Annotated in this window: 47 protein-coding genes, 1 tRNA gene and 2 other annotated features (1 of these 50 running past the window's edge); of the genes, 2 read left to right on the forward strand and 46 right to left on the reverse strand. The window is 46.9% G+C overall.

All coding sequences use genetic code 11. The annotated features are described in order from the left end of the window. Nucleotides 1-391 precede the first annotated feature (391 nt). From AC4PM4_RS28780 to AC4PM4_RS29000, 45 genes are all read right to left on the reverse strand, one after another. Entirely contained in the window at nt 392-2,017 is a 1,626-nt protein-coding gene (locus AC4PM4_RS28780; RefSeq protein ID WP_491615162.1) for a LysM peptidoglycan-binding domain-containing protein, read from the reverse strand. 194 nt (nt 2,018-2,211) lie between these two features. Continuing rightward, nucleotides 2,212-3,096, reverse strand: coding sequence for a branched-chain-amino-acid transaminase (gene ilvE, locus AC4PM4_RS28785; protein WP_491615163.1), 885 nt, complete (start codon nt 3,094-3,096; stop codon nt 2,212-2,214). A 136-nt stretch (nt 3,097-3,232) separates the two neighbouring features. Then, nucleotides 3,233-4,114 (reverse strand): prephenate dehydratase, encoded by an 882-nt coding sequence (gene pheA, locus AC4PM4_RS28790; RefSeq protein WP_491615164.1) that lies wholly within the window; start codon nt 4,112-4,114, stop codon nt 3,233-3,235. Then, complete coding sequence (gene thrB, locus AC4PM4_RS28795; RefSeq protein WP_063568129.1) at nt 4,111-5,079, reverse strand: homoserine kinase; 969 nt, start codon at nt 5,077-5,079, stop codon at nt 4,111-4,113. The genes pheA and thrB overlap by 4 nt, the downstream gene beginning before the upstream one ends. After that, nucleotides 5,076-6,146, reverse strand: coding sequence for a threonine synthase (thrC, locus tag AC4PM4_RS28800; RefSeq protein ID WP_491615165.1), 1,071 nt, complete (start codon nt 6,144-6,146; stop codon nt 5,076-5,078). Before thrC ends, thrB begins: the two co-directional genes overlap by 4 nt. A 119-nt stretch (nt 6,147-6,265) precedes the next feature. Further along, nucleotides 6,266-7,552 (reverse strand): homoserine dehydrogenase, encoded by a 1,287-nt coding sequence (locus AC4PM4_RS28805; RefSeq protein ID WP_064635831.1) that lies wholly within the window; start codon nt 7,550-7,552, stop codon nt 6,266-6,268. A gap of 93 nt (nt 7,553-7,645) precedes the next feature. Beyond that, nucleotides 7,646-8,083: an ACT domain-containing protein gene (locus AC4PM4_RS28810; protein WP_024633956.1), complete on the reverse strand. Its 438-nt coding sequence runs from the start codon at nt 8,081-8,083 to the stop codon at nt 7,646-7,648. A gap of 229 nt (nt 8,084-8,312) precedes the next feature. Then, nucleotides 8,313-9,623, reverse strand: coding sequence for a GTPase ObgE (obgE, locus tag AC4PM4_RS28815; protein ID WP_072735406.1), 1,311 nt, complete (start codon nt 9,621-9,623; stop codon nt 8,313-8,315). A 17-nt stretch (nt 9,624-9,640) separates the two neighbouring features. Beyond that, nucleotides 9,641-10,378, reverse strand: coding sequence for a Spo0B domain-containing protein (locus tag AC4PM4_RS28820; protein ID WP_063568125.1), 738 nt, complete (start codon nt 10,376-10,378; stop codon nt 9,641-9,643). Nucleotides 10,379-10,529: 151 nt separating this feature from the next. Further along, nucleotides 10,530-10,841, reverse strand: coding sequence for a 50S ribosomal protein L27 (rpmA, locus tag AC4PM4_RS28825; protein WP_024633959.1), 312 nt, complete (start codon nt 10,839-10,841; stop codon nt 10,530-10,532). A 23-nt stretch (nt 10,842-10,864) separates the two neighbouring features. Next, nucleotides 10,865-11,194: a ribosomal-processing cysteine protease Prp gene (locus AC4PM4_RS28830; protein WP_063568124.1), complete on the reverse strand. Its 330-nt coding sequence runs from the start codon at nt 11,192-11,194 to the stop codon at nt 10,865-10,867. Nucleotides 11,195-11,207: 13 nt separating this feature from the next. Beyond that, nucleotides 11,208-11,519, reverse strand: a complete 312-nt coding sequence (gene rplU, locus AC4PM4_RS28835; protein ID WP_062328098.1) for a 50S ribosomal protein L21 — start codon at nt 11,517-11,519, stop codon at nt 11,208-11,210. A 14-nt stretch (nt 11,520-11,533) separates the two neighbouring features. Beyond that, nucleotides 11,534-11,618 (reverse strand) — a sequence feature (ribosomal protein L21 leader region). Between the two features lie 56 nt (nt 11,619-11,674). Continuing rightward, the gene (locus AC4PM4_RS28840; RefSeq protein WP_063568123.1) at nt 11,675-12,925 is read right to left on the reverse strand and encodes an Rne/Rng family ribonuclease; all 1,251 of its coding nucleotides are present in this window, start codon (nt 12,923-12,925) and stop codon (nt 11,675-11,677) included. Nucleotides 12,926-13,029: 104 nt separating this feature from the next. Next, nucleotides 13,030-13,890, reverse strand: coding sequence for a site-2 protease family protein (locus tag AC4PM4_RS28845; protein ID WP_269055416.1), 861 nt, complete (start codon nt 13,888-13,890; stop codon nt 13,030-13,032). Then, nucleotides 13,883-14,767 carry a M23 family metallopeptidase gene (locus tag AC4PM4_RS28850; RefSeq protein ID WP_072735409.1) on the reverse strand — a complete coding sequence of 295 codons (885 nt, stop codon included), beginning with the start codon at nt 14,765-14,767 and terminating at the stop codon, nt 13,883-13,885. Before AC4PM4_RS28850 ends, AC4PM4_RS28845 begins: the two co-directional genes overlap by 8 nt. A 226-nt stretch (nt 14,768-14,993) precedes the next feature. After that, complete coding sequence (minD, locus tag AC4PM4_RS28855) at nt 14,994-15,788, reverse strand: septum site-determining protein MinD (RefSeq protein ID WP_063568120.1); 795 nt, start codon at nt 15,786-15,788, stop codon at nt 14,994-14,996. A gap of 3 nt (nt 15,789-15,791) precedes the next feature. Continuing rightward, nucleotides 15,792-16,454: a septum site-determining protein MinC gene (minC, locus tag AC4PM4_RS28860; protein ID WP_063568119.1), complete on the reverse strand. Its 663-nt coding sequence runs from the start codon at nt 16,452-16,454 to the stop codon at nt 15,792-15,794. Between the two features lie 74 nt (nt 16,455-16,528). Then, nucleotides 16,529-17,062, reverse strand: coding sequence for a rod shape-determining protein MreD (locus AC4PM4_RS28865; RefSeq protein ID WP_063568118.1), 534 nt, complete (start codon nt 17,060-17,062; stop codon nt 16,529-16,531). Continuing rightward, nucleotides 17,062-17,934, reverse strand: coding sequence for a rod shape-determining protein MreC (gene mreC, locus AC4PM4_RS28870; protein WP_090810417.1), 873 nt, complete (start codon nt 17,932-17,934; stop codon nt 17,062-17,064). Before mreC ends, AC4PM4_RS28865 begins: the two co-directional genes overlap by 1 nt. A gap of 188 nt (nt 17,935-18,122) precedes the next feature. Then, the gene (locus AC4PM4_RS28875) at nt 18,123-19,157 is read right to left on the reverse strand and encodes a rod shape-determining protein (RefSeq protein WP_063568116.1); all 1,035 of its coding nucleotides are present in this window, start codon (nt 19,155-19,157) and stop codon (nt 18,123-18,125) included. Nucleotides 19,158-19,351: 194 nt separating this feature from the next. Next, nucleotides 19,352-20,041, reverse strand: coding sequence for a RadC family protein (gene radC / locus AC4PM4_RS28880; protein WP_063568115.1), 690 nt, complete (start codon nt 20,039-20,041; stop codon nt 19,352-19,354). Between the two features lie 35 nt (nt 20,042-20,076). Then, nucleotides 20,077-20,688 carry a Maf family protein gene (locus AC4PM4_RS28885; protein ID WP_090810419.1) on the reverse strand — a complete coding sequence of 204 codons (612 nt, stop codon included), beginning with the start codon at nt 20,686-20,688 and terminating at the stop codon, nt 20,077-20,079. A gap of 92 nt (nt 20,689-20,780) precedes the next feature. Continuing rightward, nucleotides 20,781-21,023 (reverse strand): DUF4321 domain-containing protein, encoded by a 243-nt coding sequence (locus AC4PM4_RS28890; protein ID WP_024633972.1) that lies wholly within the window; start codon nt 21,021-21,023, stop codon nt 20,781-20,783. Nucleotides 21,024-21,168: 145 nt separating this feature from the next. Further along, nucleotides 21,169-22,368 carry an SPOR domain-containing protein gene (locus tag AC4PM4_RS28895; RefSeq protein ID WP_063568113.1) on the reverse strand — a complete coding sequence of 400 codons (1,200 nt, stop codon included), beginning with the start codon at nt 22,366-22,368 and terminating at the stop codon, nt 21,169-21,171. Between the two features lie 120 nt (nt 22,369-22,488). Continuing rightward, nucleotides 22,489-23,859, reverse strand: a complete 1,371-nt coding sequence (gene murC, locus AC4PM4_RS28900; RefSeq protein ID WP_079696597.1) for a UDP-N-acetylmuramate--L-alanine ligase — start codon at nt 23,857-23,859, stop codon at nt 22,489-22,491. A gap of 5 nt (nt 23,860-23,864) precedes the next feature. Continuing rightward, the gene (locus tag AC4PM4_RS28905) at nt 23,865-25,241 is read right to left on the reverse strand and encodes a bifunctional folylpolyglutamate synthase/dihydrofolate synthase (RefSeq protein WP_491615167.1); all 1,377 of its coding nucleotides are present in this window, start codon (nt 25,239-25,241) and stop codon (nt 23,865-23,867) included. A gap of 77 nt (nt 25,242-25,318) precedes the next feature. After that, entirely contained in the window at nt 25,319-27,985 is a 2,667-nt protein-coding gene (locus tag AC4PM4_RS28910) for a valine--tRNA ligase (RefSeq protein WP_063568110.1), read from the reverse strand. A 58-nt stretch (nt 27,986-28,043) separates the two neighbouring features. Next, nucleotides 28,044-28,323: a binding site (T-box leader), on the reverse strand. Nucleotides 28,324-28,481: 158 nt separating this feature from the next. Then, nucleotides 28,482-29,954: a LysM peptidoglycan-binding domain-containing protein gene (locus tag AC4PM4_RS28915; protein WP_063566726.1), complete on the reverse strand. Its 1,473-nt coding sequence runs from the start codon at nt 29,952-29,954 to the stop codon at nt 28,482-28,484. Nucleotides 29,955-30,090: 136 nt separating this feature from the next. Then, the gene (locus AC4PM4_RS28920) at nt 30,091-30,999 is read right to left on the reverse strand and encodes an RluA family pseudouridine synthase (RefSeq protein WP_491615168.1); all 909 of its coding nucleotides are present in this window, start codon (nt 30,997-30,999) and stop codon (nt 30,091-30,093) included. Beyond that, nucleotides 30,996-32,300 carry a glutamate-1-semialdehyde 2,1-aminomutase gene (gene hemL / locus AC4PM4_RS28925; protein WP_079696600.1) on the reverse strand — a complete coding sequence of 435 codons (1,305 nt, stop codon included), beginning with the start codon at nt 32,298-32,300 and terminating at the stop codon, nt 30,996-30,998. The genes AC4PM4_RS28920 and hemL overlap by 4 nt, the downstream gene beginning before the upstream one ends. A 22-nt stretch (nt 32,301-32,322) precedes the next feature. Then, the gene (gene hemB / locus AC4PM4_RS28930; RefSeq protein WP_063566723.1) at nt 32,323-33,324 is read right to left on the reverse strand and encodes a porphobilinogen synthase; all 1,002 of its coding nucleotides are present in this window, start codon (nt 33,322-33,324) and stop codon (nt 32,323-32,325) included. 107 nt (nt 33,325-33,431) lie between these two features. Beyond that, nucleotides 33,432-34,994 (reverse strand): uroporphyrinogen-III C-methyltransferase, encoded by a 1,563-nt coding sequence (gene cobA, locus AC4PM4_RS28935; RefSeq protein ID WP_491615169.1) that lies wholly within the window; start codon nt 34,992-34,994, stop codon nt 33,432-33,434. Nucleotides 34,995-34,998: 4 nt separating this feature from the next. Then, nucleotides 34,999-35,955, reverse strand: coding sequence for a hydroxymethylbilane synthase (gene hemC / locus AC4PM4_RS28940; RefSeq protein ID WP_491615170.1), 957 nt, complete (start codon nt 35,953-35,955; stop codon nt 34,999-35,001). 2 nt (nt 35,956-35,957) lie between these two features. Further along, nucleotides 35,958-36,650 (reverse strand): precorrin-2 dehydrogenase/sirohydrochlorin ferrochelatase family protein, encoded by a 693-nt coding sequence (locus tag AC4PM4_RS28945; protein ID WP_491615171.1) that lies wholly within the window; start codon nt 36,648-36,650, stop codon nt 35,958-35,960. Then, nucleotides 36,613-37,440 (reverse strand): cytochrome c biogenesis protein CcsA, encoded by an 828-nt coding sequence (ccsA, locus tag AC4PM4_RS28950; RefSeq protein WP_371121670.1) that lies wholly within the window; start codon nt 37,438-37,440, stop codon nt 36,613-36,615. The genes AC4PM4_RS28945 and ccsA overlap by 38 nt, the downstream gene beginning before the upstream one ends. Nucleotides 37,441-37,454: 14 nt before the next feature. Continuing rightward, nucleotides 37,455-38,843, reverse strand: a complete 1,389-nt coding sequence (hemA, locus tag AC4PM4_RS28955; RefSeq protein ID WP_063566719.1) for a glutamyl-tRNA reductase — start codon at nt 38,841-38,843, stop codon at nt 37,455-37,457. A 570-nt stretch (nt 38,844-39,413) separates the two neighbouring features. Then, nucleotides 39,414-40,004, reverse strand: coding sequence for a hypothetical protein (locus AC4PM4_RS28960; RefSeq protein WP_063566718.1), 591 nt, complete (start codon nt 40,002-40,004; stop codon nt 39,414-39,416). Between the two features lie 273 nt (nt 40,005-40,277). After that, nucleotides 40,278-40,925 (reverse strand): ribosome biogenesis GTP-binding protein YihA/YsxC, encoded by a 648-nt coding sequence (yihA, locus tag AC4PM4_RS28965; protein WP_491615172.1) that lies wholly within the window; start codon nt 40,923-40,925, stop codon nt 40,278-40,280. A gap of 155 nt (nt 40,926-41,080) precedes the next feature. Further along, nucleotides 41,081-43,420 (reverse strand): endopeptidase La, encoded by a 2,340-nt coding sequence (gene lon / locus AC4PM4_RS28970; RefSeq protein WP_072735421.1) that lies wholly within the window; start codon nt 43,418-43,420, stop codon nt 41,081-41,083. Nucleotides 43,421-43,506: 86 nt separating this feature from the next. After that, nucleotides 43,507-45,261, reverse strand: a complete 1,755-nt coding sequence (lonB, locus tag AC4PM4_RS28975; RefSeq protein ID WP_491615173.1) for an ATP-dependent protease LonB — start codon at nt 45,259-45,261, stop codon at nt 43,507-43,509. A 169-nt stretch (nt 45,262-45,430) separates the two neighbouring features. Beyond that, nucleotides 45,431-46,528 carry a flavodoxin-dependent (E)-4-hydroxy-3-methylbut-2-enyl-diphosphate synthase gene (ispG, locus tag AC4PM4_RS28980; RefSeq protein ID WP_063566714.1) on the reverse strand — a complete coding sequence of 366 codons (1,098 nt, stop codon included), beginning with the start codon at nt 46,526-46,528 and terminating at the stop codon, nt 45,431-45,433. A 123-nt stretch (nt 46,529-46,651) separates the two neighbouring features. After that, nucleotides 46,652-47,905, reverse strand: coding sequence for an ATP-dependent protease ATP-binding subunit ClpX (gene clpX / locus AC4PM4_RS28985; protein WP_063566713.1), 1,254 nt, complete (start codon nt 47,903-47,905; stop codon nt 46,652-46,654). Between the two features lie 12 nt (nt 47,906-47,917). Then, the gene (gene clpP, locus AC4PM4_RS28990; RefSeq protein WP_024633993.1) at nt 47,918-48,508 is read right to left on the reverse strand and encodes an ATP-dependent Clp endopeptidase proteolytic subunit ClpP; all 591 of its coding nucleotides are present in this window, start codon (nt 48,506-48,508) and stop codon (nt 47,918-47,920) included. A gap of 377 nt (nt 48,509-48,885) precedes the next feature. Then, complete coding sequence (tig, locus tag AC4PM4_RS28995; RefSeq protein ID WP_090810436.1) at nt 48,886-50,226, reverse strand: trigger factor; 1,341 nt, start codon at nt 50,224-50,226, stop codon at nt 48,886-48,888. A gap of 135 nt (nt 50,227-50,361) precedes the next feature. Beyond that, nucleotides 50,362-51,339 (reverse strand): hypothetical protein, encoded by a 978-nt coding sequence (locus AC4PM4_RS29000; RefSeq protein ID WP_371129279.1) that lies wholly within the window; start codon nt 51,337-51,339, stop codon nt 50,362-50,364. 190 nt (nt 51,340-51,529) lie between these two features. Here AC4PM4_RS29000 and AC4PM4_RS29005 point away from each other — a divergent pair. Both AC4PM4_RS29005 and AC4PM4_RS29010 read left to right on the forward strand, forming a co-directional pair. Further along, a tRNA-Arg gene (locus AC4PM4_RS29005) sits at nt 51,530-51,603 on the forward strand. A gap of 294 nt (nt 51,604-51,897) precedes the next feature. Further along, complete coding sequence (locus AC4PM4_RS29010) at nt 51,898-53,133, forward strand: CynX/NimT family MFS transporter (RefSeq protein WP_491615175.1); 1,236 nt, start codon at nt 51,898-51,900, stop codon at nt 53,131-53,133. Nucleotides 53,134-53,223: 90 nt separating this feature from the next. On the opposite strand, the gene AC4PM4_RS29015 is transcribed toward AC4PM4_RS29010, so the two are convergent. After that, on the reverse strand, nt 53,224-57,671 hold the 3' portion of the coding sequence (locus AC4PM4_RS29015) for a S8 family serine peptidase (RefSeq protein ID WP_491615176.1). The gene runs 79 nt beyond the window's last position; the window shows 4,448 of its 4,527 coding nt (coding positions 80-4,527); its start codon lies off the right edge, out of view; it ends in the stop codon at nt 53,224-53,226.

Consider the following 57,671-nt stretch of genomic DNA (forward strand, 5'->3'; position numbering starts at 1 on the left):
TCTTGCAAGCAAGATCGTTACTCACTCGTTGTTCAGTTTTCAAAGATCAAACTCGTTTGTGTTACTCTTTTCGTTGTCAACGCTGTGTTTCAGCGGCGACTTAAATAATATATCATACTGACGAAACCAATGCAATAGTTTTTTCAAAAAAACATTTAATAGATTCTAAGTCCCCAATGCCCTCAATAAAACTATAGCGAATATAAGGCTCTATTCCCCTAACAATCCCGTCCACATTCATGGATTTTCTTGATAACTGCTAAAGAATTCTACAAGCGTGACACTTCTATACTATAGTAGGATTACCATGCTCTCCATACAGACTCAAAAGGCCGACTCTTCTCAGAGTCGGCCTTTTGAAGATTAACAGTTTTCCGTTTACTTTACAGTGTTATTGCTGTATCCAGGGATTTCTACGCTTTTTATTGTTAGAACTACGTTTAGTGGTTATCCCTGTGCGCTCTCTTGCTTGTTTCCCGGATACAGATACTTTAGATTTAGATTTAGCAGCAGGTTTGGCTGTTCTGCGTTTCGCAGTTCCTGTTTTGGCTGATTGTTTAGGCTTTGCTTCAAGATTAAACTCAGCCTCACTCTCTGTAGAGGACTGGCTTAAGTTAGCCTCGTCACGTCCACCCTTTTTGCCTCCCCCCTTACCTTGTGGAGGATACAGTTCACCAAATGCACCCAATGGAGACGGCGGCACCATGTTCTGAGTAGGGTATGGATTTTGATAGGCATACTCCAATGGCTGATTAGGCATCATGGATGTGGTCATTTCGGGTTGCATCCCATAAGGATTGTATGTGCCCCACGCTGGGTTCTGGTAGTTATGTGAGGGATGTGCGTATTGATGGTTAGGCATATGATGGTTGCCACATCCGCATGGCGGGTAGGGAAGCATAGAGTAAGGAGAAATATGAGGCGGTTGGTGGTTCATATGCTCATTGGCCGCAAATGGAGGGTATGGGCTGTTCACTTGACCTGATGGAGCGATCGGATACGAGTTGTTCTGCATCTCAGCAGATACGTTTGGCATAACGTTGTTATGATTATACTCCGCGCCGCTCCAAGGCGTGTTGGATGTATTACCTATGGAGTAAGGACTCACTTCAGGAATACCTGGGAATGTAGCATTGTCGTTCGCCCCAGCCGTATACATGTTTTGTGGAGCAGTGTATACCTCTTGTGCAGGTACAGGAACTTGGGCATAGGGATGCTCGGCTGGAGCATGCAGCATTTTACTGCCGCAACCACATGGAGCTTTGGTCGCAGGAGCTACTTCTGTAGGCCATTTCGTGTTGTTAGGTATTACAGGTAAAGGCAGGACTTCAGGTGAGATATTAGGCATCGTATACGTCGGCGCTTCAGTTATCGGTTTTAATTGCACTTCAGATTTGGTATTTTCTTTCTTCTGAGCTTCCTTCTGCGGTTTCTCTTCAGGAATTTCAGGTAACTGTGGTAACACTTCCACTTCTGGCTTGATATTAGGTACGACCGGATTTGCAGGTACAGGAGCCGGAATCGCATTGGAGACTTCCGGTAAAGGAGCTGGTTCAGGTACTGGGACTACTGGTACGACTGGAGGCGTTTCTTCTTTAACTCCCGTGTATTCCTTCCCTTCAGGAGACAGCTTCTCATGAGCAACATTGGATGAGGCACCATTCTCTGAAGCCGCATTCCCCGGTGCATTCGCTGATGGAATGTACACGGTCTCCCCTACAAGAAGAGCATTAGGATTTTTCAATTGCGGGTTCGCATTGATCATATCTTTCAACGGAACTCCCCAAGCCTGTGACAACTTCCATAACGAATCTCCTTGCTGGACTTTATGACTGTGCAACACGCCTTCTGGCTTTGGTGTTACAGGCTCCGCAGGGATTTTGACCTTCATGCCGATCTCCAACTTGTCAGGATTTGAAATTTGCGGATTGGCTGCGATAATTTTGTCCAACGCTACATTATATTTTTGGGACAGCAGATATAATGTGTCGCCTTTTTTCACCATGTGTATTTTCACTTGGAACTAACCTCCTAGACGTGATACTTGGGCAGTGCATTCGCCCATACCGTTACTACATCCTATGCAGAAATTGGGCCAATGACATCAACTAAGCAAAAAAAATCCTTCCCGCCCCAAAAACCGCATACTCCAGGTATGCTGATTTTCTGAGACAAGAAGGATTTCCTGCTTCCCTATTTAGTTCGTTCCTTTTATTCTTCCCAAACTTTGTAACCGTCTTTGTCGACAATTTGACGGAACGCTTCCAGCAATCTCAAGGTTACAGGACCTGCAACACCCGTTCCAATCGTTCTGCCGTCCACCTCATATGCAGCAATAACTTCTGCGGCTGTTCCAGTGAAGAAGACTTCGTCGGCAATGTACACATCATGTAGTGTAAATGGCACTTCTTTTAAATCAAGATCCAGCTCACCGCACAGATCGATAATGGCCTGACGTGTAATTCCCTCTAATGCACCAAGATAACAAGGTGGCGTATAAACTACACCATTTTTGATGATGAAGATGTTATCACTCGAACCCTCAGTAACGTAACCTTGGGAATTCAGCATAATCGCTTCACCGGCACCTGAATAGTTAGACTGAATTTTAACAAGAATGTTGTTCAGATAGTTCAATGATTTAATTTTTGGATTAAGTGCATCAGGAATGTTGCGGCGCTGCGATACAGACACGGCTTTCAACCCAGTAAGATACGCTTCCTCCGGATAGATCGCGAGTTGCTCAACAATGATAATAACGGACGCTTTAGGGCAGCGCAGCGGATCAAGACCCAAGTTACCAGGTCCACGTGAAACGATCAGACGAATATAACCGTTACGCATATCATTGCGACGTACCGTTTCAGCCATCACTTCCAGCATCTCATCATAAGACAACGGAATGTTCAGACTGATGGATTTAGCTGAATCGTACAAACGATCCAAATGCGCTTTGCATCTGAAAATGTTACCGTTATAAATACGAATACCTTCGAAAATACCGTCTCCATATAAAAATCCGTGATCATATACCGAAACGGTTGCGTTCTCCTTGGTCACATATCGACCATCCAAGTAAATCCATTGTTCTGACACCGATGACTGCACCTCCATAAAATTTCCATCCCCTGTTCCGAAACTACATTTATCTCGTTCATTGGACAACAAATGACAAGCTGTTCTTGCACACATTACCAGTCTTATGACAACCTTCACCAATGTACGTCCTGATTCAGGTCGTTTTTAACGAAGGATATGTATAACACGGATAGCTGCCAAGAACACGTACCTGACAATTCAAAGCCTCAATCTCAGCCATGGCTGCGGTAAGCAATACCGAATCTGCACTTTCTTCAACATCAATGTAAAAATAATAACTCCCCAACCTCTTCTTCGTTGGACGAGATTCCAATCGGGTCAAGTTCAGCTTCCGCCAGGCAAAAGCCGAAAGCACCTGATGCAATGCACCCGGTGCATCTTCAGGCAATGTAACCAGCAAACTGGTTTTCACATGATCAGGCTCTCGTGGTATCTGAACAGGCTCATGGCCTATCAACACAAAACGAGTATAGTTGTTGTCATGATCGGTAACCCGTTCAGCCATAATGTCCAAACCATGCTTCTGTGCAGCCAGCCTTGTACCAATCGCGACCCAGCCTTTGCCAGGATTTTTTTTAACAATCTCCACAGCTTCCGCTGTACTGTTAACACCCTCAAGATCTGCTCCAGGTGAATGCAGGCGAATAAAATTCTGGCACTGCGGAATCGCTACAGGATGGGACATGATCTTCGTAATTTTCTCGAAATCATATTCACCACTCTCTGTCCTGAACTCAGAGCCATGCCCAATGACATTCTGGATGGATGGATAAACCCATTCTGCTTGCATCGGAATATCCACTTCGTTAACCAGCCAGTCCATATGCAAACTAACGGAGCCTTCAATCGTATTCTCAATAGGTATGACACTATACTGGGACTTTCCACTATCCGTAGCCCGGAAAACATCAGAAATCAGTTTGGAATGAAGCAATTCCAAAGGCTCCCCATTAAACAGAAAATCTACTGCTTCATGAGAAACTGAACCTTCAGGTAATACTGCAATTCGTTTCATGCGTTAACTTCCCCTTTAACTCTGTCCATAAAAGGACTTTCATCTTGATCAGGCAGTACGGTAACACCGTCCAGATCCGGATCCAACCACAATGCAGATGCAGTGATACCTTCACGGCTCATTGTGTCTATCAAATATTGCTCCAATTCAAGCTTACGAGTATCATGACGATCTACCAACGTCAAAACGGTAGGTCCGGCTCCACTCAATGCAGCCCCCAGGGCTCCATGACTGACCGCATGTTCCAGGATTTCAGCCATACCGGGTACCAAAGATGCCCTGTAGGGTTGATGAATCCGGTCAGACATCGCCTTTTGAATCATGTCCAATCTCCCACTTGCCAAAGCTGCAACGAGTAAGGATGATCTGCTTATGTTGTGAATGACATCAGACTTGTCAAACTGCTGTGGAATTACATTTCTTGCTTTCGAAGTGGACAACTCGAAGTCCGGTACGATGACCAACGTCTGCAAATCCTGATGCGGCTCAATGCGAATATGGTCTACCCGACTGCCATCCCATGCTGCTGTAATGATACCTCCATATAGCGAGGCTCCTACATTATCCGGATGTTTCTCCAGCGACGTAGCCATGTCCAGAAGCTTGGCATCAGATAACGGAGTACCAATTAAAGCATTAGCAGCAGCCAACGCACCCACAATTGCAGATGCACTGCTTCCCAGTCCCCGAGTAAGCGGAATATCGGAATACATGGAAATCTCCAACTCCGGCACGGAGATTCCAGCTTCGTTGAACACCATCTGTGCAACTTCATATATCAAGTTGGATTTATCTGTTGGCAAACCCGTCAGATGATCTCCATGTAAATGAAATGTTGTCTGCTCAGCCGGTTTCATCTCAAGCCATGCATACAGAGACAATGCCATGCCCAGGGTATCAAACCCTGGACCCAGATTGGCTGTACTTGCAGGTACCTTAACAGTTACCCTTTGCTGCAAACTCATACGGATTGTTGCTCCAATTGTGCAATTGCCGCCATAACCGCTTCTTCGGAATCTTCCACAACAAGCGGCTCAGTCGCTACCGTTTTGATTGCAATATTAGGATCTTTTAGACCATGTCCTGTCAGTACACAAACCACAGTTTCCCCGCCTTTAAAGTACCCTTCACTCTTCAGTTTGTATACACCAGCAACGGAAGCAGCGGATGCAGGTTCAGCAAAAATCCCTTCACGAGTGGCGATCGTACGATATGCTGTCAGAATTTCTTCGTCAGTTACATAATTAATTTGTCCACCAGACTCTTCAGCTGCAGCTACAGCAGTTTTCCAACTAGCAGGATTACCAATTCGAATAGCTGTTGCTACGGTTTCAGGCTCAAGAATCGGTTCACCTTTGACAATCGCCATCGCGCCTTCCGCTTCAAAACCGACCATACGTGGCAGGGAATTCGATTTGCCTGCTTCTTTATACTCCTTGAATCCTTTCCAGTAAGCCGAGATGTTCCCTGCGTTACCCACCGGGATTGCGAGTACATCAGGTGCTTGACCAAGCTGTTCAATCACTTCAAATGCAGCCGTTTTCTGTCCTTCAATTCGGAACGGATTCACGGAGTTCACGAGCGTAATTGGATGTTTGGCTGTAATCTCACGCACAATTTCCAATGCACGGTCAAAGTTGCCATTAATCGCAATTACCTTTGCTCCATAGATCATAGCTTGGGCCAGTTTACCCAGCGCAATGTTGTTATTCGGGATCAATACGATACAATTCAGACCAGCACGAGCCGCATAGGCTGCTGCTGCCGCCGAAGTGTTACCTGTCGATGCACACATGATCGTGCGACTGCCTTCTTCCATCGCTTTAGCAACAGCCATAACCATTCCGCGGTCTTTAAATGAACCAGTCGGATTCAGACCTTCATATTTGAAATATAAATTCAATCCGAGTTCCTCTGACAGATTCTCCGCATGAACCAGGGGTGTGTTTCCTTCATGAAGCGTAAGCAGTGGCGTGTTTTCATTAACTGGAAGGTGCTCTCTATACGTTTGCAGTAATCCTTGATATCTCATTGTGGGTAAACTCCTTTGTCGTTAATAATAGGAATATGATTGCATACATCTATATGGTTAAACGTGTACCTTAAACTTGGATTTAGATCTGAAAATTCAAACCGGAATTTGGGGACGAATTATCCTTCTACCCGGTACACACTCTTAATGCGACGAATGACGGCAAGGGATTCAAAGTGTTTCAATACTTTATCCATGCTTGCCTTGCTAGCGTTATGCGTAACAATGATGATCTCAGCATCCGGGTTATGCTCGTTCGGCTGTTGCACGACTGAAGCCAGGCTGACTTCGTATTCAGCGAAGATTTGTGTAATCTGCGCCAGTACCCCTGCCTTGTCATCTACATGCAGCAAAATAAAGTTTTTCGACATAATGTGCTCGTCACTTTGCAGGCGCTTCTGTTTATAAGGCACAATGGCTTTAAGACCATTCACACCCAGCTTCAGGTTTTTGATCACAGCCACGATATCCGCTACTACAGAAGTTGCCGTCGGAAGCTCACCTGCACCCGCACCGTAGAACATCGTCTCACCTACAGCTTCGCCATGTACATACACAGCGTTGAACACCCCATTGACGGATGCAATCGGATGATTCTGTCTAACCATCGTTGGCTGAACACTAATGGTGATCTCATCATCCCGACGATCTGCGATACCCAGTAGCTTCATCTCATAGCCAAGTCTTTTGGCATACGTAATATCTTCACGGGTTACGGATGTAATCCCCTTAACGGTTACGTCTTTCAGTTCCACATTGGTACGGAAGCCCAAAGTGCCCAGAATCGCCATTTTGCGAGCTGCATCGAGTCCTTCGACATCCGAAGTTGGATCGGTTTCTGCGTATCCGAGTGCTTGAGCCTCGGCCAGAACCTCTTCATATGAGGCGCCTTCCTGGCTCATTTTGGTCAAAATAAAGTTCGTTGTTCCGTTCACAATCCCCATAATGCGGGTAATCCGGTCGGATGAGAAACCTTCAATCAGCGTTCTGATGATCGGAATGCCCCCAGCCACACTCGCTTCGTAGAATACATCACATTGCTTTTCCTGTGCCTTGGCCAAAATCTCGGAACCGTGCAGAGCCATTAAATCCTTGTTCGCGGTTACAATATGCTTACCCCGCTCCAGTGCTTCAAGAATGTACTCTTTGGTCTGATCAATGCCACCCATAACTTCCACGATAACATCAATATCTGGATGACGAATGACTTCCCAAGGATCTTCAGTGAGCTTCGCACGGTCTACAGCAATGACACGATCTTTTTCCGTATTCTTCACTGCAATCTTCTCTATAACGATCGGTGATCCAACCTGACTGCTCAAATCCTCCTGATTTCCTTCCACGATGCGAACGACCCCAGTCCCCACCGTACCCAGACCCAACAACCCCACTTTTACCGGTTTCACTAACGATCTACCCCCAATGTCTTTTCTCCTTCACCCCTGTACGATTTAACCATACAAACAACTTATTCCTAAACGTTTTACGATAACGTCTAATTAACCTTGGCCTACAATGCGCGTGCGTCGAACCCCGGGCATATCCTGCATCCGATCGAGCATTTCTCCGATTTCCCCATGGAGGTGTGATGTCTCCACTGAAATGACAACATTGGCTCTCCCCTGGAGCGGAATACTTTGATTAATGGTTAGCACGTTGGCTCCATAACCAGCTACATGTCCGAGCACACGAGACAATATTCCTGACTGATGCTCCAAATCAATGGAGATCGTCACAATTCGCTCCCGTTCAAGCTGATTGATCAAATGGATGCCATCCTTGTATTTATAAAAAGCACTTCGGCTTAATCCAACCTGTTCAACCGCCTCATGAACTGTTTTGACATCCCCGGAAGCTAGCAGTTCTTTTACCTGCATGGTCTTCACCACAGCCTCTGGCAAAATGTCTTCCCGTACTAAGTAATAGCGTTCATTCACAGAACGTCCTCTCCTCAAAGACTCATGTATTCATATAGTGGACATTATAAAGGATCTATCTCAAAAGGGCAATACCTCACATGTCTATTTTTGAAAAACTATTCCTAACAGTATACAAGTTTATCCCACGTGCAGGTAAGGAAAAATAAAAAAACGCAGAGCAGCGGGTAATCTCCCACTACTCTGCGTATATGTTTCAATCCTTTATATTCGTAAGGGTTGCACTATCTTAATAGTAGCTGCTACCTTCCACAAATTCGAATTCAAACTCGCCAATGCGCACAATGGTGCCTTCTTCAGCTCCGCGTTTACGCAGTTCCGCATCCACACCCATATAGCGCAATGTACGCGCCAGTTTGAGAATCGCTTCATGCGAATTCAGCTGCATCCGTTTCATCATACGTTCAATCTTGGCACTTTCGACTACGAAGATTTCATTCTCCCGTACAATACGGAAACCATCGTCCTCTTTTTTGTCTAAGCTGTACACTTTGCGTTCGGATAAGTCAGCAACTTCTTCGACCACTGGCTCGTCCGGAATTTGATCCAGCAGATCAGCCGCACGATACAGGAGCTCTTGAATCCCTTTCCGTGTCAGGGACGAAATAGGCATAACTTCAATATCCGGTTGAACTTCACGAACCTTCTGCAAAAACTCTTCGAGATTAGCTTCGGAATCCGGCATGTCCATTTTATTGGCTGCTACAACTTGTGGTCTCTCAGCGAGGATAGGATTGTACAATTTGAGTTCCTCGTTGATTTTCTGCCAGTCTTCGAACGGATCACGTCCTTCTGAACCAGACATATCAACGACATGAACGATAATGCGTGTACGTTCTACGTGACGCAAGAACTCATGTCCAAGCCCAATACCTTCGTGAGCACCTTCAATCAGGCCCGGCAAGTCGGCCATAACAAAGCTACGGCCTTCACCCACACCTACAACACCCAGGTTAGGTGTAATGGTTGTAAAATGATATGCTCCAATCTTTGGCTTGGCTGCCGAAACAACAGACAACAGCGTGGATTTTCCGACACTTGGGAAACCAACCAAACCGACATCTGCCATGACCTTAAGCTCAAGTACGATGTAACGTTCTTGACCTTCTTCGCCATTTTCGGCCAGTTCTGGCGCTGGATTGTTAGGCGTGGCAAAACGAATGTTTCCCCGTCCGCCTCGTCCGCCACGAGCAACAACAACCTGTTGACCATGACGTGTCAAATCAGCCAGTACTTCTCCACTGTCTTCATCCAAAATCACGGTTCCAGGTGGAATACGTACAATCATGTTCTCAGCGTTCGCGCCATGCTGACTTTTATTACGTCCCTTCTCACCACGAGGGGCCTTGAAGTGACGCTGGTAACGGAAATCCATTAACGTACGCAGACCTTCATCCACACGGAAAATGATGTCAGCTCCTCTGCCTCCATCACCCCCGGCAGGTCCGCCGTTCGGTACATACTTCTCACGACGAAACGAAATAATTCCGTCCCCTCCGTCTCCGGCTTTCACATAAATCTTCGCTTTATCTACAAACATTGGTTAACCCCTTCTTCCTATATTCCGCAAGGCATTCTGAATTGTATAAACGTATCCTCAGACGGAAGCTGCTCCGTTCTGACTTTTTTTCCTTTGAGTACGGCATTGAGCTGCCGCAATGTTTCCGGATCGGGTGTTTGATCCCCATCCAGCCGGACAACCACATCTCCGTGATCCTGTCCGAAGTTCAAGGTCAGTTTGCGAACCTCTCCCCAAGACGACCGGCCGCCGCCATATTGATAGGCTCGAATCGCATCGGCAATCGCCCCCGTAAGCGACTCGCCATCCTCGGGAGAGACCAGAGCACTAAGCTGCAACTCTTCCTCTACGACCACATGCAATTCCAGAGCGACTCCACTGGTCCGGAAAGATTGAAGATAAAATACGAGTGAAGGAATACCCAATCTGGAGATTCGGCTTTCTTCGTTAACCCGCTCTACTATTCTTTCCACACATTGCACTGATTTATCAAGTTTGCCCAGTCTAAGATATCCATACAATACCTGAAGATCGTTCATCCAATCATGCCTATGATGATTTAATGATGCAATTGCTGTCTTTTCCATAGATTGTATGATGGTTCTGCGTTCCGCCTCTGCTTGTCTCTTCATCACATTCACAGAAACAAAAAGCACCGCGACGGACCACAATGCGTATACAGCTATTGAAATAATCACTGGATACAGCATAACGAAAACCAAAGGAATCAGAAGTGAACATGCCGCAATCCAGGGCACTCTTTTCCAAGATTTCATGGCTTCTCCCCGTTCTACAAAACTCGGTTGGTTTAAACCCCACCGTAACCAAGTATAACATGTCTTTTCTGCCAGTTCATTATCGAATAACCTATAAATACAAAAAGCCTCCGGCAAAAATGCCGAAGGCTCCTTAGGCGGAATGCCGATATTATGCTTCTACTGCAGCTGCTACTGGAGCAACATTCACAGGGTAGATGCTTACTTTTTTACGATCGCGTCCCCAACGTTCGAATTTCACAACGCCGTCAACTTTCGCAAACAAAGTGTCATCTTTACCGATACCCACGTTAGTACCTGGGTGAATTTTCGTTCCGCGTTGGCGAACGAGAATGCTACCACCAGTTACTGTTTGTCCGTCAGCACGTTTAACGCCAAGGCGTTGTGCGTTACTGTCACGACCATTCTTCGTGGAACCTACACCTTTTTTCGATGCGAATAACTGAAGATTTAATTTCAACATGATTGGTTGTCCTCCTTCTTTGATTATTTGACTTGCTCTATCTGAATATACTTTCCGTATGACTCTGCAATATCAGTGAGCATAAGCACCATGGATTCGAGTAGCAATTGTACCTGGGACCAGGTTCCGTCTTTCTCCAGCACCGGTAAAGAAGCGCTTAAAAAGCCATTCTTCATCTTGGCGTCCATTTCGACACCAGTCAGTGTTTCAATCGAGTTCACCGTACCCACTGTAACAGCGGATACCCCGGCACATACGATGTCTTCTCCTCGCTTGGCAAAATTAGCATGCCCTTTGATGGAGAAACGATCGATGCTCCCGTCATCATTACGAAAGATTTGAACGATAATCACTTATCGCACCTTCTTACGCTTTGATTGCTTCGATAGTTACTTTTGTATACGGTTGACGGTGACCTTGCTTCACATGGTAGTTCTTTTTAGGTTTGTATTTGTATACAACAACCTTTTGTCCTTTGCCATGTTTCTCCACTTTAGCCGTTACAGTTGCTCCGGAAACCAATGGTGTACCTGCTGTCAAACCTTGATCGTTAGATACAGCCAGGACACGGTCGAACGTTACGCTTTCGCCATCGTTCGCAGTCAATTTCTCGATGAACAGAACATCGCCCTCTTGGACTTTGTACTGTTTACCACCTGTTTCAATAATTGCGTACATTTGCCTTGCACCTCCTCATGTCTCAGACTCGCCCGGTCTCAGGTGACAGTGTCCTTGCGGAACTGTTCTTGTACCCGGCCAGTGCGGTTACAGCATGTGCAAGACCAATAGGCTAAACACATACCTGATGATTATACCACCAACTATACTAAAAATCAATGCAACGGCGAAATATATCTTTTGCCTGTCCCATGACAGGAAGAACACGGCTCCACGTAAGGGAGCGTGCTCTCTTCTCGTACCTTTTTACGGGTAAGTTCGAGCAATCCCAGCTTGGTCCAACCCATTACAAAAGCCTTGGTTCGATCCTTCTTGAGTTCATTTTCCAGCGTTGCCGCAACTTCATGCCGATTCATCGCTTCCTCCATATCAATGAAGTCCACAATAATCATGCCACCGATATCCCGAAGACGCATTAAACGGGCGATCTCAACCGCTGCCTGCATGTTCGTTTCCGTTACGGTCTCTTCCAGACTGTCGCCGCCTGCTCCCGTGTACTTGCCTGTATTGACATCGACTACAGTGAGCGCTTCGGTATGATCAAGGACAATATATCCGCCTCCAGGCAGCCATATCTTGCGGGCGAAATCCCTGTTCAACTGCTCCTGCACACGATAAGCAGCAAAAATTGATTCTTCTCCCCTGTACACCTGTACTTTAGGTTGATGGCCTGGACAGATCTCCTCCAGCAAAGCACTCAATTCACGGGCTTGTGCTTCATTATCCGTAATGACTTCATCGCTGCCAGGCGTATACACATCACGAATGATCCGCTGAACCATACTGTGATCTCGATGCAGCAGGCTTGGTGAAGGCAAACTATCCGCTTTTTCACGAATCAGACGCCACTGCTCACGTAATGTTTCCAGGTCGGCCTGAATGGCTTCCCTCTGTTCCTCTGCGGATACGGTTCGTATGATAAGCCCCTCTTCGTCCCGTCTCAGTTGTTCACCCAGCGTTTTGAGGCGGGAACGATCGCCCTCACGGGCAATTTTCTTGGAGACGGCTACATAGTCCGCTAAAGGCATGTAGACAAGCCAGCGGCCCGGCAGCGAATAATGAGTCGTCACCCGGGCTCCCTTGCTTCCTACTGGCTCCTTCAGGACCTGGACGATTACATCCTGACCTGGACGAAGCAGCTCCGAAATTGAAGGCTTCACTTTGGGTTGTTTCTCCAGATTGGGATGCAATACATCGTCCACATACAGAAAAGCATTCTTTTTCTGACCGATATCCACAAAAGCAGCTTGCATACCTGGTAACACGTTCACTACCCGTCCTTTGAAATACGAACCCAGCAGTCCACGCTCGCGTGTACGCTCTGCCATGAATTCTACAGCTTTGCCTTCTTCCAGAAGCGCCATTTGCATGAGGTTATGTTCATTATGTACAATCATTTGTTTCATGGCTTCACCTCTAGAAGACAATTCAATTCATCCACATCCATTCTGTATCTTTGCATACTCATTGTACATGTATTAACCCAATTCATGATAGATCCACCAAGATGCTACAACTTATCCGTGTCTTGTTTGAAATAAGAACCGATGATTCGCTGCTCAGGCAAAACGGCCATGATTCTTCCCTGTCTATTCATCACATATATCATATGGTATCTTTCTCTCTTTAATAGACGCAAAATAGTCTCCAAAGGTTTCGCCGGAAATGAGATTATCGGCTGCGCCAAACTGCCTGTAGACGCATGACGGGTGAATGCACTTTCACGATTCATTAGAAATCGGATAAACCGGTAGGGAATATTTCGGTAATCGGTCACATTGGAATAGAACAGAAAAATTCCGATTAACAGGATATTTAACGGCAGCCCGTAATCACCGGTAAACCAGCGACCGATGGCAACCAAGATAACCCCTGCGCTACACAGAATGCTGATTCTGTAAGTCCACATCAATGTCGTATAGTAGGGAGCAGCAAGACTAACGAGTGCCTGTACAATTTTACCGCCATCCAGCGGCAACACGGGTAGCAGGTTAAATAGGGCAATCAACAGATTCCCCTGTATAATATAATCCAAAAAAAGCGGGTCTCCCAGGTTCCCATACTTCAGCAACAAAACGATTCCAACCATGAGCATATTTTGAAAAGGACCTGCCAAAGCGATAATGATCTCCCGCCGGGCTGTAATATTTCCGGCATCCTCAATAACGGCGACGCCGCCAAAAGGAAGCATCTGTATCGAAAGGACACGGCAGCCCAGAAGGGCTGCCGCTGCAGCATGTCCACATTCATGAATAAAAACGATGGCAAACAGCGTGATGAGTTCAATAAAGTTGCCAGTCAACAGGGAAGCCATCATGATAATCACAAAAAAAGGATGAAACGAGATACGTACACCCCACAACCTAATCAAGGGCAACCACTTCCGCAGGGTCTACGTACTGCTCGCCCTCTTTTACAGCGAAATACAATGTGGCAGGTTGATCATTTCCAGTCTCCTTTAGGCTGCCGACCGCGTCACCCGCTTCTACCCAATCATTCACCTGGACTTCACTCTCGTTCAAGCGTCCGTATATCGCTGTGACTTGACCCGAGTGCTGGATTACAACCGTTGTCCCATTTTCCGGATCATCCAATACTTGAAGTACTCGTCCGGCATCTGAACTAACTACTTGAATAAGTCCCGTACCGCCAGCTTCAGGAACAATCTCAATGCCTTTCATGCTCAGAGCAAAAGGCTGAACGACAGTTCCCGAGATCGGTTTGCCGAGCAGATGTCGAATTCCCGAGCCGTTCACAGGATCGGTGGTATGTCCAAGAACAGGCAGGAATGACGGCGTTCCACCAAAATGCCGTTCGTACCAAGCAGCAGCATAAGCAAAATCCATATCCCGATGCAGCACATCGGCGATTACGGTTTTGGCAGGTGTCGTCCATGAGGTGTTCAACTGAAACAATCCCCAGACACCGCCGAATAATAAAATGCTAACCACCGTTCGTCCCACGAATGACTTCATCAGATTAAAGCGTGGATGGCCGCCAGGACCATAATGCCCATTCTCTTTTTTCCACAGCCACTCCGGATCTCTTTCCTGTTCCGCCAACGAAGATCTTGCCGTTCGTAGATTTTCTTGTATATCCATAGACGAGAAAGGATTACGTTGCGCAGATGAACGCTTATCGGATACCGAGCCCGATTCTCGCTGCTGCATAATTTCTTCCGTAGCACCATCCATTAACCGCCGAATGCGCTCTTCTCTTCTCTGCTTGATTCTGAGTTTCGTATTCATGGAATGTCCTCCCGCCGAGGCTTGTTTACTACATCTTATGAGGGGCTCGTTCATAATATGAACAAGCTTCGGCTGGAAGCAAAAATAACCCCACACCGTGGAGTCCTCCTGTGAAGTACATATCCTGTTCTATACAAGTCGCCTTTAATCAAAGGCTCCATAATAATCAAAAAGCCGGGCTTGAGGGCCACGGCTGTCATACATAAATGTGATAAGGAAGAGCCAGTTAACCCATTCCAAAAAACTTCTTAAAACGTGTGAAAGCACCCTTTTTTTGCTCCAATTGCATCAGAGGAACGGTATCTCCCAGAATACGACGGGCAATATTTCGATAGGCAATGGCCGCAAGTGAATCCGGATTCATTACTGTGGGCTCTCCCGAGTTGGCTGCCTTGATGACAAGTTCATCATCAGGAACGATCCCGATCAGATCAATATTAAGTACTTGTAAAATGCCGTCAATGTCGAGCATGTCGCCTGATTTGACCATATTGTTACGGATACGGTTCACAACCAATTTTGGCGATTTAATGTGCGAACTCTCCAGCAAACCAATGACACGGTCCGCATCACGCACAGCCGCATTTTCTGGTGTAGTGACCACAATGGCCTGGTCAGCTCCTGCAACCGCATTTTTGAACCCCTGCTCAATTCCGGCTGGACAATCAATAATGACGTATTCAAAATCTTTTTTTAGTTCGAGAATAATATCCTTCACTTGTTCTGGTGACACAGAGTTCTTATCTCTCGTTTGTGCTGCAGGCAGCATATATAATTCTTCAAAACGTTTATCTTTGACCAAAGCCTGATTCAGTCGGCAGCGGCCGTCTGCAACGTCGCACAGATCATAAATGATCCGGTTTTCGAGTCCCATCACGACATCCAGATTGCGAAGGCCGATATCGGTATCTACCAGACAAACCTTTTTGCCGAGCAGCGCCAGCGCTGTCCCGATGTTTGCCGAGGTGGTTGTTTTACCCACGCCGCCTTTACCCGAAGTGATCACGATCGCCTCTCCCATGAGCTACACTCCTTTAAACACATTAAAATCTCGGCGCAACCGAACGATATTGCTCATCTTGTCGATCTGCATCTGATTGTCCTGTAAATAAGCAAATTCCATTCCGGTCTCTCGGCTCTCCCACTCATCGGGAGGACGGCTGATGATGTCAGCGATCCGCAGCTGCGTTGGTGCAAACACCGAAGCAGCAATGATCGAGTCTTCGTCCCCACCAATTCCAGCGTGAGCCATGCCTCTGAGTGAACCCAAAACATATATATCTCCGGTACACGTTACTGTGCCCCCCGGATTGATATCACCAAGAAACAGTAGATTCCCTTCATGATGAAGCACCTGACCCGAACGTACCATACCACACATGGTTACAATCGGCGGCGGCCCTTTAACCTCTGGTTTAAGGGCCGGTGAGTCAATGGAACGAATGAGCAAATTCCCTTTTTGTTTCAATATATCAAGAACTGCTTCTTTCTGGTCCTCCGTCACTTCGCGGCTGCCCAGTTTGATATCCACATGAACAATCGGTCCGGTTAAAATATTTTGATGGCTGTGTTCCAGCTTATAGCGGAGCTCGTAGAGCAATTCCTCGAATTCACATTGATCGTCCAACAGGAAAACCAGGCCGTCTCGGATGCCTTTAATCGTTACGTGATTCGATTTTACCGTCATAAGCCTGTCCCTCCCATCTCATTACATTTCGTGCCCGGGTCCCCAAGTTCCTGCTTCTCACTCCATAAAATGTATCAAGAAGCTTCTTGTGCTTTGCTCTTTCTCTTACCAATCCGCTCCAGTTGTTTCCGAAGAGGAACATAAATGATCAGCGCGAACACAAAATGAATGAACAAATTGGGAATCATGTATTCAAGCAATGCCCAGTCAAATGTCACATGATTGAGTTGGAAGAGCTTGTACAGAAAGAATAACATGGTGTCATTCAGCAGACTTCCCAAAAGGACGACGGAAACCATAACCGGCAGTGGTGCACGCGGCGCTTGAAAAATAAGTCCCATCATATATGCCGATAATCCCATCGAGAATCCGTATGGTCCAATCATTTCGCCGTAGAATACGACATCGTGCAAGAGTCCAAATAATATGCCAAGCACCAACGCCGTGTGCCGATGATGATATACAGCAATAAACAAAATCACGATGTAGACCAGGTTGGCAGAAATACGCATTTGCCAGGCCGAAGGAATGAGCAGCGGAAGGATCGTTCCCTCAACAATGAACAAAACGAACAGTAACAGGAATAAGACTTGCTTGCGCGTTACCATTATTCTTTTACCTCAGGTGGGATAATCACAATCAGCTCTTTCCAGTCCAGAAAGCTTGCATATGGCTTAATAATCGCAGTCCGTGTCAAACCATATTCCCCAACTTCAACCTTCTCCACTTTTCCAATACGCATGTACTTCGGAAAATTGTTGATAATCCCGGAGGAGATGATTTCATCACCCTTTTTGATATCTGAATCTTCCGAGATCTTGGTCATTTTGAGCATGCCGGTCTTTGGATCATAACTCTCGATCATACCAAACACTTTTTCTTTACCAACCGCTGTAGCTGCAATGGCGTTGGATGTTGGATCATTGGCGTCCATGGATGTTAACAGATTAACCGTTGACGTATATGAACTGACATGACTGACAACCCCAACCAGCCCCTCTTGCGAAGTAACAGCCATTCCAGCCTTGATTCCCGCATTTTCACCAATATCGATATTAATCGTTCTGCTGTTCGGGTCAGAGTTAGCACTGATGACTTGAGCAATTCGTGAACCGTAGTTATACCGATTTTTTTGTTCCTCTGTAAAATTGAGAGCTTTCTGGAGCTGTTCATTCACCTGCTCCATATCATTGTATTTCAGCCGATCTCGGGTATAGTGACCCATTGCAATGCGAAGCTCTTCATTTTCTTGATATACCGTACGCATGTTCGCCAAATCTTTGAAAAAGCCCGCTACAGAAGAAGCGGGCTTGTAAAATACGTATTGTACAAATCCGACTGAATCCTTCAGGAATTTCTCCGGCCAGGATAGAGCGGTTCGCGGACCGAGCGTAAAGCCCATTAACGCGATAAATGTAACAAGGCCCACCAGCAAAACAAAAAGTCTTTTGTTACCCAGCAGTTTAAACAGTTCGACCACCCTCTAACATCCATTATTCTCTTCCGAGCCATGCCCGGCGGGGAGACTGTCAGACTTATAGTCCCATCGAGAATATCAGTCGATTCTCCCCGGGTATGCGGGTAATAGCTCTCCCGGGGTTAACCGGGTCCTCTTCGTTGATATCATGCCCCTTGGTCGATAAACGAGCCAAGCATAGCATATATCAATTAACGTTTGGAACGAACTGCCGAACTGCTTCTGCTCTTGAACAAATGAATATTCTCAAGCGCTTTACCTGTTCCGATTGCAACGCAATCAAGCGGGTTCTCTGCTACGATAACAGGCATTCCTGTCTCACCAGCAAGCAGCTTGTCCAGATTGCGAAGCAATGCGCCGCCACCTGTGAGAACAATACCACGGTCCATAATATCTGCTGCCAACTCAGGAGGACATTTCTCCAATGTTACTTTTACAGCTTCAACAATGGCATTCACCGTATCCGCCAGAGCTTCGCTGATTTCATCCGAAGTAATCGTAATCGTCTTCGGCAGGCCTGTAACGAGGTCGCGTCCACGAATTTCCATTGTTTCCACTTGCTCAAGCGGCATAGCTGATCCGATATCCATTTTCAACTGCTCCGATGTACGTTCACCGATCATCAGATTATACTGGCGTTTAATGTATTGAATCACGGATTCGTCCATCTCGTCACCCGCTACACGAACCGAACGACTTGTTACAATACCGCCAAGAGAGATGACAGCCACTTCCGTTGTACCGCCACCAATATCGACAACCATACTACCCGTTGGTTCCCATACAGGCAGATCTGCACCAATGGCAGCTGCAAAAGGCTCTTCAATCGTATAGGCTTCACGTGCTCCAGCCTGTTTGGTTGCATCTTCAACCGCGCGTTGTTCTACTGCAGTAATCCCGGATGGTACACATACCATCACGTTCGGATGACGTTGGAACATGGAGCGTTGTTTCTGCGCCTCACGGATGAAATATTTGATCATCGTTGCCGTTGTATCGAAATCGGCAATAACGCCATCTTTCATTGGACGAATGGCACGAATGTTACCTGGTGTACGTCCAATCATTTTTTTGGCGGCTTCACCTACTGCCTCGATAGTTTTTGTATCTGTCCGTATAGCGACAACCGAAGGTTCGCGCACCACAATTCCTTTTCCACGTACATAAACCAGCGTATTCGCTGTCCCCAAATCAATACCCAAATCTTTCGTAAAACCACCAAACATGACGTAATCTCCTTTTCTGCCTCATATAGCCGCCCCAGTAAATCAAGAGCATTTCATTTTCATTACCACCATAATGGTGGAGCTAATATTCGCATTTGTTTTGTGTTGCATTGTTTTGCATTTGTAAAGTGAACCTATCTTCTACGGACAACGCCGTCAACATTCATAGGAAAACATCAACGCCAACCATTATATTATACTAAGCCCTTCTCCTTCAAACTTACGTACGTTCCATCTCCGATAATAATGTGATCCAGCACGTCTATGCCTACAATTTCGCCGGCTTCGATCAGTCTTTTGGTTATTTGGATGTCCTCTGGACTAGGCGTAGGATCACCACTGGGATGGTTGTGTGCGCACACAATAGAGGCGCTGCTGCATTTGATGGCAGCCCGGAACACTTCACGCGGATGAACAATCGAAGCGTTAAGGCTACCCATGGAGAGTGTTTCCTGGGCAATAATGTGGTTTTTGCTATTCAGGAAAAGACACACAAAGTGTTCTTTCTGCAAGTAACGCAATTGTTCGGTAAGGATATCGGCCGCATCACGTGGGGTACGAATTGAAGTTGACTGTGTAAGTCTGCTCTTCGCAATCCGATGACCAAGCTCAATGCTAGCTTTCAGCTGTACAGCCTTGGCCATGCCGATACCCTTCATCGCAGTCAGTTCTTCCAGGCTCAAATCCATCAACGAGCGAATTCCACCCGCTTCAGTCAGAATCCGCTGTGCCATATGCACTGCGGATTCCTGTCTTGTACCTGTTCGAAGTAAGATCGCCAGCAATTCAGCATGGCTTAAGGCGCCCGCCCCATATTCCATCATGCGTTCTCTCGGGCGTTCTTCCTGGGGGATGTCGCGCATCATATATTGAGGCGACTCCATATGTTCCCTCTTTTCAGATCGTCAATTGTGGAAATTCATATACGTGGCAATACATGTACGCCGAATCCATCCAGCATGTCGCTTAGCAAGGACAACGGTAGGCCCACCACATTGAAATAACATCCTTCAACACGTTCTATCAATGAAGCACCAATGCCCTGAATGGCATATGATCCCGCCTTGTCCGAAGGCTCTCCAGTCTGAACATACGCACGAATCGTAGCTTCAGACAGTTCCTTCATCGTTACATTAGTCTGTCGATATTGAACCATGGATTGTCCATTACTTGCATCGATACAAGCTACTCCCGTGAAAACACGGTGTACACGCCCCTGTAGACGAGATAACATTCGTTCAGCGTCCGCTTCGTCTACGGGTTTACCAAGAATATCACCATCCAGAACGACAACAGTGTCACTACCAACAATAACAGCATCCTGTTCGCGACCTTCCAGCCCGCGATAAACGGCAAGCGCCTTACGCATCGCAAGCTCCTGTACCGTCTGTTCAGGAGTCCATTCCGGCGGTGTATCTTCATCGGCGTGACTTGGTATTACTTCAAAAGCTAGATGGAGTGATGCGATCAGTTCTTTACGCCGCGGCGAAGTGGAAGCCAGAATAATACGACGCTGTTGTGTTTTATCCAAAATAACCGGCCCCTTAAGCTACGGCGACATCCTGTCGGATCACGCTAGTAGATATCATTTTTTTAGTTTCTTCGTCAAAATTCGTCATTCTCCTATAACCTGCGATACAGCCATACAGCAGCAATAATACCGATCAGACTCAGGAGGCTCATTTGAAATTGAAGTGAAATATCATAACTGATAATATCCAGATCAGCCTGCGGCGACCAACGAATGGTCGTGGCTTTCGTTAGAAAGGCAACGGCCTTTACAGGCTGCAGTGCCTTGGCGATCCACGCACCGGCTAGCCAGCCGAGCAGCAGAAACAGCAATAACATGCCGAAGTTTTTTTTCATCGGTGATCTTCCCTCGCCATTTTTTGACACCCACATTATTATACGGGGTTTTGTACGTCAATACAAACACAAATCCGGCAAGGGGAACTATTTCCAGTTCCTTGCCGGATAGGTATTTCAAGGCTGTGTTATGGGAAAGCGGTGATTACTGTTTTATCGCTTCAAGCCATTTTTTTTGTTGTAATACATATTCCATCAGATCGGACTGTACAGACCACATATGCACATTAGCCGGATTTTTGTTGTATTCGGCAATTGCTGTTACCGCACTGGCCATCGATTTTCCCATCGCCGATACATAGGGTTGCACGTCTGCACTCAGGCCTGGTGCAATACTATTCAAACCGGTCAGCCAGAGCTGATGCTGGTTCTGTAATGAGGTCATCGTTTCGGTTGAGACGGCTTCTGGAACAGACTGACCAAGTTGCTGGATCGAGAGGGTAGACAGTTGTTCAACCAAAGCAGATCCACTTGCGAAGAATTGCTGCACATCCTCTGCTTTTCCGCCAAATACTGCCGGGTTCACTTCTGGGTTGACGATTTCCTTGACGTACAGCTCCACTCCTTCGGCCTTAAGCCTTGAGCTGAGCAGCTTGGCCTCCTCACGGTCAGCCGAAATGCCAGCATACACCCGATTACCATCCTCCGGGTCGGAGCCTGCGGCAATGCCTGCCTGGGACAGTTCCACCTTCGCCTGTTCAGCGCGTTCAGGAGAACTGAACACACCATATTGCAGGGCATAATAGCTGCCACCTGTAGTCGTTGCCTGGAGCTGCTGTTCCGAACCTGCCACTCCCTGCTGACCTGTTACGGCCGATACCGCCTGATTGGCAGGGATCTTGCTCCCAGGGTCTACGGCACCTTCACGATTAAAAAAAGAAAGAATTACCATGCCGAAGAGGGCACCGGTTACAAGTGCACCCGTTACTGAACCAATCATTTTCCAGCCCCTTGGGGGACGATTTCGCTTATAAGAGTAGTTTTCACTATCTGCAAGCCAATCATGACCTCCATAATTCTCGTCCGATCTGTTCTCGTCCTCATCTCCCGGATACGCAGTAAGATGATTATAATTATATCCAGGCTCATCGAGTTTCGAATCCTTGTCCGTTCTTTGGTAAGGTTCAGGTACAGTGGAGCCTGTCAGTATCGTCTCTCCCCAGTCACCGGGAATATCCTCTGGTGTCCATGAAGGCGTTGAATTCAACCGCGTTGGTGTTGGCGTTGGACTGTGCGGAATTTCTTCACTCAAAGCTACAAATGTGCTGGATGTGGGTATCCCCTTGTTTTCAGGCTTGTCCGACTCGTTATCCCCAAAGCGAAACGTCATTCTAGCATTGCTCACCCCGTACCCTCTCCTTTGTCCCATTTATAACAGCTATATGCGGAGAGAATTAGAAACATTCCATTTCATGCAAAAAAACCGCCTGCTTCGAAATGAAGTCAGACGGTTTTATGATTGTAATTATTTCAACCCTTTGGCAAGTGTATCGCCAACTTTCCAGATATCACCTGCACCCATCGTGAGCACAAGATCGCCTGGCTGAAGACGGTTCTGCAGATCTGCAACAACTTCTTCCTTTGTCGGAAGATAACGCGCAGAAGCATTACTGTTTTGAACAATGAGTTCAACCAGCCTAGCCGAGTGAACACCTTCAATCTGTTTTTCGCCCGCAGGGGAATAGATATCGGTAATGAGAACCTCATCTGCTTCTGCAAAGGCACGACTGAACGCATCAAGCAGGAAGAACGTACGTGTGTAACGCTGTGGTTGGAATACCGCAATGATACGTTTCCCTGTTGCTTTGGCCGCACTGATTGTAGCCTCAATCTCGGTCGGGTGATGAGCATAATCATCAATAATCAGCATATCACGCGCCTCACCCAGCACCTGGAATCTGCGTTTCGCTCCATGGAACTGGATAATGGCGGCTGTAATTTTCTCAAATGGAATACCTGCTTCCAGACAGGTAATAACCGTAGCCATCGCATTATAAACGTTATGTTTACCTGGAACTGACAACTCCACCTTACCCAACACATTGCCCTGATGGCTCATCGTAAAGGAAATTCGGCGGTCGCCAAGCACGATATCTGTTGCTGTATAATCAGCAGCATAATCAATGCCGTATGTGGTCACCCGTGATTTCAGCTCCGGTAAAATGGCTTGAACATTCTCGTCGTCAGCACATACAATGGCCGTGCCTTCTGGACGAATCTGACTCAGGAACTGCACATAAGCCTTTTTGAGTTCTTCAAAATCACTGTTATAGTTCTCAAGGTGATCCGCTTCAATATTAGTCACAATACCGAGCCAAGGGTGATACTGCAAAAATGAACCGTCGCTCTCGTCCGCCTCTGCAACAACCCAGTCGCCTTGGCCTGCCTTGGCGTTGGTGCCCACGTTCATGATTTCCCCGCCAATGATGTATGTCGGGTCTGTATCACATTTATCCATAACGAGTGCAATCATGGATGACGTGGTTGTTTTGCCATGAGCCCCGGCTACAGCCACACCTTTGCGCTCGTTCAGCAAACGCGCGAGCATCTGGGCGCGATGCAGAATCGGGATGTTCAGCTTTTCAGCTGCTACCCGTTCCACATTATCAGCTGGAGCTGCCGTGGAGTAGACAACCAGGTCTGCCCCGTTTACATGCTCTGCCGTATGTCCGATATATATTTTCGCTCCCTTGGCTGCCAGCTTCTCGGTCAACTCCTGTGAAGCGACATCCGATCCGGTAACGGTGTATCCCATCTCAAGCATAACTCTCGCGATGGCACTCATGCCATATCCGCCAATCCCTATAAAATGAACGTGTTCCGATGTATTTAACAAAACTTTCACCAACCTTTTTCAGAATCGGTTTGATGCAAAAGGGCTGCCCGCACATCTGCAATCAGGTACAATGTGCCGGACACCACCCCCAGATCTTCCGCTTCCGTCCGTGACTTCAATAGATCAAGTGCCTTTACCCATTCGGGCTCGACGATGATTTCCAGCTCCGGTTTCGCAATGGCGGGACGTACCCGTTCGACGATCTGCAGCAATTCGGCTGCATCCATTTTGCGTCGGAAATCTGGCTCGGTCAGGATCAGCGTATCCACTAGTGGCAGTATATGCTGCAAATACGCTTCGTGATGCTTATTCGCCAGCATGCCCATCATCAAAATTAACTTGTTGTGAGGATATACGTCGATAATGCTCTTGGCCAGCGATTCGGCCCCCTCCGGATTATGCGCTCCATCCAGAACAATGCGGGGCTGATCAACCACTTTCTCGAACCGTCCTGCCCAGAAGGCATGTTCCAGTCCAAGCGCAATATCTTCATCATCCAGCATAAATGCCATGTATTGGCGAAGCAACTCTAGTACCATAAGTGCGCCCGCTGCATTGTCGCATTGATGTACGCCCTGCATGCGAATACGAGCGTCCAGATCACGGAACGGTCCTGTAAAATGAAAAGATTGTCCGTTCTCATCACTGTCCAGTCTATGATAGGAGAAACGATCTCCCGGTAGATACACGGTTGAACGCAGCCGCTCTGCCGTCTCCTGGATCACCTTCACAGCCTCTGGCTGCGTGGCACAGGTAACAACGGGTACCCCCGCCTTAATAATACCCGCCTTCTCTCCAGCAATCGCCTCAATCGTATCTCCCAGTACATCCGTATGGTCCATACCGATATTGGTAATGACCGATACCACGGGTGTAACAATATTCGTTACGTCCATCCTTCCCCCGAGCCCTGTCTCCCATACTACAATGTCAGGGTAGCACTCTTCCGCATAATACAGAAGGGCGATTGCTGTAGATACCTCAAACATCGTAGGTGATCCAAGGGGAGTTGAAGCCATCTCTTGAACCAATGGATACAGGCGGTTTGAGATTTTGAGCAACGTTTCTTCCGGGATATCCTCACCGTTGTACTGAAAACGGTTTGTGAATTTGGTGATATAAGGGGACGTAAACGTTCCAACATCATATCCCGCCTGAAGAAGCACTGACGTCAAAAAAGCGCAAGTCGAACCTTTGCCGTTCGTTCCCGCGACATGAATAAATTTGAGACGCTGGTGAGGATTACCCAGCAATGACATCAATCCCTCGATTCGTTCCAATCCAGGTCGGATGCCAAAAGGAATAAGGCCATTGATCCAGTTCACGGCCTCGTCATAGGTAAGTAAAGGAGATGCTATTTCTGTCCCGTTAAGTTCCGTCATATGATTCACCTTTGGTTTGAGTTTGGTTGAAAAAAGCGGCCGGATGGCGCAGAAGCACTCCATCCGACCCGAATATATTAACCTTTCAGTTCCTTGATTCGTGCAATCACCTTATCCCGTTTATCGGAATAATCCGCTTGCTTGGCGCGCTCTTCCTCAATAACCTTGGCAGGAGCCTTGGCAACAAAGCCTTCGTTCGCCAGCTTTTTCTCCACACGGAGTACTTCGCCCTCAAGGTTCTGCAACTCTTTCTCCAGACGAGCCACTTCCTGATCAATATCAATAAGACCCGCCAGCGGCAAGTACAACTCAGCCCCAGTAATGACTGCAGTCATTGCTTTATCCGGTGAACTCAGATCCAAGCCGCTGTCGAACTCGGACGTATTACAGAAACGTTTGATGTAATGGCTGTTGCGTTCAATGATGCTGGATGTCTCTGCGTTGTTCGCTTTCACCATCAATTCAATTTTCTTGCTCATTGGTACGTTTACTTCTGCACGGATGTTTCGTACTGCACGAATGGTATCCATAAGCAGGTTCATCTCGGCAACCGCTTCTGGGTTCTCCAGTGCAGGGTCATACACAGGCCAGGAAGCCAACGTAATCGTTTCGCCTTCATGCGGCAGATGCTGCCAGATCTCTTCCGAAATGTACGGCATGAACGGATGAATCAGGCGCATAGTCTGATCCAGCACATAAGCAAGCACCGATTGTGTTTTCTTCTTGGCAACCGGATCTTCCCCATAGAAGGACAACTTCGCAAATTCAATATACCAGTCACATAGGTCATCCCAAATAAAGTTATACAGCAAACGGCCTGTTTCTCCAAATTCATATGCTTCGATTAGACGCGTAATATCACGAGAAGTTTCGTTCAGGCGGTGCAAAATCCAGTAATCCGCTGTTCCAAGGTCTCCACTAATATCGCGATCTTCATAGGTGAACCCTTCCAGATTCATCAAAGCGAAGCGCGATGCATTCCAGATTTTATTGGCAAAGTTACGAGCCTGTTCCACCCGTTCCCAGCGGAAACGGAGATCCTGACCCGGAGTACTACTTGTAGAGATCATGTAACGCATTGCATCCGCACCATATTTCTCAATCACATCCAACGGATCAACACCATTGCCTAGCGATTTGGACATCTTGCGTCCGTCTGCATCACGAACAAGACCGTGCATCAGCACATCCTTGAACGGAACCTCTTCCGTGAACTCCAGAGCGGTAAAGATCATACGCGCCACCCAGAAATAAATAATGTCATACCCTGTTACGAGTACACTTGTCGGGTAATAACGTTTCAGATCTTCCGTGTCTTCCGGCCAGCCTAAAGTAGAAAACGGCCATAATGCGGAGCTGAACCATGTATCCAGAACATCTTCATCCTGTCTCAGCTTGCGTCCAGCGTATTCTGGCAATGTTGTCGGATCTTCAGCAGATACAATAACTTCTCCAGTCTCCTCGTCGTACCAGGCAGGAATACGATGACCCCACCACAATTGACGAGAGATACACCAGTCACGAACATTCTCGATCCAGTTCAGATACGTTTTCTCAAAACGATCCGGAACAAAATGAACCCCTTCACCGCTTTGTTGCTTCTCAATCGCTTTCTCCGCGAGTGGCTTCATCTCAACAAACCACTGTGTCGACAAATACGGCTCAACGACAGCTCCTGTACGTTCGCTGTGTCCAACCTGATGCGTATGATCCTCAATGTTGATCAATACGCCCTGTTCTTGCAGGTCTGCAACAATCTGCTTCCGGCAGTCACTGCGATCCAGTCCCTGATATTTGCCTGCTTCGGCATTCATCGTACCCGTCTCATCCATCACCGTAATCTGTGGCAGATCATGACGAAGGCCCACTTCGAAGTCATTCGGATCATGAGCAGGCGTTATTTTCACGGCGCCGCTTCCGAAATCTTTATCTACGTACTCATCTGCAATAACCGGAATTTCGCGCCCGATAATAGGCAGAACAAGCACCTTGCCAATCATGTCTGCGTAACGCTCATCCTTAGGATGAACTGCAACTGCCGTATCTCCCAACATCGTTTCCGGGCGAGTTGTCGCTACTGTGACATACCCACTTCCGTCTTTGAGCGGATAACGCAGATGGTACAAGTGACCCTGAACTTCTTTATATTCAACCTCGATGTCGGACAGTGCAGTCCGATTCACCGGGTCCCAGTTAATAATTCGTTTGCCTCGATAAATGAGGCCTTTTTCATACAGTTGAACAAACACTTTACGCACAGCCTGGGATAGACCTTCATCCAGTGTAAAACGTTCACGCGAGTAATCGAGCGACAAGCCCATCTTGCCCCATTGCTGACGAATGGTCGTTGCGTATTGCTCTTTCCAGTCCCATACCTTCTCCAAGAACTTTTCGCGTCCCAGATCATAACGAGTCTGACCTTCTTCACGCAATTTCTGCTCTACTTTGGTTTGGGTAGCAATACCTGCATGGTCAGAACCCGGCAGCCACAGTGCATCATAGCCCTGCATCCGCTTGGTACGAATCAGAATGTCCTGCAGTGTGAAATCGAGCGCATGCCCGATATGGAGCATTCCGGTTACGTTCGGGGGTGGGATTACAATCGTATAAGGTTCAGCATCTTTACGCTGGCCTGCCTTGAAATATCCATTTTCCATCCAAGTGGAATACCATTTTTGTTCCGCAGCTTTCGGATCATATGTGGTTGGCATTTCTGTTGCAGCTGAATTTTTTTGTTCAGACATGTGTCATTCCTCCGTTACTTATTCATCATCGCCAAAAAACAAAAAAACCTTTCATCCATCAAAGGACGAAAGGTTAGCTTTCGCGGTACCACCTTTGTTTCACGCAGATAGAAAGATAGACTACCCCTTCTGAACTTACGTGACACTTCAAGCAGATAACGGCTGCGACCGGCCCATCCTACCTTAGGAATGAATGATACTAAAGTTACTCATCCCTTGTATTCAAACAGGCAACTCCCGGGCGACTTCGATCAGTTGGTTCCTACGGAATTTCCCAGCGCTACAATCCCGCTCTCTGAAAGGTCATACTGTCTACTACTCCCGATCCACGTTGTTCTTCAAAAAACCTAAACACATCATACCCTGCCCGTGCCCGATAGTCAACCTGACAACAGCGGAAAAAGCGCGCTGCAATGCAGGTTGAGGGCTGACAAAGCAAAAACCCGCCATCCTCAAGGGATCACGGGTCGAAATGGTCATTAAACCAGCCTACAGGTTAAGGGATATATAGAATCTGTCCTTCTTCCACAACCTGTTCGGACAAACGATTATACAACTGGAGCTCTCGGGTACTTAACTGATATCGGTCTGCAATGGTATCGAGCGTCTCTTCACGCTGTACAATGCATAACTTCACCTTACGGAACGGGGTCTGATCGACAATGGTGCCGAGAAACAGGTTCTTCCACTCTACATCATCAGGCGGGTATGCTTCTTGCTGCTGGACTCCAGCAAGTGCCTCTTGCTCCCGTTCAGCCTCCGCCTCCCGTGTCACCCTGCCAGAGGATAACAAGGAGGAGATGCCTACGCCCTCTTCCTGCTTGGGTGCGGATTCTCTCTTGCTGCCAAAAGCAACCTTAAGCTCCGGCTTGTCTTCCGTCTCAGCCACAGGTTCAGGGATAAAAGATTCTTTTTCAGCAGGCTCATTCGTCTCCACCGCTTCAAGAGGAGGTGTGTTTTCCTCCGAAATTTCCGGTTCAGATGCTGCGAAGACATCCTGCCAGTTCTCTGACTGCGAACCTGCCGGAACATCTGCAACCGTCTGATCCTCCTGCTTTGGTTCAGATCGGGCAGATTCAAAATGCCATACGTCCGGCGCTGCCTGTTCATCCGAAGGCTGCAGATCCAGTTTGGAATCGGTCTGCTCCGAATTCCTTAGGTTCGTATGTAAGGTCTCGACGGAAGGCTCGGACCAGACAGACGACTCTTCAGCCAGAGGAAGCAAAGGCTCAGATTCAGGGTAAGAAGCCAACCTGTCGGCTGTCTCCGCTAAAAAAGACGAAACGGGAGAAGGCGTATCGGACAACACATCCGCTTGCGCTTCATCCTCCTTGTCCCTCAAGGACGAGGACTCTTCGTTTTCAGCTATTTTGCTTTGCTCCGCGTTCCCATCCCCTTGCTGCCAGGATTGAAACGGTTCGGAAGCAGCTTGAAATAGATGTTCCTGCTGTAACTCCTCTTCGCTCCGTTGAAGCAGATACTCCTGAGCAAACACATTGGGATAGCTGCCTGTCTGCTCTGTTTCAGCAGAACGGTCGCCCTGCTGAGGGTCGGGCGAATGTACAACGGTAAACTCATCTGCTGACCAGACCTGCGGTTCCTCCACCGGAAAGCCCTCGATACCGCGAAGCGACAATACGCCAGTAATGTTCAGACTTCGGTTGGATAACAAATCGACATCAAAATTTTCGATCTCAATGGAAATATCCTCAAGCGATCTTACCCGGTTCAGGGGTACCGTGATCTCCACCGGAATAAAATGTTTGAGTTCCTCCGAGATCTCGTTCTCTCCCCGATAGGCACCTGTTAGCAAAAGATGGCCTCGCAATGTTGCATGATCATCTTGACCTATCACCTGAATGCGGGGATATAACTCAATTTCCTCCAGTTCCTCAATTGCAGGAACTCCCTCTGACAAATGAACGCGCTCATAAATATCGAACCGCAAACCATAAGGTTGATTCAACAAAGGTGGCGTCCTCCTTTCGGCATATGTTCACCATGATCCTTCTCATGGGACTGATCCATGGTCCAAATCCTTCGTTACCCCATCTATATGCCTTGAATGAGATGAGCATGCCACCTTTTGTGCAAACCTTCCCAGTTTATTGGTCCTTGCCTTCCCGTTGTGCCAGTTGTTCAAAATCCTGCGGCCAAGGGTCTGCCACTTCAATTCGTGCACCTGTTAGTGGATGAGCAAAACTCAGTGTCTCACCATGAAGCGCTTGTCGACCAATAGAATCCCTTCTGCCTTCATATAACTCATCTCCAACGAGGGGATGTCCTGCATAACTTAAATGCACCCGAATCTGGTGTGTGCGTCCTGTATCCAGTGTCAGCCGGACAAGGGTCGCCCTATCCCATACCTCCACGATCTCCACGTGAGTTACAGCGTCCTGCCCACCTTCAGAGATACGTCTGCGTTGCTTGTGATGCCTGTCCTTCCCAATCGGAGCATCAATTGTATTCAGCTCCGTGGATATCTGACCGCCTGCAATGGCGACGTAATGGCGCCCAATGTCTTTACGGCGCATCGCTTCATCCAGTTTGGCGAGGGCAAAAGCATTTTTGGCATATAAAACAGGTCCAGTTGTGTCCTCGTCCAGACGGTGAACATGGCGTACATTCGCCTGAATTCCATTCATTTCGTAATAAGACGCAACCGCATGATCCAGTGTAATCGCTTGATCCGCCCGGCTCCCATCGGGATGAAGCTTCATTCCGGCCGGTTTATGCACGACCAGACAGAAGTCATCCTCATACAGAACATCGATATTCGCCCAGCGCGGTTCAACATCGATCGGCTGAGACGCAAAAAGGGCCAGCCGAAGCCTGTCCCCTGCGAGTTGTATGCCTTGGTTCGTCTTTAGCTGACGCAACATTTTCTCTGGTAACTGAAGCTCAGACAAGAGCCATTGCTCTGCAGCCGTTTGCCTGTCTGAACTGCCTGTCACCGCTTTGCCTGGCATTAGCTCAAGCCATTCCCCACGACGTTTCCAACTTTTAATGGTCATAATGATTGAAGAGCCTTACGGTTTGCCTCGATCGTATCGTCAATATCCTGTTCCGTATGCACGCCAGAAACAAACATCCCTTCGTATTGGGAAGGTGCAACACTTACACCCTGATCAATCATGGCCGCAAAGTAACGACGGAATTGATCGAGATTGCTTTCTTTGGCAATATCATAATTCGTAACCGGAACAGCACTGAAAAATGGACATACCATCGAACCAACACGGTTAATCGTTATGGCTACACCCGTCTCTGCTGCATTCTTCTCAAACCCAGCCTGCAAGCGTGCAGACAGTGTCTCCAGACGATCATAGACCTCCGGTGTCAACAATTTGAGTGTCGTATAACCTGCTGCCATAGCCAGTGGATTACCGCTCAGTGTACCTGCCTGATAGATCGGTCCGGTCGGAGCAATCTGTTCCATCAGATCACGTCTGCCGCCATAAGCGCCCACCGGAAGCCCGCCACCGATTACTTTACCCAGACAAGTCAGGTCAGGTGTAACGCCATATCGTCCCTGTGCACAGTTCAACCCTACACGGAAACCGGTCATGACTTCGTCAAAAATGAGCAGACTGCCGTATTGAGACGTCAAATTGCGCAGGCCTTCAAGGAAACCAGAAACGGGTGGCACAACTCCCATATTACCTGCAACAGGTTCCACAATGACGGCAGCCAGTTCTTCACCATAACGTTCAAAAGCAAGCTTCACTGACTCCAGGTCATTGTATGGAACCGTAATCGTATTCATAGCCACACCTTCAGGAACACCAGGGCTGTCAGGCAGACCCAGTGTTGCTACACCAGACCCTGCTTTGATCAGCAAGCTATCGGCATGCCCGTGATATGATCCTTCAAACTTCAAAATTTTACTGCGTCCGGTTACACCACGTGCCAGCCGAATTGCACTCATGGTTGCTTCCGTACCGGAATTTACCATTCGTACGATATCGATCGAAGGCACACGGTCACAGACGAGTTTTGCCATCTCTGTCTCCAGCAATGTTGGTGCACCAAAACTTGTTCCTTTAAGGGCTGTCTCACGCAAAGCTTCTACAACGTCAGGATGCGCATGTCCCATAATGAGCGGACCCCAGGATCCCACATAATCAATAAAAACATTGCCATCAATATCATAGATTTTGGAGCCTTCTCCGCGCTCTGCATAGATTGGGGTAAGCCCTACCGATTTGAACGCACGAACGGGACTGTTCACACCCCCAGGTATGTACTGCTTGGCTTCTTCAAATGCGCTGCGTGAGCGCTCATCATTGCGACGAGTTCCTTGTTGTGCAGTCATGAACATCCTCCTTAATATAAATTTATTTCTCGGCCAACCAGCGTGAAGCGTCTTTTCCGTAGTACGTAATAATCATATCTGCTCCCGCACGTTTCATACTCAGCAGAATTTCCATGGCCACTTTCTTCTCATCAATCCACCCTTGAATCGCCGCTGCCTTCACCATGGCATACTCTCCACTTACGTTGTAAGCAACCAGTGGCAGATCAAAATTGTCCTTGATCGTACGCATGACATCCAGATAGGACAGTGAAGGTTTCACCATCAGCATGTCCGCTCCTTCCAACACATCCGTTTCGGCTTCACGCAATGCTTCACGAGCGTTCGCCGGGTCCATCTGATAAGACTTGCGATCTCCGAATTGTGGCGTGGAATCCGCAGCTTCGCGGAATGGACCATAGAATGCCGAAGCATATTTTACGGAGTAGGACATGATTGGAATGTGACTGAAGCCATTCTCATCCAGTCCGGCACGAATCGCTTGGACAAATCCATCCATCATGTTGGATGGTGCAATGATGTCCGCTCCAGCTTTAGCCTGGGATACCGCTGTTTTCACGAGCAGCTCCAGTGATTCGTCATTGAGAACATCTCCGCAAATGTGACCGTCCACTTCCACGGTGTGCACCATGCCACAATGACCGTGATCGGTGAATTCGCACAGACAGGTATCAGCCACAACGAGCAGCTCAGGATACCAGGACTTAATCAGCTTCGTTGCTTCCTGTACAATGCCATCTTCAGCAAATCCAGACGAACCAACACTGTCTTTGGTTTCGGGAATACCGAATAAGAGCACAGCTGGAATACCCAGATCGGCGATCTCCTTCACTTCTTCCTGCAGACGATCCAGCGAGAAGCGGAATACGCCCGGCATGGATTTGATTTCGGATTTTACATTTTCACCATAAGTAACATAGATGGGTTGGATAAAGTCATCCACAGTCAAATGGGTCTCTCTCACCATATTTCGAATACCTGTGGATTGACGTAAACGGCGATGCCGCACAATTGGAAAACTCATACGTGTGAAACCTCCCTGAATAGTGATGTGGAGCAAAAAGCGAAGCGCGCCGGTATCGTAACGAATTCAGCACGCTTCATCTATCGATTGCGGTTCAATTTATAGGTTTAACGGGGAAATACAGCTTCTGTAGCAGGCTTTCGTTTCCACTCAGACAACACAGAAATAAGACTCTCAATGGTTGCTTCTTCAGCCATCATTGTGACCTTCAAGCCTGCTGCTTCTGCCGTCTTCGCTGTAACAGGCCCGATACATGCAACCTCTACATTTTCCAATAAAGATAAGGGGTCCTGCAATCCCATTCGTTTCAGAATACTCATGAAATTGGTGACTGTGGAAGAACTCGTGAAGGTCATCGCATGAATGCCGCCCTCTTCAAGCAGCTTCAGCAGTTCATCGTCATCCTCGCCAGCCAGAATGGTGTCATAGATAATCGCCTCGGTGACCAGAAGTCCCCGCTCCCTCAACTGTTCAGGCAACCAGGAGCGTGCGAGATCTCCATGCGGTAAAAGAACCCTCTGCCCTTCCTTCAGTTCACTTTCAAAAGCTTCAAGCATACCTTCGGCCTGAAATGGTCCTTGGATGACTTCCGCCACGATGCCATACTTACGCAAAGCTTCCCCAGTGGAAGGCCCTACCGCCGCAATTCTCGCTTGATGAATGGAGCGAATATCTTTTCCCTGTTGCTGCAAATGACGGAAAAAGAATTCCACCCCGTTTACACTCGTGAAAAATACCCAGTCAAACGTATTTAACGCCCCAAACGCCTGTTTGACACTTTCCTGTGCCGACTCCCCTGATGGCATCACGGTCTCAATTACCGGAAATTCATAAGGTTCACCGCCAAGTTCCTCGATCCGGTTGACCAATTCACTAGCCTGACTGCGTGCTCGCGTCACCAAAATGCGTTTGCCAAACAGCGGCAGTGCTTCCGCCCATTTCAATTGTTCGCGCTGGTTCACCACCTCACCAACAACAATGACAGCGGGTGGTTGAAAATTCGCAGCGATGACTTTTGCTTCAATATCTTCAAGCGTACCTGTGATCGTATCCTGCTCTGCTCTTGTTCCCCATCGAATCAATGCCACTGGTGTTTGCGAAGGGCGTCCGTGGCGAATCAACTGTTCGCTGATATATCCAATTTTGGAGACTCCCATCATAAATACCAGTGTGCCTGTTGCATTCGTCACTTTATCCCAATGAATACTGCGATCAAGCTTGTCCGGACTCTCATGCCCCGTAATGATGGAAATAGAGGAAGCATAGTCGCGGTGGGTCACAGGTATTCCAGCGTAAGCAGGTACACTTATTGCTGAGGTTACACCAGGTACGATTTCAAAAGGAACGTCGTTTTTGCGCAGCAGATCAGCCTCTTCACCTACGCGTCCGAATATCGTCGGGTCTCCCCCTTTAAGCCGGACCACAACCTTGCCTTCCAGTGCGAGATCAACCAACAGCTGGTTGATTTCTTCCTGCTTCATCGTATGTCGATCCGGCCGTTTACCCACATATATCTTAACCGCGCCGGGCTTCATTTGTTTGAGTAATCTTGGACTAGCCAACCGATCGTAAACAACAGCATCCGCTCGACCGATCGATTCCCAGCCTTTTACCGTAATCAGCTTGGCGTCCCCAGGACCTGCACCAACCAAAAAGACCTTCCCCACCATGTCTTCATCCCCTAACTTCTGCCAGTATCTGCTCTGCTCCCCGTTCAATCAATCTCCAAGCCACTTCTTCCCCAAGACGAACCGGATCTTTGCCCGTCATCGCTTCTTTAAGAATCAGTCCACCGTCCGGCGTACCGACCATACCTGTTAATTGTAACGTGTTTTGTCCATTCGGGGAATCTGCATCTTGCTGTTTCACCCATACGGCATGAGCTCCAATCGGAACCTGACAGCCCCCATTTAATACACTAAGGAAGCGACGTTCAGCCAACACAGGAAATGCGGTTTCCGGATCGTTATACAACTGCAACAGATGGAGCAGTTCCGCATCGTCTTCACGGCATTCAATGCCAAGCGCACCCTGACCTACTGCGGGAAGACAAGCTTCTTCCGATAGATATTCCGTAATCCGATCCTGCCAGCCCATTCGATACAGACCAGCGGCAGCCAAAATAATGGCGTCCAAACCTTCTGTCTCCAGCTTGCGCAGACGGGAATCGATATTGCCACGAAGCGATTCGAGTTGTAAATCCGGACGGTATGCTTTCAGTTGACTGGATCGACGCAGACTGCTCGTCCCCACTTTTGCACCTTCTGGCAATTGATCCAATGTGAGTCCACCATTCGAAATTAGTGCATCACGAGGATCCGCACGGCGCGGAACAGCACCGTTCGTCAACCCTTCGGGCAACTCGGAAGGCATATCCTTCATGCTGTGAACAGCCATATCAATCGTACGATCCATCATCGCCTGTTCAATCTCTTTGACAAACAGTCCTTTGCCTCCGACTTTGGACAGGGTTACATCGAGAATTAAATCTCCTTTTGTAACAATTTTATGTACTTCAAAATCAAAAGCTAATCCTTCCCGTTCACAAATATCACGTAAATCTTGAATTACATGGCCTGTCTGGGTCAAAGCAAGTGCGCTTTGTCTGCTTCCCACTTTAATTGTCCGCATGTCTACATGTCCTCCTGATTATGGGATATCCAGTCCCCAATTTGTTCTTCGGTCCACCACTTAAACTGACCTGCACGGATCTTTTCCAGTACATTCATTTCGGTTAAACGACGGAGTAATTTAGCTCTGACACCTGGTGAAGATACACGTGCCTTTACTTCCATCCTCATCTGATACAAAAATTCAATATATGTCTCGTACTCATCTCCGAATTGCTGTTCCAATGTGTCACGAATTTCCGCTGCGGCTATAGGCCCTGCTCCAGCGGTCGATATCGCAATGCTCAGTCTGCCACGCCTGACCACACTTGGTGTAATAAAGGTACTTTGCTCAGAAGATATAGCGTCATTAACCAGTATACCCGCATCTTCAGCTTCTTGGACAACAGCTGTGTTCACTTCACTATGGTCCGTTGCTGCATATACGAGAAAGGCCCCCCGCAAATCTCCATTGCGGTAGGACCGGGCCAGCCATTGAATTCGGGAATCATGATGCAATTGTTGTAACGTTGGCGTAACTTCCGGACTAATCACCTTGATCTGTGCTTCCGCATGAAGCAAACCTTTTATTTTACGTTCAGCAACACGTCCGCCTCCAACCACGTAGCAGGATTTCCCTGATATATCCACAAATATTGGCGTGTACCGTTCCATCCCTTCACTCTCCCGTCCAACGATGAAACGCTGAATACGCATTGGATAAAAAACTGATAATGACAAAGCCGTATCCGATCAGCGTCCATCTCGCCATAATAACTGTGGAGAACTGTTTTCTTCTCTTAAAGACGAAGTACCCCACATAGATCGCTATGGCAAGCCCCGTTGCAATAACCTTGAGATCCAAGAGCAGGCTCCAGCGCGTTTCGGCTACAATGGACAATACCGCGAGCATGATAGAAACACCAAGGAGAGGTGTGCCAATCAGTGTAGCCCCATCCATATATTTGCCGATCACTTCGAGACTCGGCAGACGACGTACGGTATCATTCCATTTCTTATTCTTCAGCTTGCGGTGCAAAAACAGATATAACATGGCAAATACAGCACCCACCGTCAAAGCCGCAAAACCAAGATTGGCCAAGGTGATATGCATAATAAGCAATCCATGCACTGTCTGCCAGTTATGCAGAGATATCTCACCTGCTGTAAACCACAACCGGTTCAACACTGTAACCGAGAAACCAACCACGTTCAGCAACAAAATGACAAATTCGGAACGTTGAATACGAGTCATCACTAGAGACATTAGTACGATGCTAAATGAAAATATAAACAAAAAATCAAACGTGGTGTAGATTGGAAAATGCCCTTCGGTTAACATACGTAAAATGACATGGAACACCTGAAGTGCCCATACAACAACAAGAAACCCTGTGCCTGTCCGCTTCGCCCCCGCATTGCGTCGAATGCAGTCCGAGAAATAGAACAGTAGGCTCAGGGCATACATATAGATTAAAGCTTCATAGATTTGTTCAGCTAGGGTCAAGCTGCCCACCCGCCTTATACGCCTGCCGGAGCATAAGCCGGCACGGGGTCTTGCCGGGAATCGTTAAGATGAACGGCATCCGGTTTGCGCAGAGCCGTGGCATCGCTCTGATTTACTTTCTCAGCGGCCCCCTCTACGGCATCCTCCAGAGCAAAGATCTGAGTAAACATGCGCAGCGCTTCATCACCATGCTTGGTACCAGCCATTTCCTTAATCCGGTTAATCGGATCTGTCGTCATTTGATTCACGATGCTTTTCGTCAGACGGCGGATAACTTTACGCTGATGTTCATCCAGTTCAGGCAATTTATTAAACAGACTATCCATCGTTTCTTCATGAATGGAAGCACCTTTTTCCTGCAATGCCCGAATGACAGGACGAACGCCCAAGGTTTTGAGCCATTGATAATAATCTTCCATCTCAAGTTCAATCATTTTCTCGATCTTGGCAGCTTCCACCTTACGCATCTCCAGATTGCTCTCCACGATTCCTTCCAAATCATCAATATCATAAAGGAATACATTGGATAACTCGCCGATCGCCGGATCGATATCCCGCGGAACAGCAATATCAATCAGGAACAGTGGACGCGATTGACGACGCTTCATGCTCTCTCGAACCACAGTGGCATCCAGTACATATCTTTCGGCCCCCGTCGAACTAATGACAATATCAACCTCGTTCAGTCGCTCTAGTGCCTGTTCCATCGTACAAGGGGTCCCCCGAAACTTCGCTGCCAATTCCTCAGCTCGCGCAAGTGTCCGATTCGCCACAATGACTTCGGAGGCTCCATTGGTATACAGATGTTTTACTGTAAGTTCACTCATTTTGCCGGCACCCAGAATCAGCACCTTCTTATCCGTGAACATACCAAAGATACGCTTGCCTAGTTCTACAGCAGCATAACTTACAGATACCGCACTCTCTCCGATCGAAGTCTCTGAATGTGCCCGTTTGCCCAATGTAACAGCCTGTTTGAACAGCATGTTAAACCAGGTCCCAGTAGCTTTCTCTTCCTGTGCTTTGAAGAAAGCCTGTTTCACCTGTCCAAGAATCTGAGTCTCACCAATAACCATGGAATCCAGCCCACAAATGACACGGAACAAATGGCGCATGGCTTGATCATCTTCATATATATATAAGTGTTGCGTAAATTCTTCCCGCGGAACATTAAACCATTGTTCCATGAACGTCCGAATAAAATAACCACACATGTGAAGACGGTCTACCACAACATACAACTCGGTACGGTTACATGTGGCTACGATTACACCTTCCAATACACTCTTGGTCAGCTTGAGCTGCTGCAGCGCTTCAGACAAGTCCTTTTCTGCAAATGTGAATCGTTCCCTAACCTCTACAGGCGCCGTGCGATAATTCAAACCAACGACAACGATGTGCATTGCAAGTTCACCTGCCTAATAAATTTCCAATCAAAGTGTTTTCTACATATGTTCATCCATTTATGATTGACATGGTTAATTATATCACACATCCATAGTATGACCGGGCCATTTTTATGAAATGTTTATGAAATCCCCATGTAAATCATCTTATGCATTGTCATTTATTGTAGTGTCTCACCAATCTTCACCGTTATGCGTTAAATACTTGTTTTAATGATAAAGATTCATGAAAATCCCATATAAAACAAATAGCCATGGATGGCTCCATGACTATTCAGGTTTGGGATGATCTTCGTTCCATCCCGATATGTGAACATTATTCATGCTGTCGTTATTCAATCACGTTTCTTTGCGTACTTGGTTCCTTTATTCTTTTCATTTCAATGAGATTAAAAATAACATCTATCCAAAGGGAATGCAACCCCTTTAGGAAGATCAAAAAATAAAAGATTCGTATCCATCAAGCTCCCGAAATCAAGAAATCCCCTTTCGCTTCTACCTGGAATGTACCAGATCAGAGCATTAGGGGATGGTTAGTTAAATACTTGTATAATTCACTCTTTTGGGTCAGTAGGCTTCAAGCTCAAACAGCCGTTTCTGGTGGCGCGCAAGCTTTTTATCAATCTGCTGGAGTTGATCAGAAGTAGAAGCATCCATTCTTGTATCAAGTAACGAATCAACCTCGGCGTATAACCGGTTTATCTCGCGTTCAATATCTCGAGCCTGGAACACACGCTGCAATTCAAGCAACGTATTTTTGTATTCGTAGATGACACGGGTATTCTCGCCGATCTGCTCCACAATTTTACGGACAACGCCCTGCGTATAAACATACGTCATGGTAAACTCCTCATAAATGCGATGAACAACGCCATCACCCTTAAAGGTCATAAAGAGCTTCCGGACTACGTTCGTCAGATAATGGTTTACCAGGCGGCAAGATAACTCACAGATGTAAAACCCTTCCCTACGATCAAAAGGGAAATGAACTTCTTCTCCACTCACATCTACGAGCACAATTTCCTGGCAGCCATTCTCCATCACCTTCACTCGTTGATGAATCCGGCCATCTTCTGTCATGCGTAAAAACTGATGCATCTGGGGTTCTGACAATTTCAAAGTGGCTTTAACATACTCTGTGGCTAATCGCTGAGCCATAAAATCTCCTCAATTCTTTCCCGATTGTTTTGTCTTCCTGCACATGTGGCAGTGATCTCAAAATTCTTCAGGTCGGCAAGGCCGCTACTTTGGTACTGTTGGCGCAAATGCACCTATACTCATTATACACTACCGTATAGCTATTTCGCCCCAAAATAAAACAATGAATGTTCACGAAAATCCATAAAATATGGATTAATCCTTGATTGCATCAAAGATCCACCCCAGTTGCTCGCTTTCCTGCATCAAAATGGCGTAATCCCCGGTTATCCGTTAATTTTCGTGGTCTGCGTGATTTTCCTCAGCCTGTGACTCTTCTTCCGCTGAAGCTTGACCGATTCCGGCAAAGCGGGTAATGATCTCCCATAATTCTTCTTTTCCTAAACCTTCTTCCGATGAAAACGGTACAAACAGATCACCCGGGCGAAGATCCAAAGCTTCCTTGATGACTTTAATATGTTTGGCTCTACGTGTTTTTGGAATCTTGTCCATCTTCGTCGCAACCACTACCAGAGGCAAGCCATGATGGCGGAGCCACTCATTCATCATCATGTCATCCTTGGACGGTTCATGTCTCATATCCACCATCTGCATGACCAGTTTCAATTCCTCGCGTCCCAACAAGTACTTCTCCATCATTTTGCCCCAGGCAAAGCGTTGCTCTTTGGAAACTTTAGCGTAGCCATATCCCGGGAAATCGACGAAGTAGAGATCCTGATTGATCTTATAATAGTTCAGTTGCTGTGTCTTACCAGGGGTAGAACTCGTCCGTGCCAAGTTTTTACGATTAATCAAACGGTTGATCAAAGATGATTTCCCTACATTGGATCGTCCCGCCAAGGCAATCTCGGGCAGGCCGTCCTCGGGGTATTGTTCAGGCCGAACGGCACTGATAATAAATTCGGATTGATTTACTTTCATAATGTATCTGTCCTCTCTTGAATCCTGTGCTCTTAATTAGAGCTGCTGTTGGTATTATGCCATGGATTGTTCTATCATACCAAAAAAACCGTTCCAGCGGACGCCAAAGCTTCCGCAGAACGGTTTACTCTTCATACGATCCCTCGTTTAACGGGCTACAGGTGTATTCCTGCCTGTTCCACAAGCGCATGTTGCAGCACCTGATCCATATGGGCTACAGGAACAAATTCCACATCTTCTTTGATGCTGTCCGGAATATCCCGCAGGTCCCGTTCGTTATCCTTGGGCAATAATATTTTTTTGTAACCGGCGCGGTGGGCCGCCAGTGATTTTTCCTTAAGTCCGCCGATTGGCAACACACGGCCACGCAGCGTTATTTCGCCGGTCATGGCAATATCTTTGGAGACATGTTTGTTCGTTAGAGCAGAGATCAACGCAGTCGCCATTGTAATTCCTGCGGATGGTCCATCCTTTGGAATGGCTCCTTCCGGAACGTGGATATGGATATCGTTCTTCTCATGGAAGTCAGACGGGATGCCAAGCTGTGCAGCTTTGGATCGGGTGTAGCTGAATGCCGCCTGAGCCGATTCCTTCATGACATCGCCCAGTTTGCCTGTCAGCGTTAGCTTGCCTGTACCAGGTACAACGGTAACCTCGATCACGAGGGTATCTCCACCCACTTCAGTCCACGCCAATCCCGTCACAGTACCAATCTGATCTTCCAGTTCGGCCATACCATAGCGGAATTTACCCGGACCAAGGTAATCCTTCACTTCATCTGCTGTAATGTTAATCTGACCTTCCACACCAGACACGATGTTTTTGGCCGCTTTCCGACACAACGAAGCCATCTGCTGTTCCAGATTTCGCACGCCGGACTCTCGTGTATATTCACGAATGACACGCAACATGCTGTCATCCCCGATATTCAGCTGATCTTCTTCCAGACCATGATCCTGTTTCTGTTTCGGCAGCAAATAGTTTTTGGCAATTTGCAGCTTCTCCAGCTCGGTATACCCCGGAATATTGAGCATCTCCATCCGGTCCAGAAGCGGACGTGGAATGTTATGCACTGTGTTGGCAGTTGTAATAAACATAACGTTAGATAAGTCAAACGGCAACTCTACAAAGTGGTCACTGAATGTGTTGTTCTGTTCGGGATCAAGTACTTCAAGCAGCGCTGCGGAAGGGTCTCCACGGAAGTCCGAAGCCATTTTGTCGATCTCGTCCAGCAGGAACACCGGATTGAGTGAACCCGCTGTCTTCATGCCCTGAATGATGCGGCCTGGCATTGCACCAACATAAGTGCGGCGATGACCGCGAATTTCTGCTTCATCTCGCACGCCACCCAACGATATTCTGACGAATTCGCGTCCAAGGGATCTGGCGATAGAGCGGGCAAGCGACGTTTTCCCGACCCCTGGAGGTCCAACCAGACAGAGGATCGGTCCTTTAAGCTTTTTCACCAGCTTCTGAACAGCCAGATATTCAAGCACACGTTCTTTCGGTTTTTCCAAACCGTAGTGATCTGCATTTAACACATCTTCAGCCTTTTGAATATCCAGATCGTCAGCTGTCAGCTGTGTCCAAGGCAGTCCCAGCAGCCAATCCACATAGTTGCGGATAACGCCACCTTCGGCAGAACTTGATGGCATTTTCTCAAGCCGATCAATTTCTTTCTCAACCTTTTCCTTCACCTTGTCCGGCAAGCCAAGAGCCTCCATTTGATTTCGGAGTTCCTCAACCTCCCCGGCACGGCCTTCTTTCTCTCCCAGCTCTTTTTGAATCGCCTTCATCTGCTCACGCAGATAGTACTCTTTCTGGGTTTTCTCCATCTGCTTCTTCACGCGCTGGCTGATTTTGCGTTCAAGCTCCAGTACTTCCCGCTCATTGTTCAGGATGTCCAGCAACTTCTCCAGCCGTTCACGAACGTCGATGGTCTCCAAAATCTCCTGTTTGTCCTTGATCTTCAAAGACAGGTGACTGGTGATGACATCGGCCAAGCGACCTGGTTCTTCAATATCAGACACAGCCGCAAGTGTCTCAGGTGTAACCTTTTTGGACAGATTAATATAATTTTCGAACTGGTTCAGAACTGTACGCATCAGCGCATCTGTTTCCGGATGACTGTTCTCCTCTTCAGGAAGCTCTTGTGCCAGAACCTCATAGTATTCCTCGTTGTCCGTATATTCAATGATTTCAGCCCGTTCCAAGCCTTCCACAAGTACACGAATCGTCCCGTTTGGAAGCTTCAGCATCTGTCTGACCTTGGCAACCGTTCCGATTCTGAAAATATCCTCTTGTGTTGGTTCTTCAATATTTACCTCGGCTTGGGAACATAGGAGAATCAAATGTTCTTCTACCATCGCTTTTTCTAAAGCCTTGACCGATTTCTCCCGGCCCACATCGAGATGCAGTACCATACTCGGGTAGACGAGAAGTCCTCTTAAAGGCAGTAAAGGAAAACGACGACCTTTCGCTTTGCTCGGTCCCATCGCTTTCGCACCTCCAATGGCTCTCAGGTTGTAGTCATTCATTATTCTATCAAATGTTCACATAAAAAACCAATGAAGGGAAGCGCTTAGCAGCTTCCCGAATCTGTAACCTGTCCTGGACGGGGCAAGTCAGCACGTAAATAGGATGCGGATGCCGGCGGGAAAATCTCCGGTGCAGGTGTTGCTGTCTCCTCCGCAAGGTTGATTTGTTTGGCTTGCTCCTCATTAGGCACCCAGTCAAATACTTCTCGGAATACGTCTTCAACGGTATCGACCGGGATAACTCGTAAGCCATCCAGATTTTCAAAGATGGACTGCCAGTTCTCTGCCGGAATAATGACCGTTTTGGCGCCCGCCTGGAATGCAGCCTCCACTTTGGCGAGTACACCGCCTATCGGTTTTACCCGGCCATGAATACTGATCTCGCCAGTCATCGCTGTCTCATGGTCAATCGGACGCCCCTGGATGGCTGATGTAATGGCTGTCGCCATGGCAATCCCCGCAGATGGGCCATCAATTGGCGTTCCACCTGGGAAGTTGACGTGTAAATCATAGTCGTTAGGACGAATGCCCATGGCCTTTAATACGGTTATCACATTTTCAACCGAGCCTCTAGCCATGCTTTTTCGCCGGAGTGTGCGCGAACCGCCTCCAATCTCTTCTTCATCCACAACTCCCGTGATGTTAATTCGTCCCTGATCTCGAAGAGTCGGAACAGCGGATACTTCGATCTCCAGAATGGTGCCCATATTCGGTCCATATACGGCCAAGCCATTCACAAAACCGATCTGTGGCCGCATAGGCACCTTGCGATCTGGCCGGGGCTGAATCTGGCTGCTGCCAGCGACCCATTCCACATCCGACGCCTGCAGCGTTTCACGTTTTTCAGTCAAAGCCAGCCCAGCAGCGAGTTGAATGATATTGACCGCTTCACGGCCATTGGTTGCATAGCGCTTAACCACATCAACTGCCTCTAGACATGGACTGAATCCGATTTTCTGTACAGCGTCTTCCGCAATTTGCCCGATTTCTTCCGGCAGCAATGGACGGAAATAGACCTCCATGCACCGCGAGCGCAAGGCTGGAGGCAGTTCATGGGACGATCGAGTCGTCGCTCCGACAAGACGAAAATCGGCTGGCAGACCATTTTGAAAAATATCGTGGATATAAGCAGGAGTATGCGTGTCTTCCGAGTTATAGTACGCACTTTCCAAAAACACCTTGCGGTCCTCCAATACTTTCAGCAGTTTATTCATCTGAATGGAATGCAGTTCACCGATCTCATCAATAAAAAGCATCCCTCCATGCGCTTTGGTAACGGCACCGGGTTTCGGCTGTGGAATGCCTGCTACGCCCATCGCTCCTGCTCCCTGATAGATCGGATCATGCACTGAACCAATCAAAGGGTCAGCAATACCCCGTTCATCAAAACGCGCCGTCGTGGCGTCAAGTTCCGTGAATTTGGCATCGGCCTTGAAGGGAGATGACGGATTCTTTTTGGCTTCTTCCAAAACCACCCTTGCAGCAGCTGTTTTACCTACCCCTGGAGGTCCATATATAATGACATGCTGTGGATTAGCACTGCATAGCGCGGCTTTAAGGGCGCGAAGTCCGTCTTTTTGCCCTACAATGTCATTAATGGTTGCCGGACGCGTCTTCTCTGACAGGGGCTTGGTGAGTGAAATGGAGCGCAACTTCCGCAGCTTCTCCAGTTCCTTGCGGGATTCACGCTCCACCGCACCGCGATTCGTTTTCTGCCCTCGAAGTAAATTCCAGAAATACAAACCGATCACCACACCAAAAAATAACTGAATCATCATTATGACCATACCAAATTCCATGTCTCAACATCCTCCTGTTCTATCCCTATTCTCATACGAGATCATGCTAATACTTGGTAGTATAGCCTTTTCACCGAGACGTAAACGGGTGATCAGGAAATTGTATGTTTGAGAACAAAAAACAGCCCGTCAATGCTGACGGACTGTTACAAAACGATATATAAATCAATCAGTGCGAGCGGCCAGGAATAACGCCTGTCGCTTCATAAGACTCCACGATTTTGTCGATCTCTTTTTTCAATTCCTCAACCATGATCTCTTCTGGCACTTTACGGATCATTTTACCATGACGGAATAACAAGCCTTCTCCGCGTGCACCGGCAATACCGATATCCGCTTCCTTGGCTTCACCCGGACCGTTAACAGCACAACCCAGCACCGATACTTTGATCGGCACCTTAAGTTTGGAGATATACTCTTCCACTTCATTAGCAATGGAGAACAGATCGATATCCAAACGGCCACAGGTAGGACAGGAAATCAGCGTAGCTGCATTTGAAATCAGACCAAAGGTTTTGAGCAGGTCACGAGCAACCTTGATCTCTTCAACCGGGTCCGCACTAAGCGATATCCGCATCGTCGAACCAATGCCCATGGATAACAAGGCACCCATACCGGCAGAACTTTTGATTGTACCAGAGAACAATGTACCCGCCTCGGTAATGCCCAAATGCAACGGATACTTGATGATCTCAGCCGCTTTGGAATAAGCCTCAATCGCCATCGGCACATCCGATGCTTTGAGAGACACGATAATATCATGAAAATCCAATTCTTCTAGAATGCCAATGTGATAAAGTGCACTTTCTACCATAGCATCAGCTGTTGGATAACCATATTTTTCGAGCAAATGGTTCTCCAGAGAACCTGCGTTTACCCCGATCCGAATCGGAATACCCTTCTCTTTACAAGCTTTGACGACTTCCTCTACTTTGGAACGTTTACCGATATTGCCGGGATTAATCCGTACTTTATCGATGCCATTCTCAATCGCAAGGAGCGCCAGTTTATAATTAAAATGGATATCCGCTACGAGCGGAATATTAATCCGTTTTTTGATTTCCTTGATGGCTGCTGCAGCTTCCTCATTGTTCACCGTTACACGCACCACTTGGCAGCCTGCTTCTTCCAAACGCAAAATCTCTGCCACGGTTGCCTCAACGTCTGCCGTTTTCGTTGTACACATGCTCTGGATGATGACTTCGTTGCTGCCACCAATCGTTAAGTTACCCACTTTTACGGGTCGTGTATCTTGTCTTAAAAACATGAGTGATTTCTCTCCCCACAACGTCAAAGCTCCACCCTGACAGAGACATGAATTCGCCTTCTGCCAGGAGTGGAGAACTGACAAGTCTATATTTCAGTGTTGAAACGGAATATTCGCCTTTAGTTAGGCACTTTCTTCCTGCTTGTCGTCCTTGGATTGGCTCAGTTCAGGCACGACTCTCTTCTCAACGACCTCTTCGGTAATGACACAGTTCGTAACATCATCACGGGAAGGCACTTCGTACATAATCTCAAGCATAATGCCCTCGATGATTGCACGTAGTCCACGTGCACCCGTGTTACGTTTAATGGCTTCCTTCGCAATCGCCAGCAATGCTCCTGGTTCGAACACCAGATTCACATTATCCAGCTCAAGCAGTTTTTGGTACTGTTTCGTAAGCGCATTTTTTGGCTCGGAAAGAATCCGTACCAATGTGTCTTCGTCCAGCGGCTCCAAAGTGGAGATAACTGGCAAACGGCCTACAAATTCCGGAATCAGACCGAATTTCAGCAAGTCTTCCGGCAATACCATACCCAGATATTCACCTGGTTTAAGATCTTTTTGTTCCGCAACGGTATTAAAGCCGATGACTTTTTTACCGATCCGGCGTTTAATCATTTGCTCGAGACCATCAAAGGCACCGCCACAAATGAACAAGATGTTGGTGGTATCAATCTGGATGAATTCCTGATGTGGATGCTTACGACCACCTTGTGGTGGTACAGAAGCTACAGTTCCTTCCAGGATTTTCAAGAGCGCTTGTTGAACACCTTCACCCGATACATCACGAGTAATGGATGGGTTCTCGGATTTACGCGCTACTTTATCAATTTCATCGATATAAATAATGCCGCGCTCTGCTTTTTCCACATCATAATCAGCAGCTTGAATCAGCTTGAGCAGAATGTTCTCTACATCTTCGCCGACATAACCTGCTTCCGTCAATGAAGTTGCATCAGCAATAGCAAAAGGAACATTAAGGATTTTGGCCATCGTTTGCGCAAGCAACGTTTTACCAGAACCCGTAGGTCCTAACAGCAAAATATTACTTTTTTGCAATTCAACATCCTCAATCTTACTTTGTGTGTTGATCCGTTTATAGTGATTGTAAACCGCTACAGACAAAGATTTCTTCGCCTGATCCTGACCAATGACGTACTGGTCAAGAATGTCGCGGATTTCTTTCGGTTTTGGAATATCTTTGAGGTCCAGTTCTTCGTCATGACCGAGCTCTTCCTCTACGATTTCAGTGCACAGTTCGATACATTCATCACAAATGTAAACGCCCGGTCCAGCGACCAGCTTGCGCACCTGTTCCTGAGATTTACCGCAAAAAGAGCATTTCAACTGCCCTTTCTCATCGTTAAATTTAAACATGAAACCACCCCTTTAGGAATTGATCGGTCTGCTGAGCACCTGGTCAATAATGCCGTACGTTTTGGCTTCTTCAGCACTCATGAAAAAGTCACGGTCTGTGTCCCGCTCGATTTTCTCAAGGGGTTGACCTGTACGATCGACGTATATTTGATTCAGTTTCTGACGTGTTTTAATAATCCATTCTGCGTGAATTTTGATATCCGCAGCCTGTCCTTGAACGCCGCCAAGCGGCTGATGAATCATCACTTCGCTGTTAGTCAGCGCATATCGTTTACCAGGAGCTCCGGCTGTCAGCAATAACGAGCCCATGCTTGCTGCCATACCTACGCAAATGGTCGATACATCCGGCTTGATATATTGCATCGTATCGTATATACCCATCCCTGCGGTGACAGAACCACCAGGTGAATTAATGTACAAACTTATATCCTTCTCAGGATCGTCGGCTGCCAAAAACAAAAGCTGCGCTATGACAAGATTGGCTACATCGTCATCAATCGCACTGGTTAAAAAGATAATGCGATCCTTCAGCAAACGCGAATATATATCGTAAGACCGCTCGCCTCGATTGGTTTGTTCAACAACCATTGGCACCAGACTCATGAGACCAACCTCTTTTCTACATGTAATTAGACATAGGCTACCTGTAAAGCAAACCCAAATTCATTCTAACACGTTCCTGTGACAATGTCATTTTTCACAAGTGGTGTAAAGACGGAGTAAGTTTACTTTTTTGCCTGATCATATTTAACCATGTTTTCTATGTATGTGCAAATCGGAGCAATCCTATGCCGTTTCACCTTTTTTTTATTTGCAGGAGAACCATAGGACCTTGAATATGCATAACCAATGCCACAACGAAATCCATCCATATTATTACTGAATCCTCTATAAAATGGATGCCATAATTTAAAAATAAGGCACGCAATGATTCACGTGCCTTATCGTTTATTCAGCTGTTCATTACGTAACAGCTTGTCTTATTTTTCGTCAGCTTCTGCAGCAACTTCTTCAGCTGGAGCTTCAACAGCTTCAACGACTTTGCTGTTCTCAACGAGAACATCGATCGTTTTACGCAGTTTCACTTCATCACGAAGGCTGTCCAGGGAACCATTACCCTCGAGAATGCCACGAATCTCTTCAGCAGGACGCTTATAAGACTCAGCCATTTTTTCGAGTTCTTGGTTAACTTCTTCGTCAGACACTTCGATGTTTTCCGCTTTACCAACGGCTTCAAGAACCAAGTTGTTGCGAACACGTTTGGAAGCATCTTCCTGCATTTGTCCTCTCAGGTCAGCTTGTGTTTGACCAGAGAAGCTCAGGAACATTTCCAGGTTCATACCTTGGTTGCGCAGACGGTTGTCGAAATCACGCATCATGTTTTGTACTTCGCTCTCAACCATTGCAGAAGGAATATCCACTTCAGCATTTTCAGCCACTTTTTCTACAACAGCATTTTCTTGAGCTGCTTTGGCTTCATCTGCTTTGCGGGATTCCAATTGCGTTTTCAGATCAGCTTTGTACTCTTCAAGCGTATCGAATTCGCTAACATCTTTTGCAAACTCGTCATCCAGTTCAGGAAGTTGTTTACGTTTGATTTCATGTACTTTCACTTTAAATACCGCTTTTTTGCCAGCCAGTTCAGCTGCATGGTAGCTCTCAGGGAAAGTTACTTCAACGTCTTTGAAGTCGCCTGTGGACAGACCCACAACCTGCTCTTCAAATCCTGGAATGAATGTGTTGGAACCAAGTTCCAGGGAATAACCCTCAGCTTGTCCACCTTCGAACGGTACACCATCAACGGAACCGTCAAAGTCGATTACAGCAACGTCGCCGTTTTGTGCGGAACCTTCGTCGATAACAACGAGTTCTGCGTGACGTTGTTGAAGACGCTCGAGCTCTTCAGTCACTTCTACATCCGTTACTTCATGTTTGGCTACAGCAACTTCAACGCCTTTGTAGTCACCCAGTGTAACTTCAGGTTTAACTGTTACTTTCGCTTTGAACTTGAATACTTGTCCTTTAGCGAATTGCTCGACATCTACGTCAGGACGATCAACCGGGAAGATATCCGTTTGGTCGATTGCTTCTGTGTAAGCTTCAGGAAGCAAAATGTCAATTGCTTCTTGATACAGGCTTTCTACACCGAAACGAGCTTCAAAGATGGAACGTGGAACTTTACCTTTACGGAATCCAGGTACATTTGCTTGTTTAACTACTTTATTAAAAGCTTTGTCGAGTGCTGCAGTTACACGATCTGCACCCACTTCAACCTCAAGAACCCCAAGGTTCTTCTCTATCTTTTCCCAAGTTGCTTTCATTGTATACTTTCCCCTCCAAAATTCGCATGTTCACGTAGGCAATCACGTACAAAATAACCATTTTAGTATAAACAAGATTAGATTCTTTTTCAAGGGGAATCCCTTGATACGGTTTGAGGAAAACGTTTCCGGGTCCTATTGACCATCCAAACCGGCAGAAACAAACTGCTTCATTGATCGATATGCTTGCTCCAGACGAAAGCGCATCGCCCCTGTCACAGCATACATTGAGCGAGTATCTTCCTCGTCATGCGAACCGCCCAGACTGTCTGCAACGGTCATATGTAGAGCAGCTCCCCATATATCTGTCATGGAATCATTTTCTTCCAGCATAGACATGTAATCACGGGTTCCGTACACGGCCATGACATATTGAATCCACAGTTCTTGTGCAAAATAAAAGAGCGTAGGTTCATGAACCTCCGTCTGATCTGCCACTCTTTCAAGAATCTGAACGATCTGAATCGGGAAATCCTCAGGTCTAAGCGGAACGGTATCAATCTCCACTTCAACCGGCTCTTCCCCACGAGTAAACGCAATAATGCCTTGAACACCTCGGCGACGTAATGTCTGAAGCACGCGGAACTGAAGTAAAGGATGCAGCGTCTTGTCTTTGAGCCAACCGATAAGCGAATCATCAATTTCTGGCCGATCGAGATAAGCAAGCTGCTCCAGCGCCAGCATTGTTTGTTCAGATAAAGGCTCCTCCATTACGGTACGAAGAAGTTTATCCGCATAGCCATCATCCTGCTCAAGCTTGGATCGGGCATGTTGGCGTGCCATGTCCTCTTCACTAATTTCCTCTTCCTCACGCTCTTCACGAACCTCGGGTAAATCTTCCCCGTAATGAGGAAACGCAGCTTCAAGCCATTCGAGCAAGGCTCGCCATTCGTCGTAATGCCGTTCTTCCTGCCCTTGGCATTGCAGCAAAAAGCGAAGCAGTTCCATCGCTTCACCATATCGTTCATTTTCTAGCATAACCGTCAATTGAATCTGGTAATAGTCCAGCGTCTTAGGAAACAGCACAATATTGTTACTGTGCTCGGTTTCCGGGGTCGTGGATTCCTTAATAGGAGCACCTCCTCTGTATCCTGAATCTCCAGTCGCAATCAACCATAAATAGATGTATATTAAACGAAAGTCGATCTATTTTTTGAGTTCTTCTGATATTCTAACATAACCTTAATTATAATGAAAAAAACGTTACTGCCGCCAAATATCATATACGAAAAATATATAATAATAAAATGTTTGATATTCATCATTATTTATGATAAAATCAATTTTGCTTGAAAAATTTCATGTCTCAGTAGCTCAGCTGGATAGAGCAACGCCCTTCTAAGGCGTCGGTCGGGGGTTCGAATCCCTCCTGGGACGTAATTAAAGAAAAGTTTCCTTCGGGAAGCTTTTTTTTGCGTTCTGGGGATGAGAACCCCAATGGTTCGTCGGAGCATAAGCTTCGGTAGGATTACTTCGCAGTCTCGACTGCAAGGAGAGTATCCCTCCTGGGACGCAATTAAAGAAAAGTTTCCTTCGGGAAGCTTTTTTTTGCGTTCTGGGGATGATTGAATACGTTAATCGGCTGATGTTGACACGGGATGTTATGCTTGTTTATGTATATGTATGTATCAAAGTATACATATTAGACAAATAAACTATAGGAGATTTACCATGCCATCCTCTTTACATCAAAACTCACCTGACCATTCTGCAGTCGATAATTCATCGTTAGCATCCATGAAACTTGGACTCTTGCTGGCAGGCATTATCGTTATCGCTGCAACAATGCGTTCACCTATTACGGCAACAGGTCCGATTGTGGAACTGATCCGTACAGATACAGGAATAAGTCATACATTGGCAGGCTTGCTTACCTCTCTTCCTTTGCTTGCCTTCGCGGCAATCTCTCCGTTCGCTCCACAATTGGCGCGAAGATTCGGACTAGAAACCGCTCTGTTAACTGCCATAATTCTTGTGACCATAGGCGTATCCCTCCGGTTTATGCCCTCTGTTCCACTTCTTTTTACAGGAACAGCAATCCTTGGATGTGGTATTGCCCTGAGCAACGTATTGCTGCCCAGTCTGATCAAAAGGGATTTCCCATTGCGAGTGGGTCTCGTTACCGGCCTCTATTCCGTGTCCATGAATATATGGGGCGCTATCGCCTCAGGAATCAGCGTTCCCACGGCAGGCTTAACCTCCATGGGTTGGCACGCTTCACTGGGCATGTGGGCTATACTGTCCATTCTAGCCCTGATTCTCTGGCTGCCTCACGTCCGTTCTGGACGTCGCGGCGAAGTTTACGTGGCTTCGAGAACGGACGCGAAGCCGGTTCGTCTTATTACATCACCCTTAGCCTGGTATGTCACATTGTTCATGGGACTGCAATCTTTAATTTTTTACACTACAATTACCTGGCTGCCAGAGGTTCTATCTGATCAGGGTTTCAGTTCCTCTTCAGCCGGCTGGATGTTGTCTTTGATGCAAATGGTTAGTGTTCCGGTAACGTTCATCGTCCCCATTCTGGCTGGACGAATGAAAGATCAACGTTGGCTGACAGCAATTACAGGTTCATGTCTGATTCTGGGCTATGTATTCCTTTTAAGTGGTATTTCCTCTCTCGTTACCGTCGGTGTTGCTTTGGCTGGCGTTGGAGCCGGGGCTTCGTTCGGACTTGTAACCATGTTTTTTGTACTGCGTACATCCGATGCAAGACAGGCTGCGGGACTTTCAGGTATGGCTCAATCCTTTGGGTATATGCTGGCAGCCGTCGGACCGTTGCTGTTCGGTGTGCTTCATGATTGGACACAAGGATGGACCCTTCCATTGCTTTTGCAAGTTACACTTGCTGTTCTGTTACTTTTCATGGGATTGAAAGCAAGTGCCAATCGTTTGATTGGTTCATGATGAATTGGAGCTTCCATTATATAAGCAAAGAGACCTTTCCCAATGGAAAGGTCTTTTTTTGCTAAACTCACACTGTGATTAGAATAGTTATTAAAGCTTATCCAGATATTCAAGTAGACGGTACAGAACGACAGATACTTGAGCACGAGTTGATGTAGCTTTTGGAGCAAACTTGTTGCCAGACATACCTTTTACCAAACCATTCTCTACAGCAAAATGAACAGCTGATTTCGCTCCATCTGAAATTTGATCTTCATCCTTGAAACCAATGGATGTTACTCCTTGTTTTATTTCCAAAGCATCGGCAATCATCAAAACCATATTTTCGCGTGTCAATTGGTCCTGTGCACTCGCTTCTTTACTACGTGTTTCCCAATCGATTCCCGTTCCGAAAATACGATCAAGCAACGTCGCAAATTCTGCATGAGTAATGGTACTATTCGGTGAGAATGTGCTAGCACTAATACCCTTAGCAATTTGTTGAGAGGCTATAACTTCGATTTCATCTTTAGCCCAGTGGCTGTTGATGTCTCCAAAAGTTACAGCATTCTCTACAACAACATAAGAACCTGGTTGTGTTACATTGAATTCCAATTGCCCTTTTTGAGACACATTGGACAAAGACGCAGGCTCCCAAGCATCTTTTGTTGTTTGATGATAAGCAATAACTTTACGTACGTCTTTTACAGAGTTCACATCATATTTCAATGTAAGCCCAATATTGTGCTTGAATTTGTCTGCATCAAGATCAATAGATACAATTTGAGAAACAATGTTCTCGTTTTGTTTGTTATCCTTGCCTTCTGCAACATGCAACTTCAAGCTGAATCCTCTATCTGTGACGTAATCCGTCAAAGAAGCAGCAGGTATAGTCACATTGAACGTTTTGCCCTCAATAATCAGATTTTTACCTGAGGCTTGAATTTTATCAGCAATAGCCTTACTGATTGTCAGATCTACTAGACTATATTTGTCAAACTCAACGCTTGATAAATCCAGCTTGATTTCCTTCTTATCATCCTGCAACTGTGTATTAATTACCGCTTCGGAAATCGCTGCTGTAGCCTGTGTAGTTCCGTCAGCGTTTTTCTTTTCGGATACAGATGCGTCACCTTTAATTGTAGGCGTAGGTGCAGGTGATGGGGAAGAATTGGAAGAACTAGATCCGCCTGAAGACCCTGAACCAGAGCCCGGTGATGGTGTACCAGGATTAGGAACTTCCGGATCAGGATTTTTTTTCACCAGAAGTGATGTAGTCGCTGTTCCAATCAAACCTTGCAAGTCTTCAACAGACATTTCCACAATGTACTCCCCAGCTAACAACTTGCCGAGTCTAAGAGTGAATGAGCCGTCTGTTTCAACTTCAAAGGCACCTTCCGTAATCTTCTTATTCGTTGTATCTTTCACAGTGTAACCAGCCTTCAATGAAGCTGTTACATCAAGTTCAGTATCCCATCCACTTTTAAGCGCTGGAGCGGCTACGATATAAAGATCATCAACATTACCTGTCAAAGCTTCTTTGTCCGCCTGCACCACTTCCAGATTTTCTGGTGCTGTTACAACCGGAGCTGCTTTTTTCACCAAAAATGGAGAAGTATCTTCGATATACGTTTTTCCATCAACACCGATTGCAGTGATATCAACCGTATAAAGACCGTCTGGAATCGTCGTTACCTCGTCGGTAGTGTAGTCTGCATACTGTCCATCCCAAGCCAGAGTATATCTTGTGTTGGCAGCGAAACTATAGTAGTTTCCAAAAATAGATCCAATATATCCATCTCCATAATAGCCCCCATCCGGGTTAAGGCCATCGAAGATCTCAATAAGGGCAAAATTCATGGGATTGTAGAATTCCATAGCTACATTGAGTGTATCCAGCGTACCATCAGGCTTCAATGGATATTGGAACGGGTTCTTCTCTGTACCTTTCACAGTCTCAATGTATTTAACGCCTGCCAATGTAAGGTTGAAATGTGCGACATATGGAACACTAAATGTGTCCGTTCCATTAGACAACTGAAGGTAGCCTTGCGCTTCTGTTACCGCAGTAACACCTTTTGGAACTGTAATAGTAACCTGTAACTCTTCCTCACCATTCAGTGTAAAAGAGCTCTTATCCACCGCAACGGATACACCAGGAATTGTACGAGTTGGATTCACGCTTACAGTGTAGTTTCCACCGCTGCCATTCAGCGACTCCACTTTGATCGTTTTGCTGACGGTTTTTTCGTCCGTGCTGAGGAAGTTACCAAAATTCACACTACCTGTAACATTTGGTTTCTCGACAGCCACGCCATTCTCTGTGTATTTCGTTACATCCAATACTTTAACAAATGCAGCAGGATCAATCGTTTTCACCGCTTGAATACGACCTGCACCTTGATCAAACACATCGTATTTGGTCGTGTCGAGCACTTTACCATTGTTCATGAGTGCAACTTTAATATCAAATGGTGTCCAGTCACTGTGCTTCTCAATCAACAGGGCAACCAGTCCGGCAACATGAGGTGTGGCCATACTTGTACCTGATTTACGATCGTAAGCCTGTGAATAATCTGCTCCCGGTTCGTCCTTGCCATAGGCAGGAACAGTAGACAGAATGCTGGTACCCGGTGCAACTATATCCGGTTTGATATCCAGAGTCACCTTGGCTGGTCCGCGGGAGCTGGATGGATTCATTTCATCGCCAGCCGTTTGACCTTTAACGAAGTCACTAAAGCTCACTTCAACGCTTTGACCAGCATCCAGCTCAGCCTTGATACTTTCTCCATCTTCCTTCGACATGCTCAAAGTTGGAATAAGTTCAAAATTATCTCCCAAACTCACACCGATCGGGCCTGGAATATTGTTATATACGATAATAGCAACTGCACCAGCAGCTTTGGCATTGGCTACTTTCTCTACAAATGCCAGCTCACCGCGCTGTACAAAAGCCACTTTGCCTGTAAAATCCTTGCCTTCAAAGTCGGTCGGTTTACCCAACCCTGCGAATAAAAGATCATATTGATTCGTCAAAACAGCTTCCGGATCTGCTGAGAGGCTCCAGCCCATTACATCAAGTCGGTACACCGACTCAGTAACAGCCAATGGATTTTGCTCCGTTTCAGTTGGAGCAATCGCAGGCTCTTCTTTCACAGGTGCAACCTCTGGAGAGGTTTCGACTGGTGCCGAAGGCGAGGCTGGCTGAACACCCTCTTCGGATTGGCTGGCTTCCACATCTAGAGCTGTAAAATCAGCAGACGCTGTTCCAGACAATGCCGCTCCGTTTGTTGATGAAGCTTCTTCACCTGTTGCACCTTCCGGTGTTGTTGATGGTTCACCTTGAGCCGGAACTTCAGGAGTTTCCGTTCCCGGTGCTGTTCCCAGTTCAGGAGATGGCTCAACTTCAGGGACAGGCTGTTCTTCTGGAAGCGTACCTTTACCTTCCTCACCAATCCAGAAATGAGTGTTGGCTGTAATGCTTTGGCTAGGCCCTGTGGAGTTACCTACAGTGATTGCCATAGCCGATGCTCCTGGAGAACCTAATGTATAACGATTCGGGCCATCATTACCACTTGCTACAACTGCAGTCACGCCAGACAGCATGGCATTGTTAAGAGCAACCGAAGTAATGTAACTTGGATCATTGGCAGCGTTACCCAACGAGAGATTGATTACATCCATACCATCGGCAACGGAACGATCGATTCCCCCTAATACCCATGAGGTTTGTCCACTACCATAGGGTCCAAGAACACGATAGGCATAGATATCAGCTTCGGGTGCAACGCCGACAATGCCGTAGTCCCCTGCTTCTCGAGCAGCAATGGTACCGGCTACGTGAGTACCGTGGGATGTGTAATAGGCGCTTCCATTGGCATTAAACTCAGGTGCCCCAGACACTTTCCATTCTTCATGTGTTGTTTCGTAAGGATCATTGTCATTTCCTACGAAATCCCATCCACCTTTGTAGGCGTCTTGCAAATTAGGATGCTCATAATCGATTCCTGTATCAATAACACCAACTTTGACACCTTTTCCTTTGTATCCCAGATTCCATACTTCAGGGGCGCCAATAAATGGTGCGGTATCTTTCATATAAGGATTCACTTCATCTGTTTCCGGGGATACGGTAATTTCAAGGTCAGGGTATACACTGACAACGCCCGGTATGCGAAGCAACTGTCCCAATTGGTTACCCTTAAGTTCAATGGCTACACCATTCAGGGCATATGCGTAATTTTCCAATACTTCGTGTTTGATTTTATTCTGAGTGAGGCTATGTACAAATGACTGTTGTTGTTGCTCGACTTGAGTCACAGCCTTTGTTTCCATAGAGGAGGTAAAAGATTTTCCTGAGAGGGTAGATTCGCCTTGCGCAACAGCAACTGGTTTATTGGAGAGCTCAACAATTACTCTTGTTTTCTCTCCCCCAAGACCTTCTAGGCTCTTGTCCAAAAATGGATCTGCTGCAAGCTTTCCTTCCCGCTGGGCAAGAATCTCTCTCCATTGTGTGGCTTCGCCCTTGCTTAGCGAGTTCTCAAGCTGAACACCTACAG

This window comes from Paenibacillus sp. MDV22-iso6 (assembly GCF_058408365.1).

Bases quoted from the DNA above. Each gene is read 5' to 3' on its own strand.
- pheA (WP_491615164.1), bottom strand. From the start codon at position 4,114: ATGAAACGAATTGCAGTATTACCTGAAGGTTCAGTTTCTCATGAAGCA.
- thrB (WP_063568129.1), bottom strand. From the start codon at position 5,079: ATGAGTTTGCAGCAAAGGGTAACTGTTAAGGTACCTGCAAGTACAGCC.
- thrC (WP_491615165.1), bottom strand. From the start codon at position 6,146: ATGAGATATCAAGGATTACTGCAAACGTATAGAGAGCACCTTCCAGTT.
- obgE (WP_072735406.1), bottom strand. From the start codon at position 9,623: ATGTTTGTAGATAAAGCGAAGATTTATGTGAAAGCCGGAGACGGAGGG.
- AC4PM4_RS28820 (WP_063568125.1), bottom strand. From the start codon at position 10,378: ATGAAATCTTGGAAAAGAGTGCCCTGGATTGCGGCATGTTCACTTCTG.
- rpmA (WP_024633959.1), bottom strand. From the start codon at position 10,841: ATGTTGAAATTAAATCTTCAGTTATTCGCATCGAAAAAAGGTGTAGGT.
- rplU (WP_062328098.1), bottom strand. From the start codon at position 11,519: ATGTACGCAATTATTGAAACAGGTGGTAAACAGTACAAAGTCCAAGAG.
- AC4PM4_RS28840 (WP_063568123.1), bottom strand. From the start codon at position 12,925: ATGAAACAAATGATTGTACATAATGAACATAACCTCATGCAAATGGCG.
- AC4PM4_RS28850 (WP_072735409.1), bottom strand. From the start codon at position 14,767: ATGAATACGAAACTCAGAATCAAGCAGAGAAGAGAAGAGCGCATTCGG.
- minD (WP_063568120.1), bottom strand. From the start codon at position 15,788: ATGGGAGAGGCGATCGTGATCACTTCGGGTAAAGGCGGCGTGGGTAAA.
- minC (WP_063568119.1), bottom strand. From the start codon at position 16,454: ATGACGGTAAAATCGAATCACGTAACGATTAAAGGCATCCGAGACGGC.
- AC4PM4_RS28865 (WP_063568118.1), bottom strand. From the start codon at position 17,062: ATGGTAACGCGCAAGCAAGTCTTATTCCTGTTACTGTTCGTTTTGTTC.
- AC4PM4_RS28875 (WP_063568116.1), bottom strand. From the start codon at position 19,157: ATGTTTGGTGGTTTTACGAAAGATTTGGGTATTGATTTGGGGACAGCG.
- radC (WP_063568115.1), bottom strand. From the start codon at position 20,041: ATGGAGTCGCCTCAATATATGATGCGCGACATCCCCCAGGAAGAACGC.
- AC4PM4_RS28890 (WP_024633972.1), bottom strand. From the start codon at position 21,023: ATGAAAAAAAACTTCGGCATGTTATTGCTGTTTCTGCTGCTCGGCTGG.
- AC4PM4_RS28905 (WP_491615167.1), bottom strand. From the start codon at position 25,241: ATGACGGAACTTAACGGGACAGAAATAGCATCTCCTTTACTTACCTAT.
- AC4PM4_RS28910 (WP_063568110.1), bottom strand. From the start codon at position 27,985: ATGTCTGAACAAAAAAATTCAGCTGCAACAGAAATGCCAACCACATAT.
- AC4PM4_RS28920 (WP_491615168.1), bottom strand. From the start codon at position 30,999: ATGACCATTAAAAGTTGGAAACGTCGTGGGGAATGGCTTGAGCTAATG.
- hemL (WP_079696600.1), bottom strand. From the start codon at position 32,300: ATGACTGCACAACAAGGAACTCGTCGCAATGATGAGCGCTCACGCAGC.
- hemB (WP_063566723.1), bottom strand. From the start codon at position 33,324: ATGAGTTTTCCAATTGTGCGGCATCGCCGTTTACGTCAATCCACAGGT.
- cobA (WP_491615169.1), bottom strand. From the start codon at position 34,994: ATGGTGGGGAAGGTCTTTTTGGTTGGTGCAGGTCCTGGGGACGCCAAG.
- hemC (WP_491615170.1), bottom strand. From the start codon at position 35,955: ATGCGGACAATTAAAGTGGGAAGCAGACAAAGCGCACTTGCTTTGACC.
- AC4PM4_RS28945 (WP_491615171.1), bottom strand. From the start codon at position 36,650: ATGCGTATTCAGCGTTTCATCGTTGGACGGGAGAGTGAAGGGATGGAA.
- hemA (WP_063566719.1), bottom strand. From the start codon at position 38,843: ATGCACATCGTTGTCGTTGGTTTGAATTATCGCACGGCGCCTGTAGAG.
- AC4PM4_RS28960 (WP_063566718.1), bottom strand. From the start codon at position 40,004: ATGGCTCAGCGATTAGCCACAGAGTATGTTAAAGCCACTTTGAAATTG.
- yihA (WP_491615172.1), bottom strand. From the start codon at position 40,925: ATGAAAGTAAATCAATCCGAATTTATTATCAGTGCCGTTCGGCCTGAA.
- lon (WP_072735421.1), bottom strand. From the start codon at position 43,420: ATGGGACCGAGCAAAGCGAAAGGTCGTCGTTTTCCTTTACTGCCTTTA.
- lonB (WP_491615173.1), bottom strand. From the start codon at position 45,261: ATGGAATTTGGTATGGTCATAATGATGATTCAGTTATTTTTTGGTGTG.
- ispG (WP_063566714.1), bottom strand. From the start codon at position 46,528: ATGTTTTTAAGACAAGATACACGACCCGTAAAAGTGGGTAACTTAACG.
- clpX (WP_063566713.1), bottom strand. From the start codon at position 47,905: ATGTTTAAATTTAACGATGAGAAAGGGCAGTTGAAATGCTCTTTTTGC.
- clpP (WP_024633993.1), bottom strand. From the start codon at position 48,508: ATGAGTCTGGTGCCAATGGTTGTTGAACAAACCAATCGAGGCGAGCGG.
- tig (WP_090810436.1), bottom strand. From the start codon at position 50,226: ATGAAAGCAACTTGGGAAAAGATAGAGAAGAACCTTGGGGTTCTTGAG.
- AC4PM4_RS29010 (WP_491615175.1), top strand. From the start codon at position 51,898: ATGCCATCCTCTTTACATCAAAACTCACCTGACCATTCTGCAGTCGAT.